This window comes from Streptococcus sp. ELY_137 (assembly GCF_058314515.1).
In genome coordinates, this window is sequence record NZ_JBZFUL010000001.1 from 230,687 (window position 1) to 288,059 (window position 57,373).

At 41.2% G+C, this 57,373-nt stretch carries 60 protein-coding genes, 1 pseudogene and 1 riboswitch (1 of these 62 only partly in view); of the genes and pseudogenes, 60 read left to right on the forward strand and 1 reads right to left on the reverse strand.

Features of this window, described 5'->3' with window-relative positions; translation table 11 throughout:
• The 59 genes and pseudogenes from AC4HAO_RS01125 to pepF form a co-directional block, all read left to right on the forward strand.
• Positions 1–353: the 3' portion of a hypothetical protein gene (locus tag AC4HAO_RS01125; protein WP_491134308.1), read on the forward strand. Its footprint begins 10 nt before the window's first position; 353 of the gene's 363 nt are visible here — the last part of the coding sequence; its start codon lies beyond the left edge, outside the window; the stop codon is at positions 351–353.
• On the forward strand, positions 354–509 hold the full coding sequence (locus AC4HAO_RS01130) for a hypothetical protein (protein WP_491134309.1): 156 nt from the start codon (positions 354–356) through the stop codon (positions 507–509).
• A 10-nt stretch (positions 510–519) separates the two neighbouring features.
• A complete protein-coding gene (locus tag AC4HAO_RS01135) occupies positions 520–927 on the forward strand; it encodes a YopX family protein (protein ID WP_491134310.1) in 408 nt (135 codons plus the stop codon).
• Between the two features lie 2 nt (positions 928–929).
• Positions 930–1,127, forward strand: a complete 198-nt coding sequence (locus AC4HAO_RS01140; RefSeq protein WP_491134311.1) for a hypothetical protein — start codon at positions 930–932, stop codon at positions 1,125–1,127.
• Positions 1,120–1,449 carry a hypothetical protein gene (locus tag AC4HAO_RS01145; RefSeq protein WP_491134312.1) on the forward strand — a complete coding sequence of 110 codons (330 nt, stop codon included), beginning with the start codon at positions 1,120–1,122 and terminating at the stop codon, positions 1,447–1,449. Before AC4HAO_RS01140 ends, AC4HAO_RS01145 begins: the two co-directional genes overlap by 8 nt.
• Before the next feature lie 3 nt (positions 1,450–1,452).
• Positions 1,453–2,583: a DNA cytosine methyltransferase gene (locus AC4HAO_RS01150; RefSeq protein WP_491134313.1), complete on the forward strand. Its 1,131-nt coding sequence runs from the start codon at positions 1,453–1,455 to the stop codon at positions 2,581–2,583.
• Positions 2,584–2,652: 69 nt separating this feature from the next.
• A complete protein-coding gene (locus AC4HAO_RS01155) occupies positions 2,653–3,078 on the forward strand; it encodes a thioredoxin (protein ID WP_491134314.1) in 426 nt (141 codons plus the stop codon).
• 322 nt (positions 3,079–3,400) lie between these two features.
• Positions 3,401–4,411 (forward strand): hypothetical protein, encoded by a 1,011-nt coding sequence (locus tag AC4HAO_RS01160; RefSeq protein WP_491134315.1) that lies wholly within the window; start codon positions 3,401–3,403, stop codon positions 4,409–4,411.
• 15 nt (positions 4,412–4,426) lie between these two features.
• Complete coding sequence (locus AC4HAO_RS01165; RefSeq protein ID WP_491134316.1) at positions 4,427–5,311, forward strand: hypothetical protein; 885 nt, start codon at positions 4,427–4,429, stop codon at positions 5,309–5,311.
• Between the two features lies 1 nt (position 5,312).
• Complete coding sequence (locus AC4HAO_RS01170) at positions 5,313–5,573, forward strand: hypothetical protein (RefSeq protein WP_491134317.1); 261 nt, start codon at positions 5,313–5,315, stop codon at positions 5,571–5,573.
• Between the two features lie 551 nt (positions 5,574–6,124).
• Positions 6,125–6,550, forward strand: a complete 426-nt coding sequence (locus AC4HAO_RS01175) for a hypothetical protein (RefSeq protein WP_491134318.1) — start codon at positions 6,125–6,127, stop codon at positions 6,548–6,550.
• The gene (locus tag AC4HAO_RS01180; RefSeq protein WP_491134319.1) at positions 6,543–6,893 is read left to right on the forward strand and encodes a hypothetical protein; all 351 of its coding nucleotides are present in this window, start codon (positions 6,543–6,545) and stop codon (positions 6,891–6,893) included. The genes AC4HAO_RS01175 and AC4HAO_RS01180 overlap by 8 nt, the downstream gene beginning before the upstream one ends.
• Positions 6,894–7,052: 159 nt before the next feature.
• The gene (locus tag AC4HAO_RS01185) at positions 7,053–7,514 is read left to right on the forward strand and encodes a hypothetical protein (RefSeq protein WP_447452699.1); all 462 of its coding nucleotides are present in this window, start codon (positions 7,053–7,055) and stop codon (positions 7,512–7,514) included.
• Positions 7,515–7,526: 12 nt separating this feature from the next.
• A complete protein-coding gene (locus AC4HAO_RS01190; RefSeq protein WP_491134320.1) occupies positions 7,527–8,045 on the forward strand; it encodes a hypothetical protein in 519 nt (172 codons plus the stop codon).
• Positions 8,042–8,338, forward strand: coding sequence for a hypothetical protein (locus tag AC4HAO_RS01195; protein ID WP_491134321.1), 297 nt, complete (start codon positions 8,042–8,044; stop codon positions 8,336–8,338). The genes AC4HAO_RS01190 and AC4HAO_RS01195 overlap by 4 nt, the downstream gene beginning before the upstream one ends.
• Positions 8,328–10,703: a MobP2 family relaxase gene (gene mobP2, locus AC4HAO_RS01200; protein ID WP_491134322.1), complete on the forward strand. Its 2,376-nt coding sequence runs from the start codon at positions 8,328–8,330 to the stop codon at positions 10,701–10,703. Before AC4HAO_RS01195 ends, mobP2 begins: the two co-directional genes overlap by 11 nt.
• Before the next feature lie 118 nt (positions 10,704–10,821).
• Positions 10,822–11,190, forward strand: coding sequence for a hypothetical protein (locus tag AC4HAO_RS01205; RefSeq protein ID WP_447452695.1), 369 nt, complete (start codon positions 10,822–10,824; stop codon positions 11,188–11,190).
• Between the two features lie 24 nt (positions 11,191–11,214).
• Positions 11,215–11,562 (forward strand): hypothetical protein, encoded by a 348-nt coding sequence (locus AC4HAO_RS01210; RefSeq protein ID WP_491134323.1) that lies wholly within the window; start codon positions 11,215–11,217, stop codon positions 11,560–11,562.
• Positions 11,563–11,634: 72 nt separating this feature from the next.
• Positions 11,635–11,841, forward strand: a complete 207-nt coding sequence (locus AC4HAO_RS01215) for a hypothetical protein (protein WP_491134324.1) — start codon at positions 11,635–11,637, stop codon at positions 11,839–11,841.
• Positions 11,842–12,005: 164 nt separating this feature from the next.
• Positions 12,006–12,302, forward strand: coding sequence for a hypothetical protein (locus AC4HAO_RS01220; protein WP_491134325.1), 297 nt, complete (start codon positions 12,006–12,008; stop codon positions 12,300–12,302).
• Positions 12,303–12,335: 33 nt separating this feature from the next.
• Complete coding sequence (locus AC4HAO_RS01225) at positions 12,336–12,824, forward strand: hypothetical protein (protein WP_491134327.1); 489 nt, start codon at positions 12,336–12,338, stop codon at positions 12,822–12,824.
• Positions 12,814–13,128, forward strand: a complete 315-nt coding sequence (locus tag AC4HAO_RS01230) for a helix-turn-helix domain-containing protein (protein WP_491134328.1) — start codon at positions 12,814–12,816, stop codon at positions 13,126–13,128. The genes AC4HAO_RS01225 and AC4HAO_RS01230 overlap by 11 nt, the downstream gene beginning before the upstream one ends.
• 172 nt (positions 13,129–13,300) lie before the next feature.
• The gene (locus tag AC4HAO_RS01235) at positions 13,301–13,537 is read left to right on the forward strand and encodes a hypothetical protein (RefSeq protein WP_491134329.1); all 237 of its coding nucleotides are present in this window, start codon (positions 13,301–13,303) and stop codon (positions 13,535–13,537) included.
• 12 nt (positions 13,538–13,549) lie between these two features.
• Entirely contained in the window at positions 13,550–18,610 is a 5,061-nt protein-coding gene (locus AC4HAO_RS01240; protein WP_491134330.1) for a PBECR4 domain-containing protein, read from the forward strand.
• Between the two features lie 120 nt (positions 18,611–18,730).
• Positions 18,731–20,482, forward strand: coding sequence for a type IA DNA topoisomerase (locus AC4HAO_RS01245; protein ID WP_491134331.1), 1,752 nt, complete (start codon positions 18,731–18,733; stop codon positions 20,480–20,482).
• Positions 20,472–22,304, forward strand: a complete 1,833-nt coding sequence (locus AC4HAO_RS01250) for an AAA family ATPase (protein ID WP_491134332.1) — start codon at positions 20,472–20,474, stop codon at positions 22,302–22,304. The genes AC4HAO_RS01245 and AC4HAO_RS01250 overlap by 11 nt, the downstream gene beginning before the upstream one ends.
• 89 nt (positions 22,305–22,393) lie before the next feature.
• On the forward strand, positions 22,394–22,711 hold the full coding sequence (locus AC4HAO_RS01255; protein ID WP_491134333.1) for a hypothetical protein: 318 nt from the start codon (positions 22,394–22,396) through the stop codon (positions 22,709–22,711).
• A 12-nt stretch (positions 22,712–22,723) separates the two neighbouring features.
• On the forward strand, positions 22,724–23,788 hold the full coding sequence (locus AC4HAO_RS01260; protein WP_491134334.1) for a hypothetical protein: 1,065 nt from the start codon (positions 22,724–22,726) through the stop codon (positions 23,786–23,788).
• 14 nt (positions 23,789–23,802) lie between these two features.
• Positions 23,803–24,825, forward strand: coding sequence for an LPXTG cell wall anchor domain-containing protein (locus AC4HAO_RS01265; RefSeq protein WP_491134335.1), 1,023 nt, complete (start codon positions 23,803–23,805; stop codon positions 24,823–24,825).
• Positions 24,826–24,853: 28 nt separating this feature from the next.
• On the forward strand, positions 24,854–26,299 hold the full coding sequence (locus AC4HAO_RS01270; RefSeq protein ID WP_491134336.1) for an LPXTG cell wall anchor domain-containing protein: 1,446 nt from the start codon (positions 24,854–24,856) through the stop codon (positions 26,297–26,299).
• Between the two features lie 141 nt (positions 26,300–26,440).
• The gene (locus AC4HAO_RS01275; protein ID WP_491134337.1) at positions 26,441–26,692 is read left to right on the forward strand and encodes a hypothetical protein; all 252 of its coding nucleotides are present in this window, start codon (positions 26,441–26,443) and stop codon (positions 26,690–26,692) included.
• The gene (locus AC4HAO_RS01280) at positions 26,685–29,792 is read left to right on the forward strand and encodes a VirD4-like conjugal transfer protein, CD1115 family (protein ID WP_491134338.1); all 3,108 of its coding nucleotides are present in this window, start codon (positions 26,685–26,687) and stop codon (positions 29,790–29,792) included. Before AC4HAO_RS01275 ends, AC4HAO_RS01280 begins: the two co-directional genes overlap by 8 nt.
• A 32-nt stretch (positions 29,793–29,824) precedes the next feature.
• Positions 29,825–30,031, forward strand: coding sequence for a hypothetical protein (locus AC4HAO_RS01285; RefSeq protein ID WP_491134339.1), 207 nt, complete (start codon positions 29,825–29,827; stop codon positions 30,029–30,031).
• 170 nt (positions 30,032–30,201) lie between these two features.
• Positions 30,202–30,708, forward strand: coding sequence for an amino acid transporter (locus AC4HAO_RS01290; protein ID WP_491134340.1), 507 nt, complete (start codon positions 30,202–30,204; stop codon positions 30,706–30,708).
• A 130-nt stretch (positions 30,709–30,838) separates the two neighbouring features.
• A complete protein-coding gene (locus AC4HAO_RS01295; protein WP_491134341.1) occupies positions 30,839–32,830 on the forward strand; it encodes a pLS20_p028 family conjugation system transmembrane protein in 1,992 nt (663 codons plus the stop codon).
• A gap of 3 nt (positions 32,831–32,833) precedes the next feature.
• A complete protein-coding gene (locus AC4HAO_RS01300) occupies positions 32,834–33,121 on the forward strand; it encodes a BRCT domain-containing protein (protein ID WP_491134342.1) in 288 nt (95 codons plus the stop codon).
• A 92-nt stretch (positions 33,122–33,213) separates the two neighbouring features.
• On the forward strand, positions 33,214–33,546 hold the full coding sequence (locus tag AC4HAO_RS01305; RefSeq protein WP_447452677.1) for a DUF5592 family protein: 333 nt from the start codon (positions 33,214–33,216) through the stop codon (positions 33,544–33,546).
• A complete protein-coding gene (locus AC4HAO_RS01310; protein ID WP_491134343.1) occupies positions 33,536–34,189 on the forward strand; it encodes a hypothetical protein in 654 nt (217 codons plus the stop codon). The genes AC4HAO_RS01305 and AC4HAO_RS01310 overlap by 11 nt, the downstream gene beginning before the upstream one ends.
• A gap of 9 nt (positions 34,190–34,198) precedes the next feature.
• Entirely contained in the window at positions 34,199–36,145 is a 1,947-nt protein-coding gene (locus tag AC4HAO_RS01315) for a virulence factor (RefSeq protein WP_447452675.1), read from the forward strand.
• A 14-nt stretch (positions 36,146–36,159) separates the two neighbouring features.
• Complete coding sequence (locus AC4HAO_RS01320; RefSeq protein ID WP_447452744.1) at positions 36,160–36,438, forward strand: hypothetical protein; 279 nt, start codon at positions 36,160–36,162, stop codon at positions 36,436–36,438.
• Positions 36,439–36,448: 10 nt separating this feature from the next.
• The gene (locus AC4HAO_RS01325; RefSeq protein ID WP_447452674.1) at positions 36,449–37,831 is read left to right on the forward strand and encodes a CHAP domain-containing protein; all 1,383 of its coding nucleotides are present in this window, start codon (positions 36,449–36,451) and stop codon (positions 37,829–37,831) included.
• Between the two features lie 11 nt (positions 37,832–37,842).
• Positions 37,843–38,415, forward strand: a complete 573-nt coding sequence (locus AC4HAO_RS01330; protein WP_491134344.1) for a hypothetical protein — start codon at positions 37,843–37,845, stop codon at positions 38,413–38,415.
• Between the two features lie 159 nt (positions 38,416–38,574).
• Positions 38,575–39,372, forward strand: coding sequence for a ParA family protein (locus AC4HAO_RS01335; RefSeq protein ID WP_491134345.1), 798 nt, complete (start codon positions 38,575–38,577; stop codon positions 39,370–39,372).
• 60 nt (positions 39,373–39,432) lie between these two features.
• Entirely contained in the window at positions 39,433–39,669 is a 237-nt protein-coding gene (locus AC4HAO_RS01340; protein ID WP_447452672.1) for a hypothetical protein, read from the forward strand.
• A gap of 77 nt (positions 39,670–39,746) precedes the next feature.
• Positions 39,747–40,091 carry a hypothetical protein gene (locus AC4HAO_RS01345; RefSeq protein WP_491134346.1) on the forward strand — a complete coding sequence of 115 codons (345 nt, stop codon included), beginning with the start codon at positions 39,747–39,749 and terminating at the stop codon, positions 40,089–40,091.
• A 109-nt stretch (positions 40,092–40,200) separates the two neighbouring features.
• A complete protein-coding gene (locus AC4HAO_RS01350) occupies positions 40,201–41,538 on the forward strand; it encodes an ISLre2 family transposase (RefSeq protein WP_491134347.1) in 1,338 nt (445 codons plus the stop codon).
• Positions 41,539–41,887: 349 nt separating this feature from the next.
• A riboswitch (FMN riboswitch) is annotated at positions 41,888–42,002 on the forward strand.
• Between the two features lie 366 nt (positions 42,003–42,368).
• Positions 42,369–42,977 carry an ECF transporter S component gene (locus AC4HAO_RS01355; protein ID WP_491092504.1) on the forward strand — a complete coding sequence of 203 codons (609 nt, stop codon included), beginning with the start codon at positions 42,369–42,371 and terminating at the stop codon, positions 42,975–42,977.
• Positions 42,970–43,752: a creatininase family protein gene (locus tag AC4HAO_RS01360; protein ID WP_491134348.1), complete on the forward strand. Its 783-nt coding sequence runs from the start codon at positions 42,970–42,972 to the stop codon at positions 43,750–43,752. The genes AC4HAO_RS01355 and AC4HAO_RS01360 overlap by 8 nt, the downstream gene beginning before the upstream one ends.
• Before the next feature lie 359 nt (positions 43,753–44,111).
• Positions 44,112–44,447: pseudogene (locus tag AC4HAO_RS01365) on the forward strand (HXXEE domain-containing protein); the annotation flags it as partial.
• A 170-nt stretch (positions 44,448–44,617) separates the two neighbouring features.
• On the forward strand, positions 44,618–45,370 hold the full coding sequence (locus tag AC4HAO_RS01370; protein WP_491092502.1) for a hypothetical protein: 753 nt from the start codon (positions 44,618–44,620) through the stop codon (positions 45,368–45,370).
• Between the two features lie 195 nt (positions 45,371–45,565).
• Positions 45,566–46,384 (forward strand): oxidoreductase, encoded by an 819-nt coding sequence (locus tag AC4HAO_RS01375; RefSeq protein WP_491092500.1) that lies wholly within the window; start codon positions 45,566–45,568, stop codon positions 46,382–46,384.
• A 26-nt stretch (positions 46,385–46,410) separates the two neighbouring features.
• Complete coding sequence (locus tag AC4HAO_RS01380; protein ID WP_491092499.1) at positions 46,411–47,397, forward strand: AraC family transcriptional regulator; 987 nt, start codon at positions 46,411–46,413, stop codon at positions 47,395–47,397.
• The gene (locus AC4HAO_RS01385) at positions 47,397–47,909 is read left to right on the forward strand and encodes an HXXEE domain-containing protein (protein ID WP_491134349.1); all 513 of its coding nucleotides are present in this window, start codon (positions 47,397–47,399) and stop codon (positions 47,907–47,909) included. The genes AC4HAO_RS01380 and AC4HAO_RS01385 overlap by 1 nt, the downstream gene beginning before the upstream one ends.
• 72 nt (positions 47,910–47,981) lie before the next feature.
• Positions 47,982–48,440, forward strand: coding sequence for a LytTR family DNA-binding domain-containing protein (locus AC4HAO_RS01390; RefSeq protein WP_491134350.1), 459 nt, complete (start codon positions 47,982–47,984; stop codon positions 48,438–48,440).
• Positions 48,437–48,814, forward strand: a complete 378-nt coding sequence (locus AC4HAO_RS01395; RefSeq protein ID WP_491092496.1) for a hypothetical protein — start codon at positions 48,437–48,439, stop codon at positions 48,812–48,814. The genes AC4HAO_RS01390 and AC4HAO_RS01395 overlap by 4 nt, the downstream gene beginning before the upstream one ends.
• A 124-nt stretch (positions 48,815–48,938) precedes the next feature.
• Positions 48,939–49,790, forward strand: coding sequence for a CPBP family intramembrane glutamic endopeptidase (locus AC4HAO_RS01400; protein ID WP_491134351.1), 852 nt, complete (start codon positions 48,939–48,941; stop codon positions 49,788–49,790).
• Entirely contained in the window at positions 49,787–50,749 is a 963-nt protein-coding gene (locus tag AC4HAO_RS01405; protein ID WP_491134352.1) for a ketopantoate reductase family protein, read from the forward strand. Before AC4HAO_RS01400 ends, AC4HAO_RS01405 begins: the two co-directional genes overlap by 4 nt.
• 245 nt (positions 50,750–50,994) lie before the next feature.
• Positions 50,995–51,939 carry a competence protein CoiA gene (locus AC4HAO_RS01410; protein ID WP_491134353.1) on the forward strand — a complete coding sequence of 315 codons (945 nt, stop codon included), beginning with the start codon at positions 50,995–50,997 and terminating at the stop codon, positions 51,937–51,939.
• Positions 51,940–51,995: 56 nt separating this feature from the next.
• Positions 51,996–53,801, forward strand: a complete 1,806-nt coding sequence (gene pepF, locus AC4HAO_RS01415; protein WP_491092492.1) for an oligoendopeptidase F — start codon at positions 51,996–51,998, stop codon at positions 53,799–53,801.
• 189 nt (positions 53,802–53,990) lie between these two features.
• Here pepF and tehB read toward each other — a convergent pair whose 3' ends face one another.
• On the reverse strand, positions 53,991–54,866 hold the full coding sequence (gene tehB, locus AC4HAO_RS01420; protein WP_491134354.1) for an SAM-dependent methyltransferase TehB: 876 nt from the start codon (positions 54,864–54,866) through the stop codon (positions 53,991–53,993).
• Between the two features lie 320 nt (positions 54,867–55,186).
• Between tehB and typA the strand changes: the two genes are divergently transcribed.
• Positions 55,187–57,028, forward strand: a complete 1,842-nt coding sequence (gene typA / locus AC4HAO_RS01425) for a translational GTPase TypA (RefSeq protein WP_491134355.1) — start codon at positions 55,187–55,189, stop codon at positions 57,026–57,028.
• The last annotated feature ends 345 nt before the right edge of the window (positions 57,029–57,373 follow it).

Here is a 57,373-nt window from a genome sequence, read left to right on the forward strand (position 1 = left end):
ACAACGGACAATACGCTTGGGGAGACTACCTCCCACTAGGCAATAAGCAATATCTTTTCTGGGTCGAGGACGATAAAAATTGGGTTGTCGACGCTTCTCGGATTACCTTGAAAGATAATGTCACTATCGAAGAAGTTGAAGCTTCTGACTTTTTAAGCTGGCATTCTGATGTGATAGAAGCATCGGCAGTTGGTTATGGAGCTGGATTTGCCCTTGCTGGGTATGATGGCTTTAGACAACAAGAAGCAGAGGAGTGTCATGACGAAGCCTATTCTTATTTCGTAAAGGAAGAGGAAGAAGTTGATTATAAAACCTTTGTCCACCTGAAGGAAATGGCAGAAAAGAGGGTATAAATGGATGTTTATTTTTTAGAAAGAATGCTTGCACTGTTGTTAGTGCTTGCAAATTTATTTTTTCCTGTTGCAACTGTTGTAAGTGATGATATCAAATATTTTGTTTCTATTATTTTAGTTGATGTGCTGGCTGTTGCTTGGTTTGTATGGATGTGAGGTATCTATAATGCAAAAATTTTTAGCTTGGGATAAAGAATTTAAAGAAATCTTACCAGTTCATGGCATTGACTTTGATCGAGAAATCATTTGGACCTTGCCTTATGTTGATGACAGTGATTGTGGTATCCGCTCTTTTGATAGTATTGAACTACTGGCTTCTACAGGGATAAAAGATAGGGAAGGCAACATGATTTATGAAGGTCATATCCTAGAAAGCCGTGCCTCTGAGAATCCCTTGGATTGGAAACATTGGACTGTTTACTGGACGGATGGCTCATTTGAGTTTCGTCACTATTATGAGCCTTCTGATAAGCGTAAAAAGACGATAGATCTCTCAGATCTTTTATGTGAGGATCATGTTGAATTTTATGGCCTTGTTATTGTTGGCCATGCTTTTGAAAAGAAAGGAAAATAACCATGTTAAATCATAATAGTTATGTTGTCACAGATGGCAATCACCTCTATTTCACAAACTGGTATGACGTCTTTGCGGTTGTAGCAGTAGATGATATGCCAGGAGCTGATTCTGGGGCTAAACGCTTTAACACCTTAGAGGAAGCTAAGGAAGTTGCTGATATATTAGGTTGGCAAGTTAGAAAGGTAGAAAATGATTGAAATTGCTCGAGATATAAAAGTTCATAGAGAGCTGGCCTTAGAACAACTCAATGACTTGCTTCCTGATAAAGTGCCTAAAGTCGTTATTGGTGAACCCCCATTTCATCTTAATCAAACTCTTTATAGCTGGTGTGACTGGCTAAGGTTTAATCGTCAAATATCTAGGCAAGAACTAGACTGCGCTTTCTCGAAGGATATGGGTTATTGCGAATGGTTGGACTTCTGGGAAAGTGTGAAAGGTGTGAAGGTTTCCTTTTATGACTATATTAATAATATTGCCTACATATCTGAAGATTTAGCCCAGTTAAGAGAAAAGGAATAACATATGAAATTTCTTGATTTATTCGCAGGAATAGGGGGCTTTCGCCTTGGTATGGAATCCGCAGGCCATACCTGCCTGGGTTTCTGTGAGATTGATAAGTTCGCCAGAGCCAGTTATAAAGCTATTTATGATACGAAAGGAGAATTAGAGTTACATGATATCAGAAGGGTGTCAGATGACATTATTCAAGGACTCGGAAGTGTGGACATTATCTGTGGCGGATTTCCGTGCCAGGCTTTCAGCCTTGCGGGAAACCGACGAGGTTTTGAAGATACACGAGGAACTCTCTTCTTTGAAATTGCAAGGTTCGCATCTCTTCTCAGACCTCAATATCTATTCCTTGAGAACGTCCGAGGGCTCCTCTCCCATGAACGAGGCCTTACATTTGAGACCATGCTCAGAACCTTGGACCAACTGGGGTATGATGTGGAATGGCAAGTGCTTAACAGCGCCCATTTCGGTGTCCCCCAAGATAGACGCCGGGTCTACATTATCGGACATCTTAGAGGAGCAGGTACCCGACCAATATTTCCTCTCGGAGACAGCGACACAGAAGCTCAAAAATTTCAAGGACAAGAAGCTGTTACCAATACTCTCAACGCCAGATACTACGAAGCCCAGCGTAACGGATCGTACATTGTTGAAGGTCAACAGCCGCAGGCCGTTGGCAACGTCAACCCCTCTGGCCGAGGAATGAATGGCAAGGTTTATCAAACGAATGGCTTAGCTCCTACACTCACTACGAACAAAGGAGAAGGCGTCAAGATCATTCAACGCAGCCATGGCTATAACAAAGGCGGTGACCATGATCTGGCTCCAACCTTAACCAGCAACAGTTATCAGGAAAACAATTATCTCAAGATTTATGATTTACACAATCAATCAGAAAAAGAGATAATTGGGACTTTAACGGCTAATGGTCATTCTGGGTCAACGTCTGCAGGAACCTTTGGAATAGAGCAAGGGACAAGGATTCGCAAACTAACACCTCGAGAATGTTGGCGCCTGCAGGGTTTTCCTGATTGGGCTTTTGATAGGGCTCAAGCGGTCAATTCTAATTCTCAACTGTATAAGCAAGCGGGGAACAGCGTCACTGTTCCTGTGATCCAAGCAATCGCAGAGCGACTAGTGTAGAAAGGAAAAACAAATGAAAGATAATCCAACACGCAATGAAAGACGAGAAAAGAAGGAAGGGTAATGGACATGAACTCATCTAAAAAAATCTGGCTAATCTTTTTGGCTGTTGTCATTATTATTTTAAGTGGGGTTAAAGTTGGTACCTCTGCTTTTGTCAAAGACTATGATAGGCATTTGACAGCCGCTGTTTATCAAAAGACGGTGGTCAATCAGGATGTTAACTTGGTGTTCTATAAGCCTGGTTGTCCTTACTGTAAGGCGGGAAAACAGGCTGTCATTAAAGCTGCGGAGAAGAACTCTTACCCCACTTACTATGTTGATGTAACATCTAAAGCTGGCCACACATTAGTAGAAAAGTATGGAGTGGTTAAATCAGCCACAGTCATAAAGATCAGAAATGGCAATGTCCGTTCTTATACCTATGCCATAAAAACTAAATCAGGTCAAAAAGTTGCTAATAACAAAGCGATTGAGGAGGTTTTTGGTGAGTAAAAGAGCCATCGAAATATCCCAAAGGAGTAACCGCTCATGATTAATTTTCTTTTTCATAATACGTTTGATTTACTGTTACTGGCTTGTTATTTGCTGCCGATCTGTCGAATCAGTTACTATTGGAATGATGAGGAAAGAAATAAAATTCTTAGCCCCATTTTAGCCATTATCTTGATGATTTTTCAGCGGTTATTAGGCACAAAGTTTCAGGGATTCACCTGGGACTTTTTTAGAAAAAAATGACGCTGAACTGTCGGTAAATTTGTTAAAAAATGATTATCCCTTAAACTCTTATTATCTTAAACAGAAAGGACTGTAACCTATGGATAGTCTCAAAAAGGTCCGTAACCGTCTGAATGAATCCCCATTTCTTCAGACGGTTCTCTGGCCTTTTACATGGTATAAACGCAATAAAGTCAGGCGTAAACTTGTCAATGTTTTGGTTCTTTTATCGGTCATCTCATACCTGGTAGTTGGCTCTTATTTCTCACCAAATAAGCAGAAATATTCAGATGCCCAGTTGGCCACCGAACAAACTTTCCAGAATAATTCTGGCAGTATTAAGATGACGTCTCAAACGTATGATAAGAAGAAAGGAGCCATTGTTCTTCAGTTTGAAACATCAGATAAAACAACGGATGTGGACTTGGGTATTGCTTCAGATAATCTCTCTTGGAAGATGTACGCCAAGAATCCATCTGAAGCGATGCAGATGGAAGTTGTACCAATTATTGATAATAAAATTTCAGTGATTATCACAGGGGTTCCTAAAAATTTTGAGGCAATTGCGATCGATATTACTAACCATTCGGTTGATACTTCTGAAATCAATGTTGACCTGAATGACTCGTCATCGTCCTCTTCATTTGCTTCAAATCAGAGTCAAAAACCCTCTTCGGATGACAATGTTGTTGAGTTCTATGTCACGACTCAAGGACCAAAATTGAAGTCTAAATCAATCGCTGAAACGTCTCGAGAAGCCTTCACTTTATCAGAGCTAGATAAGGAAGTGACCTTCCAAAAAGGGCAGCTAAAATCTCTCAATCGATCCATTGCCCAGCTGAATAAAGTTATCTCAGATGACGGTTCTAAGATTGAACGCTTGAACAAAGAGGCTAAGTATCTAACGGGGCAAGACTTGGAAGATAATCAATCTAATGTTGAGAAAATCCAAGATGATATTGACTCGAAAAATACAACGATTGAAGAGGCCAATGCCAATATTGAAACGATACAGGCTAAGTTGAAATCGTTAGCTGCGAAAAAAGAAGCCGTTAAAAATGGCACCTTTGAATTTGCCAGTCCTGTTCAATCGGTTCAGCTGAATAAATAGAGAAAGGAGATTTTAATGCTTCAATTATTTAAAAATTACCGTAAAGAAAGTACACCATTAACAGCAGCCGCTTTCTTAAATTGGCTCATAGGCTTTGTGGATAAATGGCTGTTTAGGTTAGTAACTATAGTTTACTTAGGCGTGTTGATTAGTTTTATTACTCATGTTTTCTTCCCGAAAAAAGCATTAGTAACTTTTGCGAATATGGGTCTAAACATGTTATCAGTAATACTGTTAATGCTATTCATTTTCTATTTGGCTAAGAGTCTTTTTGGGGACGAATTTTCTATTAGTTGGCTTTTTAAGTCTACGATTTATTTTTCGGTAAAATTTTCAATTCTAATGGCTTCTTTAAGATTGGTGCCAACTGACCAATTGCTAATATCTATGTTAGAAGTCTGGCTCATTTTTGGTATGATTCATCTTCTTATTAAGTTCCTGAAACCCAAAATTTTTCGAGCCTATCTCTTTAAAAAAGTTCTGAATAAAGCGTACTTAGGGATACGAAAATTAAACGATTCAAATATTCCTGAGACCAATATTTTTAAAGATGCGGCTATTGAAAATATTGACGATCGACTGCGAACGATTTCCAAACATGCCATCAAAAATGAGTATCAGAAATTTATTGAATGCTCCTATCTGTTAAAAAAAGAATCGACAAAAATTTCCACAGGATATAATGTGACAACTCACCAAAAGTTTAGACGATTTGAAAAAGGTGATCTTGTATTAACCCCAATTTTTTGTGTTTATCCTTTTGAAAAAGCTGAGTTACATTACAAGCTCTTGCCCTTATCTCTATCAGAATATTCCGGTTATACAAAGTCAGGAGAACTTGCCTTAGTGAGAAAATCAGAGCCTGTCGGTCAAGCAGAAATAGTAGAAAGTGAGAAATAAAATGGCTATGAAAAATTTAACGAAGCTGGATAAAGATTATGCAGCACAAGCAGAAAAATTGAAGGCGATTGAGGCTGAACGCAAGAAAGCAGAAGAAGCTTATCTGCTAGATTTGGGAAAAATTTATTTTCAACTCCGCAAGAAAAAGGAGAAATCGATTGACTTAGTTTCGGTCCATTCTGAGCTAAAAAATGAATTACAAACTCTCAAAAATGAGGAGAAAGAAAAACGGCAGGCGACTCAAAATGAGCCCGAAAGTTGACGACCTCTTCAGCTGAAAATGGGCGGAATCTTAAAAAAGGATTCGGCCTCTTTTCGTCAACAGCTGAGTCAAAATTATGGGCGTTTTGGTTCAAAAATGGCCAAAAAATCTTAGTGTTAATTGTATGTTATTTGAAAAATGCCTGTCATTTTAGTATGTCGTTGGTATGCTATAAGGCTAAAATAGCATGGTGTTATTAGTATGCGATAGCAGAGAAAGTTACCGGTACGGGAAACCCCGTCACTGACGGGTCCACACGGAACGTGGGGACAGTTTCCCTTATGCTCTTTTCTGACTCTGAGACCTCTAAAAAGGCCTTAGCCTTGGAGGAAAGTCTCAGACAAAGGAAAACCGCACAAACAGAAATTTTATATTTCGTTGTGGTGCGAGTCTGAGTTTTCTTTTTTGCTTCTTTTGGCTTTTTCTCCGTAAAAAGAAAAAAGAAGGGCGGCCGTTTTTGGGCCGCCTAAAAACTTTTCTTTGTTAGGGAATTGACTCAAAAGTTATTATCCCTTATGATGAGTTTGAAAAAAAATAGAGGGGATAAATTTATGGCAAAAACAAAGAAAAATAGAGTTGAAATTTCTGGCCTATCTGGTAGTGAGCTAAAGTATTTAAGAGCACTGGCCGAAAAAGAAAAGGCTTCGTCATTTAATCAGTTTCTTCTAAAAATGTGTCGAGATAAAATTCATCAGGGCCAGTTCAATCGGGCAGAACATTTGTACTTGGCTCACCTAACTCAGATGGCAGAAACGACAGCTTTCCTCAAACAACAATGGACCAAAAAGCAAGAACAGCTGAATCAAATGAATGAGCGGCTGAAAAAAATTAATGGACATATTTCTCGTTGGCTAGAGTATGAAGGTATGATTGAACCTCTGGCCATTGAGCAACGTCAAAAACGGGAAGAAGCGCTCTTAATGTCAGGTGAGTTTGAGGCCCTGCAAGAATTATTGATGGAGGATCATCATGAGTAAAGATATTAAAGTTAGAAATGTTTCGGATGCTGTTTATGAGCAGTTGAAAAAAATTTCAGAGACTTATCAGTACCCATCCTTTAATCAATTTATGTTGAGCCAATGTCAGATGATAGTTGCTAACGATGGACTCAATTATTATGATAATCAGTTTGCGACAGAGCTAACTGAGATTAAAGATCAACAGAAAGTTTTAGTTGAAACACTGGTCAAAGAAGATATTACAGAAGCGGCTATTTTAGCCCACCTTGATGTAACAGAAAATTTAGTTTCTGATTGGTTGGCATTTATGGATGATGTGGATGCTTTAGCTGCAGAAAGAAGGGCAGGTGGCGGAATTTGAAAAAAGGGAAAATTGCTTTTATTGTACTGATCATTGTGGTAATTATTTTAATTCAGCCACAAAATCGTCAATGGCTTTATGATTGGTTCACTCACCAATCCATCCCGAAGCAGTTAGGATTTGATTAGCTGGTAGGAAAAAATTTTGATAGGAGTAAAGATGGATAATCACAAAAAAGAAATACGTGTCGGCGTCTACATGACGCCTGACATTGAAGAAAAACTAACCGCTTTGATGCGGTATCGCTATGGCAAGGAAACCATCAGAAAAAAAGGCGTCACGATAAAAGATTGTATCTCGCTCTGTTATGATTTACTCATCGAAAATAATTTGGAAGAGACGCCGTTTGATGGTCGTGTTCAGGAGTTAAAAGGGAAGAAAACGGCAGCTGAAAAAATTGAAAGTCGGCTCAAACAGATGCAGCGGCAACAAGATGAATTGTTATATATTAGCTTAGCCAATTTTCAGCTGGGCCAGCATGGTCCTAATTGGGATCCGTTTGATTTGGCAAGTCGGAATTCGGGACGTGATCCCAAACAAAGAGACTTATTTGTGCAAATAGATGAGTTAATAAAAGCAGATGTGTCCAAATCTCAGACCGCCAATCAGTTCCATCAGTAGTAGGAGGTCACCATGACAAAAAGTCAAGAACTTTATCACCAATTAATCCACTATGATTTTACAGGGTATATTGATCCTTTTGAAAATTTAGGAACCTTTGATAAGGTTAATCGATCATTTAAGGAACCAGTAGACCAATTGGTTAATCCTTATACTAAAAAGCCCTATTCACACTATTGGCAAACAATTATTTCTGCCATGCGTGAGCTCTACTCCAATTATCAAAAAGCACTCCATGAAGAAAATTTGGCAGATGAAAGAGCTGAGACCACGCATTACTATTTAACGACAGAGGAAGAGAAAAAAGCTTTTGAAAAGAAAGTCACAACCTACTTGAGTTTGGGCTTCAATTTTTCTCAAGTTGCTGAAAAAGTCAATCGGGCTTCTGCCAGTTTACGAGAAAATTTTAAGCGTAGCGAGTTGATTGCTTACCAGACCCCATGCTTTTTTAATAAAGAAGATTTATCAGATGGTTTTATTTCCCATCACTGTCAATTGCCACTAACGAGTGGAGTTAGAAAGGGGTCATGATGCCGTTATCATTTTGGGGATTTTTGGCCTTGTTTCTGATGAATTTTCAGGTGGTCTTAGGTCTGGCCGATAAGCTGAAAGGGATTCGTCCGATTGCTTACTGGATCATTGTCTTGGCGACTGGCCTTTGTTATTTTTTGGCGGGCGGTCTCTACTTGGCTGATAGCTTAGTAGGGGAACAGCACCCCCCAAAAATTTATATCCTCTTCGGTTATGTTTTCCTAGTAATCGTCTCTAATTATATTGTGATCTGTTTACAGGAATTAAGAGAAGGCGGTGAGAATGATGAATAACCAAAGCCCAAGCATTACATTTATGCTGCAATATACGGAAGCTAATGCCCGCTACGTTGATTATACTAACCGTGACGAAGCTGTAGAGATTGATAATGATATTGTTCTTGATCAAACGACACAGGCCGTAGAAGGGCTGTCAGAGGCTCAAATAGCTGCGATTCATGCAGCCGTTCCTGAACAAGGCTTGGATTTTGAAAGCTACATCAATTATATGAATCGCTCTTATGCTACTGAAAATCAGAATGATGAAGTGACGGCCATCTTTACCCAAGATGTTAATTATTTGGCCAGAGATCAGGTTGATCACTTAAAGGCGGATCTAACGGAATCTTATGAACATGGCTGTTTGCTGTGGCAAGGTGTTATCTCTTTTGATAATGCCTTTTTAGCTAAAGAGGGGCTCTATGATATTGAGACAGGCAAGGTTGATCAACAAGCTATAAAAAATGCTGTTCGTGAAGCCATGCCTGGTGTCATCGCTAAGGAAGGATTGGATGACAGTGCCTTTTGGTGGGGAAATATCCACTTAAATACCGAACATGTCCATGTGCATTTTGGACTGGCTGAAAAAAATTCAGCTAGGGATCGGATTTTCTACCAGCCAAGAAGACGATGGGAGTATCGAGGCAACTTTTCCCAGAAGACAATTAAACAACTCAAAAGTCAAGTCTTTCACGGTTTGCTGAGTGAGCGCACTAAAGAGCAGCACCTGCGCCAAGAACAAATTTTAGCCAATTTAAAAACGAATCTCATCCAAGAGGTTTTTAAGCCCGAAAAAATTACTCAGGCGATTGAGAAAAATTTTTTGGAGCAGGCTTTTAACCACTTACCCTCAGGAAAAAAGTGGCGATATGGCTCTAACGCTAAAGATTTTGCGGTTAGTAAATTCTTTTTGGATAAGTATATTGACTCTTACTTGGCCAATGAGGGGAAGGCTGTCTACGAAGTCTGGCAGTCTGAGACCAAGGCCTTTTTAGAGCTCTATCAGGCCAGCTATACGGCTGCAGAAGGAACCCACTACGAGGCTTTTCGGAAGGTTACTGGCGAGGAGCATCGAAGAAATGTTATTAGTCAGGGATATCAGCTGGAAAAATTTCTTCAGAAGCGGGAACTGGAACTTAGAGAGCGGCTGGGCAATCGGATATTGAAGCAGTTTAAGCAGGAAGCCCCGCAGTTTTCCGAATCCTTAGAATCGAACCTAAAGCATTTCTCTCAACACAATCAGGAAAGTATTTTACAACAGGAGCCTTCCGCTAGATTGTTACGAACAGCAGAAGGCTGGCAGGCTAGAGGATATGAAATTTCTAAAGGGACCAAGGCTATTCAGGTTCAAAAGCCTGTTTATGAGCACTATGATCAATCGGGACAGGGTCAAGGCAAGGTCATTGGCTTTGAGTCTCATCCTTACTACGATGTTAGTCAGGTAAGGCAAAATCTGGCTGAGAAAAAAATGACGCTCAATGACCTGAATGTTTTTAGTGAGGAAGATCTCAGCCGTTTAATTGATGCGGCCAATCAAAAAGACGGTAAAAACGAAAAAGAAAGCAAGGAGCTTGGTCTCTTTCGCTATGCACTGAGGCTGAGAAGTTATCAAGAAGACCAAGCCAGCCTACTGGTGACACAGCGTCTCCTAGGACAAATTGAGCCAACACGGCAGAACCAAGCTTACTTAGCCTTTAAACAAAAAGAAGTAGCGGAACGCTTGTACCTTACTCAGCTAGCCTTGACCCCTAGTTATCAGTTGAAAGATAAGGATAAAATCAGAAAAGCAGATTTATCAGAAACTTATGCCAAAAGTCGGCAGTTTCCACTTGAGAAGGCAACCGCAGAAGGCATCAAGAAGCCTGTTACTCGACTTCAAAAGGAGTTGGATCTCGTGAGACGGACGCATGATCAATCGCTGATCAGTATATCTTCTGGTCAAAATATGGATCGACAAGCTTATCAAAAGCAATTAGAAACCCATTTAGCTGTCTTTAAAACCAAGTATAAAATTCATACGAATAATGAGACCATGAAACACCTGGCTGATGAGCAGCTGAAACGGCCTTATCGTCAAGAGAATGCCCGCTATTTTAAAGTCTTGATAGGCTATTACGATCAATTATCCGAACCGAAAAAAGAAGTGACCCCAGTTGAAAATCAAAGTCAAGGTCTTTACCAGATGGTGTCTCGTCAGCTGAACCAACAGAAGGCTCAGAAGTGGGAGCAGCTGCACAGTCGGCAGGGGTTTAGGGCTACCAGTCAATTTATGTCTGGTTTGTCTAAGTCTCTGAAATCGGCGGCCAGACAGGAAGAACAAGCATACCGTAATAAGCGAAGAAGTGATGACCGTGAAGAAGAAGAAACCCGAAGTTTTTAGTAGATCATCAATAAAAATAAATATAAAAATATGCGTTTAAATATTGATGGATATACAAATATGTGTTAAAATATGTATATAAAATAAAAAAAGGTAGCTAAAATGAGAGGTGAATAAAATGGAAATGAAAAATCAAAAAATTGAGGAACTGATCAAGGAAGTTGGCTTAATGGAATGGAAAAAAACTAAAAGAGAAATTAAGCAATACTTGATTTTGGAATTTGAGATTCTTTACCCTTCTAGAAATATTCTTGAGCAGATTGAATTGTTTGCAAAAGATATTATTCAATTTTGTTCCAATCTTGTTGAGATGTCTGATAATACAGACTTTGAAAAACTAGTCGCTAAATTAGATCAGTTAGAATCTGTAGGCCCTTATAAATACGCCCTTTTCACTGTGAGTTCGGCTTTACTAGATTTTCTTGGGGAATGGCGAAAAAAAGAAGTCAAAAAGCTACATAAACAGCTTAATGACTTGATGAAATAGTAGAAAAAGAGGTAAAAACTATCTATGGCACAAAAAGTGAACTTAAAAATGAGGCCGTCGAGGTTATATAGAGCTTTTCGGAAAGTTCAAAAGACAGCCTATCGTAAAGATTTTTACGATATTGAGACAGAGGAGCGGATCACTCCTCAAGAGTGGACCTCTGATGCTGTACAGGGATTGATAGGCCCTGTCAGTTGGGGATCTGTAAGAGGAGGTTTCCATGGGTTTAGGCGTTGTATATCAGTTAAAAACCATACGGGCAAACGAGTGGTTATTGCGAAACCCACTCGAAAACCCGAAAAGCTAAGTTTCGATAATTTAAATATTATCGAAGATTTAAATATTATCGAAGAAGTGATCGAAGAAGAGTGATAGCTCATTTTGGTGAATATGAGGAATAAAAGATGATTGTATACATTAAAGAAGTACAGAAATCTCTATCAAATGCAGAATGATATTCATAACTTTTTAAAAGAACGCAGTACAAGTTTGCCAGCGGGTCAAGAAATCCAAATTACTTCCATCAGTATACCAGAACCGTACTGGTCTAGTGGACGTGATGAAAATGTGTACGATGGGAGTGCTTATATTTATTATGAAAGATGGTTGGATGTTAATGATATTGAGGCAATAGACATTAGCCAATATTAATATAAAGAGCTGAGAAGCTCTTTTCTTTTTTGTTAAAAAATTCTCGTGACTTGTCTGTTTACCCATAGATAGTGGCTTTTTTCGGCTGAAAAAGAATTATTTTTGTTGACATACCACGCATTGCGTGGTATAATAAGTATGTAAGATAAAGGAGGAACAACAATATGGAAGCAGAAGAATTAAGGGCGATGGCGAAGGAAATCGCAGAATCCCTCTATAGTGATGGCATGATATTTTATGTCTTAGAAAATGGAGATTACGGTGTCACCCAACAAGGAAGCGCCTATTGGCCAGTTAGAAAGGTTTGGGAGATTGGTCTGGATAAGTGGATTTGGAGAGAAAGTCTTGACGAGGCTGGAATTACTGAGGATGACATCAACGATGTTTCTGATACTTTGATCGACTACATCGAGGATGACCTTCAATGGGCGAATTTGGAATCTCTTATTGAACAAAATTAGTGGGGCTTTCGCCCCTGCTTTTGGGAGGATGACATGCGTAAATTGGAGCTATTAGGACTAAAATTTGGAAGGCTCACTGTTATTAAGGAAGTTAAGAGTCCAGAAAAAGACTCACATTGGTTGTGCCAATGTGAGTGTGGGAAGATAGTTGAGGTGAGAGGAACTGCCATTAAAAACGGAAAGACACAATCTTGCGGTTGTCTAGCTAAAGAAACAGCAAGACAGCTAGTAGGAAAAGGCACGCTAAAGGAAAGAGCCTCGGAAGGATACGACCAGAAGCGTGTTGAGGGTGTTGCTACGTTTTTGATAAACGAAAAAATCCAAAAAAATAACAAAACTGGCTATAATGGTGTACAAGCCTACCATCTTGCAGATGGACGTGTAAGATATATGGCTTATTTAACTGTTGGTAAGAAACGTTATAGTAAAAAGGGATTTAAAAAAGCTATAGAAGCTCACAAATATAGACTTGAGCTAGTTGATAAGCATGTGCCAAAAGAGGAGAACATAAATGAAATTTGAGTTATTTAAACAGCTATATAGCGAAGCTTTAGAGGATGGTATTACTCTGGAACTTTACATAGCAGAGCGTGGTTGGCAAGAGTGGATGGATGACTATGATCCACAGGAAGTTGCTGATATGTTGACTAAGATTTACACTTTGGCCAACAACTCATTAAAAGACACTCGTAATATGTCAAGAGCTGAATTCTCAAGAGAGTATTCCATCCCCATAAGGACATTAGAGGATTGGGATTTAGGTAAGAGAATACCGCCAGTCTATATAAAACTTCTACTTGATTTTGCTCAATTTAATAATTATTAAATTAAGTATCATACAGAAAAAAGGCCTTTCTTTTATAGAGGGCCTTTTTGCTATTTTTATTTAAATACCTTTGTGTTCTGAGAAAAATTTTGTTCGTGAACTGTCGGTAAATTTAAAAAATTTGCATTATCCCTTATCCTGTCTCCAATTCTAAAGAAAAGGAGACGTATTTATGTTTTTATTTCCAAGTGTTGTGGAAAGCGACTTTGATTTCTCAGCTGATTGGCTAGTCGTTGCGATGGATGATACCAGTAAGATTATCACTTTTGATGGGACTGGCCAGAATCAGGATTTATCTATGACCCTATCATACGAAAATCCTTTGGATTATAGGTCCTTTAGTATTGGTGATCTGATCAATTTTCCTAGGGAAACATTTGTGGATATAGACGATCCGCTAGTGCAGTAGGGAGGTAAAGTCATGGCAAATTTAAGTCGCAAAGAGCAGCGAGACTTAGCTAGGTCTCGGGATATTGTAGAAGTGGCTGAAAGTCTGGGAATGGATCTTATCCGATCTAGTAGTCAATATCGCTGGAAAGACCATGATAGCTTAGTTATCAGTCCTAAACAAGGCCTTTGGAATTGGCATAGCCGTCAGGTGGGCGGGGATGTTATCTCTTTAGTTGAGACCATTAAAGAAGTCAACTATAATCAAGCAGTTGAGTTTCTAAATACAGGAAATTTCACCCAACAAGATTACAATCAGCTACAGGAAAAAGAGGATTTTAATTATTATCTTCAACGCTATGAGCAGCCGCTTGAAGAAGGCCGTCGCTATTTACAAGAGCAGCGAGGCTTATCAGCTGAAACCATTGATTTTTTCAACCGTCAAGGTGTTTTAGCTCAGGCAAATATTTTGAGAAATGACCAGATTGAACCAGGTCTGGTTTTCAAAAGTTTTGATAGTTCTGGGAAATTAGTCGGCGCCTCTTTGCAAGGAATCCGTCAGAATTTTGAAAAGTATCCTAAAAAAGGTTATTTAAAAGAAGTTATGAAAAATTCTGATGGTCTCTCTAATTTCCATGTAGATATTGGCCAGCCTCAGCGCTTGCTCTTTATGGAAGCACCTATTGATTTGATGTCCTACTATGAGCTGCACAGGGATACACTTCAGAATGTTCGTTTAATTTCAATGGAAGGCCTTAAAGAAGGGGTCATCAGTCGTTATGCAGCTGAATTAGCTGCTCAAGATAATAATAATTTAGAGTGGTTCCAATCCCGAAACCCTGAACAGTTACATGATTTTCTTGATAATAGTATCAAAAGCCATACTATCGATCGTGTCATCAGGGATAACCAAATGATTACTCTAGCTGTAGATAATGATGAAGCTGGCCGCCATCTCATTTCTAAGCTCCAGAAAAAAGGGATTCCGCTTACTGTAGATATCCCTATAATTGAGGCTGAGGATCAAATTAAGCAGGATTGGAATGATGCCTTAAAAGAAGGTGCTCCAGAAGTTAAAGGATACCATCTCTATGGATTGCAACCGACAGATGAAGGTTTAGAAAAAGTTTATTCGGGTTATTACACTCCTGATGTAGCCCAAGCTAAATTGGAAGAGGCTTTAGGAGCAGGTGAGTTGATGATTGCGACAGAGGGCTATGAGCAGTTGAAGGATCTTCCTGATACAGCTTCAGAATGGGAACAATATCTTAGTCCTCAGTTTTCAGATGGGGATATTCCAAATTCTTTGACAAAAATTACTGCTTATCGTTTCAATAACCAAGACTATCCTGATATTGATAGTCTATTAGCTGCAGGTACTGCCTATTTACAATCACCTGAAGGTCAAAAGTGGTTGTCAAATGACCCTGAATATCATCAAGACGTATTAACCAGATTTGAGTCTGATACTGCTACCTCTAAGCAAAAAATAGAAATGATGGGTAACTTTGGATATGTAAAAGTCAATGGTTACACAATTCTTCCTGGGCTAGGCTATTCGGAAGCACTGAGCAATGATGCACAATATTTGAATCGTGAAGTGATTGCTGAAATTGATGCACGTTCATGGGAAAATCATGGTTTACCAACTGAGGTTGAGGAGGCTCATTATGAGCATCAGGAGGAATTAATAGAAGCTAATGAACGTTGGGGAATTGCGGAACAAGAAGCTAGTTCCTCTAACCCTAATCTTTTTACAGAAGCTCAAAAAGACCATATTCGTGAATTCTTTAAGACAAGAATAGTGGATGTCAAGGAAGATTATGTTTACTTACCAAATGGACAAGAAGATACAGGATACTTTTTGGATGGTTATTTATTTGCCCATCATTATGCTGAACTAGATCCACTATCTCCAGAAAAGCAAGTAGAGGCTTTAATGAGTCGATTGGTATCTGAAGATGGACGAAAATATGATCATGTTGCATTAGGATTTGATATCGAACGCTTGGATGAAGCATCTTTAGAAGAAAAATTTGGGTATGATCCCACTAAACCTATTGAAGATTTGAGACTCAATGAAAATAATATTGATCATATTGTTCAATCTGGAGAACAAGAATTTTCTAATTTGCAGCCCCAAGTTACTTCAATACCTATTACTAATTATGGTATTAGAGGAGCTGACAAAATTCTAAGGTTTACATCAGCTGAGGAATTGATTACTTACGTTAAAACAGATATTACGAATGATCAGAGAGAAGAGTTAGAAGCTTTACTGTCTCAGCCAGGCAGGGGCAGTAATTTAGATACGCTTATAGCTATTGATGCTGCTTATACGGATTATGATGTTTATCTTAATAATGAACCTATTTTAGATTTTGATCTTAATAGGATTAACGAAGAAGCCACAGAAATAAAACGAGAAGTTGCCAGAACAGAAGATCAATCTTCTGAAATCAATTTTTTAAATCAGGTTGACCAAAACTCTGTAACTTTTCCACCACTTATTCTCAGACAAGATTCGCTATACAGTGATTATTGGCATGTTTATCAAAGTGATGGTGATCTTGAATTTTATTTGTTTGAAGATGGTCAATTTGGTTATCGTGACTACGGTTCTCTCAGTCCACAAGAAGATAAAATTGTTTTTAAATTCCATTCGCACTCAGGAACAACTGATTTTCTGGTCACCCAAATGGGATATGAAGACGCTTTAAAATACATTGTTGGTGTGGATTGGGAATTCCTTGATGATACCGATAAAGCATTATTGAGAGAAAACTATGTTTTTGACAAACTGGAGAATTTTTTACAAGAATCGAATAGTTTTGAATTGGATTACTGGACTTTCGATAGCAATTTAAAGGAAGATGAGATTATTCAAAGATTGAACAGTGAGAGATTGAAAATGAGGGAAATGACTTCTTCTGTCCCAATACAACAAGAAAAAGCTCCTGATCAAGATCAAGAGCTTCCTAATAACACTGGGGGCGAACTATTAAATCGCAATTCCAGTTTTTTAGGAGAAGATGTTTCTCCAGGGACAGCACCGCAGCCCGTTGAGTCTAATGCTCAACCTGTTTTTCCTACCAATGTTCAGTTACATTTTACCACTGACACTGATAGGATGTCAAATAAATCCTACAGGAAAAACTTGCGGACGCTAAATCTTTATGCTAACACAATGAAAGATTCAGCTCAATGGTACTTGAGAGAACTAGCAGGTACTAATATTCATTATGTGTACCAAACACCAGCTAAAGAAGCACTCCAAATTTTAAAGGTTTCTTTTGATAAGAAAAATTGGATGCACCTAACAGGTGTAACACCCGTTTATTCAGAGCACGTAGAGAGCTTATCAGAATCTTTTATTGAAGATGTTGCTGTGGGAAGGGGGCATTTCAAAGATTTGAAATTTGCTGCTGGAATGTCGGATAAATTAAAAGTTCTCAACCTTCTTCCAGAAATTGTAGAGCCGGATACTTTTGTATTCAACGATTTATCTTCTGTTCAGAAGCTTAAAAATTTAGATTTGGCTAAAGCCATCAACCCCGAAGACAGTGATTTATTGCTGCTATTTAAGGAGCAGGAATTTAGTCATGTACCAGCTTCTCTTATGAGAATTAAGGGAGAATTGAGTGAGAAATTGGCCGCAACTGACAGCGGGACTGTATTTGGCGTTTATCAAGAACGAGATGGCCAGTTGAAACAAATTGCCATCAATAAAGACTACGTTAAAGATGGCGGTCAGGAAATGCTGAGGGTGCTCAAAAATAAACAGTTTGAAGAAATAGGGAAATCTCCTACCCCTGCTACTGAGGTTCCACCTGAATTTAATGTGGATCCTTCCCCTCTACAAAAAAGTCTGTCGCAGCGTGCGGCGGAAATAATGGAAGAAGATCGGCTAAAGGCTGAGCAGAAGTCCCAAGTTTCTTCAGCTGAAAAAAACTTTGACCCTAGTAAGGCAAGTGCTGAAGAATTGAGCGCTCATGCTTTGGAGCAGATCAGAAAGTATTCTGCTGATCCACAAGCTATGAAAGACTATCTAGACTTTATGAGCCATTTTCCTACCATGTCTCCAAGGAATGCCGCCTTGGTGCAAGAGCAGTGGCCAGGAGCACAAGCAGTCGCCACCTTTAATCAGTGGCAAAATATGGGGAAAAAGCTAGGAATTAAATCAGATGAGGTTTATCACTCAACCCGAACATTTACCAATAAAAAGACGGGAGAAACGGTCACAAAGACCTATGATCAGTTGTCCGTTAAAGCGGGTGAAAAATCACAGATAACTTTGCTGCGGCCAGTCATGGTTGATATGATTCCTGTTTTTGATGTGGCTGGAAAGCCTGTCAAAAATGAGCACGGTCGGACCAAGTATAAGCCCCGGGCAGAAGCCTCGGCCGCTGAAAAAGCCAAGATTAAGTCCAAAGAGTTACCTGTCAAAGAGTTTATGAGCGGGAAATTTACGACTTACAAGGTTTTTGAGCTCTCACAAACCACTTTAAAGACCGAAAGCTATCCTAAGGCTATGCCTAACCGCCACTTTGATTTTAATGTGGATAAGGTACAGACAGACAAGGTTTTAAAAGGCTTGTGTGATTACGGTAAAAAAATTGGAGTTGGCATGCAGTTTGATGAGTCTCATCGACTGGGGAATGCTAAGGGGGCTTATTTCCGTGACCAGCAAATGATTTTAATCAACCCTGAAAATACCCCAGGAGAACAAATTACAACCAGCATCCATGAGTTAGCTCATGCGACCTTGCATAATCCCAAGTTTATGAATAAGGGAGATATTGACTTATCAAGGAGCCATAAAGAGCTGGAAGCAGAGATGACCGCTTATATTGTCTCAAAACATTTTGGGTTAGATACCAGCGAAGAGGCCATCCCTTACATGGCCAACTGGACCGACAATTTGACTAAAATGAGTGATCAGGAATTGGATTACTCCATGAAGAGGATACACAAGGCAGCGGATCAAGTGGTGAAATGTGTTGAAAATCGGACCAACCCCCAGCCCCCCAGAACAAGGGACAGAGGGCTGTCACCAAGTCCAAAACCGGCTGTCCCTAATGCTCTAAACCCTTGAGGAAGAGTCTCACTACTGTGAGGCTCTTTTTTAATTGTCCGTGAACTGTCGGTAAATTTGAGAAAAAATTGTTATCCCTTAAACTCTTACTATCTTAAACAGAAAGGAAACATTTTATGAATGAGAACCGTCATATTAACTGAAAAGTCTGATCAACGCAAAGCCTACGCTAAGGCTTTGGGTCAGGCTACCCATAAGGGAGCCGTTTCTATCGTCAGGTCTAGTCCCTTTTTTGAGGGAGAAGTCCGTTTAATTGCTCCCGAGGGGCATTTATTTGAGTACCCCTTACCTCAGGATAATTGGGACTTATCCAAATTGCCATTATTGGACATTTCCTTTAAGGATCTTCAGTTGAAAAAGGATAAGCGATCTCGGGATCTCTTTAAACAGATTTCTCAGGAGGTACAAGCTGCGGATCAGGTGATTATTGGAACCGATGCGGACCGTGAAGGGGAGCGAATTGCTTATGCGATTCTTACCTATATTCCATCAGGTTTAGACAAGGTTTTTAAACGGCTTTGGGTTCACTCTATGAGCTCAGACGGCATTAAAGAAGCCTTTCAGCAGTTGCAAGCCCCAGAAGAAACCTATAACTATTTCCTAGAAGCAGAGGCCAGAAGTCAAAGCGATTGGCTGGTGGGAATGAACTTATCTCCCTTCACAACACTCCGTTTGCAGTACCAAGGGAAGTTGCGACGGGGAAAAGGGAGCGCTTTATCTGTCGGTCGTGTCCAAACGCCCATTGTGCGCCTGATTTGTGAAAACGATCTGGCTATTCAGAACTTCCAGCCGCAGCCTTACTATAAGCTGGATCTGCAGGATATGGTTCATCAAGTGACCTTTACTTATAAGGATCCGTTGGTGACCAGTGAAGAAGCCTTGACACTGTTACGAGGGTTAGAACCTGCCAGCCGAGTTGTTGGTATCAAAGGAAAAACTGTTACCAAACTGGCGCCAGATTTATTTTCTTACTCCAGTCTCACGGCTCTGGCTTCTCGCCGCTTTGGCTTTCGAGCAGATGAGACGCTAAAATATTTAGAAAGTCTCTATCTGAAAGGGTATATTTCCTACCCTCGAAATCAAGATGTGACGCATATCACCTTCAAGGAGTTTGACTATCTTAAGAGTTTAGTAGCTGACTACCAAAATCTCATTGATTGCCATTTTGAAGTGGCCCATCCTGAACCTAGGGAGGCTTATGTTGACCCTAAACAGGTTGAGTCTCACTATGCAATCATCCCCACCCAAAAGCTACCTGACCTAGGTGGTCTGTCTTCAGCGGAGCACTTGATTTATCAAGCGATTGTCAAACGGAGCTTGCTGATGTTTGCTCCAGACTACAGCTATGAAACAACGCAAGTCACCCTTTTAAATGCGGGTCTTGAATTTAAAACTTCAGGTTACCGTATTTTAGAAGAAGGCTGGCGGGGCTTGATGGAGAAAAAGGTCAAAAGAGATCATTTGTTGCCTGACTATCAACTGGATGGTCTGATCCCAACCAAAGCGGTTGTCCGATCGGAGATGACAAAACCGCCAAGGCGATTGACTGAAAGCTTGCTAATGGGGAAGGTCTTGCCAAGCTATGGCTTAGGAACCTCAGCTACCCGAGCGGCGATGCTGAAGAAGATTCAGGAGGCTGGCTATGTTCAACTGGATAAGCAAACAGGTCAATTTTACCCAACTCAAAAAGGGTATCTCTTAATTTCAGCTCTTCAGGATAATGACTTTTCGGATCCTACGACCACCGCAGGCTGGGAAAGTTTCTTGGAACAGATTGGAAAAGGAGAATTGTCTCCTGGAGAATTTGTTGATGGGATTAAAGAAAAATTGACCCAACAGATGACACGCAAAGGAGGTCTTTATGGCAGATGAATCCGCAAAAAATCTGAGTGCTTTAGAGGAATTGGCCGATAATCTATCCGCTAAAGTTCTGTCAAAGCCTGATGATTATGAAGTCTACGGCCGTGACGAAGAGGTTCAAGATGTCATCCTCGCATTACTGCGTAAAGGCAAAAATAGCCCGGTTCTGATTGGGGAGCCGGGTGTCGGAAAGACAGCTGTTGTTGAAGGACTGGCCTTGAAAATTGCAAGGGGACAAGTCCCTCTTCAGTTACAAGGGTTAACCGTTTATAATCTAGAACTGTCTAATTTGACAGGAGAGGGGGATTTTATTGCCAAGTTCAAGCAAATCATTACTGAACTCGTGGAGCGGCGAGGAGAAGTCCTTCTCTTTATGGATGAAATTCATACGATTGTCGGGGCTGGCGGTCAAGACGGCCAAGCCTTAGATGCTGGAAATGTCATCAAACCAGTCCTGGCTCGCGGGGAAATTCAGCTGATTGGAGCAACAACTCTGGATGAGTATCACGACTATATTGAGACGGATAAAGCCTTAGAACGACGGATGCCGCCCATTATGATTAATGAGCCAACCGAGGATGAGGCTGTTACGATTCTTCAGTTGGCTAAAGGTCCCTATGAAACCTTTCACCGAGTGACTTATACAGATGAAGCGATTCAGCAGGCAGTCAGTTTGTCTGTTCGCTACATTACCGATAAGTACCTTCCTGATAAGGCTTTTGATTTAATGGATGAGGCTGGGAGTCTGGCTGCCAGCCGAGGTCAAACAGCCATTACGGAAGTTGAGATAGCAGAAATCCTCAAACGAAAAACAGGAATTCCTGTCACGACGATTCTCGAAGGGAATGATGACCGCCTAATTAATCTTGATAAGATTCTCCATCAACGGGTTAAAGGCCAAGATGAAGCCATCCAAGCTATGTTACGATCGGTTTCTGTCGGGGAAGAAGGGCTGCAGGATGAAACAAAGCCTTATGGGACGTTTTTGTTACTTGGTCCGACTGGTGTCGGAAAGACCGAGTTTGCTAAAGCAACGGCAGAAGGACTCTTTGGATCCGAGGAAGCGCTCATTCGCTTTGATATGTCTGAGTATGGACAAAAAGAAGATGCTAAGAAATTCATTGGGGATACCCAGACACGTTCCAGAGGAGAGTTGACGGAAAGCGTTAAACGCAGACCTTATAGTGTTTTGCTCTTTGATGAGATTGAAAAGGCTCATCGGGATATTTTGGATTTGTTCCTGCAGATCCTGGATGATGGGCGTTTAACGGATGCAACTGGTCGGCTTGTAAGCTTTAAAAATACCTTAGTTTTAATGACGACGAACTTAGGAGCTAAGGCTGTGCTGGATCAGTTTGATATTAAAGGGGATATTTATAAATTGGATCCTGACCGTCTTTTGAAATTTCAAAAGCGGATGACTAGTGTTTTATCCGATGATTTACGTCCCGAATTCATCAACCGTTTTGACCACAAGCTGATTTTCAATCCCTTGACAACCGACATTATTTTGGAAATCGTCGATAAAAATATGGTCATCGTGTCACAACGTTTAGCTAAGTATGGCATGAGCCTTAGTTATGACCAGGCTGTTGCAGACTATTTAGCCAGAAACGGAACTGACAGTAAAAATGGGGCTCGTCCGTTGGCCCGTTTAATTTTAAATCAAGTTCTTGCTCCAATTGCTGATTTAAAACGGCAGTTAAGACGAGAACAGGGTTCAGTGATTGGCTACCATATCGTGATTACGGCTGTTGGGGAACTTCAAGATACCTCTCATAAGAAAGAACGGCAACATTTGGAATTTCAGGCACAACTAGAGAAGGTCGCTTAGTTAGTTTAGTTCCGTGAACTGTCGGTAAATTTGTTAAAAAAAGATTATCCCTTAAACTCTTACTATCTTAAACAGAAAGGAAACATTTTATGAAAGAACTTTTAACAACAAAAATGCAGCTAGGCCTATTTGCGGCTCAAAAAGCTTGGCTTACTTTAGGAGCTGGGAACCCATTTAATGGCAGTCAAAATAAAATTGATGAGCTAAGAGGCTGGATTGTTCCTGTCGGGCTCGCAGGTATGGCTTTGGGTGGGGTTGTGACGTTAATCATTTATGGCTTAGCTGGCCAAGAGCTAAAAGAGAAAATGAAGATGAAACTCGGCCGAATTGTTTTATCAGCTATGGGCATTGGAATAGTTCCTGGACTTATCATGTGGTTCTACACTTGGGGCCAACAAGGATTTTAAGGAGGTTAACTTATGGCTTTTCCATTCTTTTCTTCAGGAGAGAAAACCGTAATTTCTGACAATCTCTTTATTAAGATTGAATGGGAAGATGGTTACTCCCCTGAAACTAATGAGCCATTGTTAGACTTGATCAAAGGGATTGATACGGCTATGCCTGAAACCAGTTTCTTGTTAGAGGAAACGCTGCCTTATCTAACGTTTTACCAAACGATGGTCTTGTTAGAAAACCTTAAGCGCCAATTTGGATTTTTCCAACTGAAAGCGTTGAGAGTCTGCCATAAATCAGACGGTAAGGTTTCCAGTCAAGATGAGGTATTTATAAGTCCTTTGGTCATTGATTATGATCTATTGGGCTTGCTGATGCAAGCTGTGCTAGTGCAGGATAGCTTTAAATCCTATCCTTATAGTAAAAAGAAAGCCTACTTTACCGATCAGGTTTTTCCTGCCTATATTGAGAGCCTTAACAAAAATGGTTGGGCTGTCAGTGAGGAAGATTTGCCTGAATTTCCTGAAGCTGCAGAAACCGATCAGCTGAAGGAAGAAACTAGGGAAGCACAAGCTCGGCTGCCCTCAGCTGCGGCCGCAAAAACACCGAGCTGGCTGAAAATTGTGGCTATTACAGGGTTTGTAACTGGTATTTTGGGGCTGTTTTTTGGCTTTGTATCTTTCGGTCGTACGAATCGGTTAGCCAATCAGGTTCATTATCTTTATACGCAAACGACTAGTCTGAAGCAGGTCCAAACGCATGAGCATGAGGTAGATACCTTCTCAAGATACTTCCTCGCAGCTTATTACAGTAATGACAAGTCTGCTCTAAAACCCTTCCTAGATAAAGGCGATGCCCGGTATACCGCCCCAAAGGATGCCACTATTACCTCCACAATTCTGGAAGGCATTAGCTATGATGCGGACTCAAAAACCTATACCCTTAACTATGTCCTAGGTCTTAAAACCAAGGACGATACCAAGCAGTCTCGTTTGACCTTTGAGGTCAAGGAAAACAAGCATAGTGATTATGGTTTTGTTTTAACAGCAGAACCAACAGAAAAATCTTATCCAAAAGATAAGGCTAACTAGAAAGGAAATCAAACATGACAAAAAGTAAAGTACTAACACTCGTGACACTATCAGGCTTAGCCCTGGCCAGTACTGGCACGGCTTTTGCGGATGAGGTTCCCGCTGTTGCGCCGCAAACGTCAGCGGCTACAGTCGTTTCTCAGCCAGCGGCGGACAATACCACTCCGAACGCTCCTGATTCTGGCCAAGACACAGGACAGGGAACTGAAGCCAATCAACCAAGTGCTTCTGCCCCGTCAAGATCGGATGAAGGAACAAGTCAGAATCAGTCCAATCAGCCGTCTTCACAAGAGCCATCTGCTCCTGCTTCGTCCGATACACCAAGCGTACCAGATGCGAGTCAAGCGCAGCCGTCAGGCCAAGAGGGACAGGCAACACCAGCTCCAAGCGGAGACAATGCTGGAACTTCAGCGCCAGATAGCTCAGTCCCAAGCTCTACAACCCCAGATAGTTCTCAGCCGAACGCCTCTGCGCCAGAGTCATCCTCACCTTCCGCATCGACTGATAAGGATAATGACAGTCAACCTCAAGCGGCTCCATCGGATCAGTCTACCCCCAGCGTAAATGGTTCAGATCAAGGCTCTAAACCTGATAGCCAGTCGCAATCTGATGGTTCAGGTCAAAACAACCAACCGTCTCATCCTGCTAGTAACCAGCCAACGGCTGGACAGGCCTATAATCAAGGTCAAAGTCAGGTTGGTCTAACCAGTGATGTTACGGGCCAAGTGGTTCAAGATGTCACACCAGAGGCTCCAGTCACAACTGAAAATGGGACAACAATCGTCTCTGTTCAAGATGGTCAACCAGTCATTCCTCAGCCAGATGGATCGACGCAAGCCGTTGATCCTGGATCTGTAGGTGCTACGGTTAATTCCGATCAGACCCTCAGTGTAAAGGGGGATGATGGCGAAATGAAGACCTTGCCGCATACAGGAGACGGCTCTAGTTCAGCTGTCATGGTTTCTGGTTTAGTAACCATGCTTAGTGCCGTATTACTTTTCATTAAAACTAAATTCAATTTTGGAAAAAAAGATTAAAACACATAGTATAGGGAGAGAAAAATAGATGAATACTTTATTTAATGCAACAGAAAAATTGAATGGCCATGGGTCTTACCGTAAACGTGGCAAAAAGCTGCTGGGAACACTGGCTGTTTCTGGCGTTATGGCTCTAGGGGCAGGTTCCGTTGTTTCGGCGGATGAAACTTCTCCAGCTCCATCGACTCAAGCTGGCCAAACCACTGATCAAACGACTCAGGCTGTCACGGTCGATAATTCGTCAGTTGAAACAGCTGTCGCTAATGCTCAACAGGCAGGGGTTGAGGTGACTCAAACCCCTGCTCAGGACATGGGGGTTGCTCAGAATGATCAAGACTTGGCCACTAAGCAAGCTGAAATTGCCGCGGACCAGGCTAGCCAAGTCCAGAATCTGCAGGCGGCACAAACTGAGGCCTCTGAAACCAATCAAGCTTACCAGGAAGCCAAACAGGCCGTTGATACAACCAACCAAGAGGCTGATCAAGCAGCCCAAGAGCATAAGGACTATGTCGCAGACGTTAAGACAGAGCCTGTCAGTCAAGGGAAAACGGTTGAAGACTATCACTCGGTAACGGCACAAGCCCAAGCTGTTCAAAAACAAAATCAATCGGCCGTCGATCAGCTTAACAAGCAATTAGCGGAGTATCTCAACTCAACCGCTTTTACAGCCAGCATGAAAGAAACCACTCAAAACGTGGATAGCCTGAAATATGGCAATTCAGAAATGCACGCCACTGTGGATTCGGCTACGGGAGCCTTTACGCTAACCCATGATATGAACGATGGGGACAATGACCGTCTGGGCAATCTTGGGACAGGTGTTCTGGACGGGAAGTTGAATTGGCATTCGGTTTCTAATGGGGATGGCAGTCAAACCATTACGATTGACAGCGTAGACCTTGGTCAGTATGTGTATACTAATCATCGTCCAAGCACTGCTGTCAATAAATCAGCTGAAATGGTTGTGAAAGATCTCAATGGTACTATCATCTGGCGCTCAGGCATTTATAATGTCGATAATAACCTCACTCAAACGATTAATACAAATACAGCTATTAACAAATCGGTTAAAGTGGCAGGCAATGGGGCTCAAAGTGATCTGCTGGAAGTCCTGAAGGTTGATGATAACTGGATCATCAATACTCATGGACAGGTTCAAGTGCAGTTCCAGACGGACAACAAGGTACCTGATAAGATTACTCTGGTCAAGCTGACGGCTCCATCAGAACCAGAGCCTGTCAAGGCTAGCTATCACAGCTATCAACTAGCTGTTAAAGTGCCTGAAACTCCAGCGCCTCAGCCAGGGAAGACCACATCAAGTCCGCAGCAGACACCTGCTGAACCCGTTAAGGCTGCTGCCTTGCCTCAGACAGGAGATAAGGAGTCTAGTATAGCAGGCCTCGGCGCTATCTTTGTCGGTCTGTCAGCTCTGGGAGCGGCTCGTTTCAAGCTGAGAACTAAGGAAACCAAATAATTAGAAAGGACCGTTGATAAGACCGCTGAAGCCATCTCAGTATTGCTGAGGTGGCTTTAGTTGTTTTAGACTGTCGGTAAATTTGAGAAAAAAACGTTATCCCTTATGATGAGGTCAAACTATTAGAAAGGAGCATCTAGTATGATGATGGAACCTCAACGCCTAGATGATTTATTGGCGGATTCGCTGCAGTTGGAATATCAATTGAGACAAGACGATAAACAAGAGCTCTTTTGTTCTGGGGATTTAAACAGTCTGGTTCAACATTTTCGCAAGGCTTTTCAATCGCTGACGAAAGCCACCCAGTTTCGGCTGTTTTGTTATTCCAGTTTGCACCTTGGCCAGTTAGACCGCTACCTAAGCCAGCATCAAGAGGAGGACAGTTATGTTTAGTATTCGACTACTATTTGATGGATTGCTGAGCTTTGCCTTTTCCAGCTGGCTGAATAGCTTGTTGAGCTTGACTGGGATTGGGTATCTCGCTTATAAAGGTTATGGTCACTATAAACAGCCTGTTATCAGGTTCGCCAAAAAGATGGGGGATTGGATGAAACATCCGCAAGCCTTAAAGAAACAGCTATCCCCTAAACGTATCCGTCAAGAGCTGAAGCGCAAAGGTCCTAAAGAAGTGGGGCGGTTAATCGTTTGGCCTTTGGCTTGGCTTTTATTGCTGGGATTAAATGGCTTTGTGCGGTTGGCTTATCGGATTTTCCAGGTCTTTTACCATACCTTTTCTAAAGACGGTAGGGAAGCCAAGCGTTTTGAGCGAGAAATGAAACCTTTTTTACGTTTTCGTACTTACCGCTCTTTTGGAACTATGGGCTTGGCTTTTAGTCTCATTGCCCTATTATTGACCAATTATTTGGTCTCTGTTATTCGGGCCATCAATCACTTCTTGTATCAATCGGTCACTAGCCATTTGACATTGGTCACTTTCAATTGGTCCAGTATTTTAATCCGTCGGCTCTGGTACTTTGAAGCCTTTAAACTGGCACCGATATTAGCCTTACCGTTGTTTGGAATAGGTCTTTCTATCGCTTGGCGCTCAGCTTGGGTCAATTTCGAACAGTACCGAGACTATAACAACAATGAAAAAGGCAATGATCGGTTTGCGACCATCAGCGAGGTGAAGCGACAATATAAGGCCATTCCCAATAAAACTAAAACCTATCCTGGGAATGGCGGCTTTCCTGTGATGCACTTGAAAAAGGCTTCTTTACCGGGGATCACTTTAGGCAGTCAAATGCTTTGGCAAAATCGCACGGTTAGCCGTTGGCTAAGCGACTGTCAACGCTTTTTGAATAATTTTGCGACCCCATCAGGTACCTATTATATTGACGATGGCACCGTTAATGCGTTATCAGCTGGGATGACTCGCTCGGGTAAAGGGGAAGGCTGGATCACGACCACTATTGAAATGAACAGTCGGGCAGAAGTTCAGCCTTCTATGATCATTGGAGACCCGAAAGGGGAACACTACCAATCAGAGTACGAAACCTTGCGGAAACGCAACTATGATGTTGAGGTGCTCTCCTATTTAAATATTGATTACTCAATGTCCTATCAGCCTCTTCAATTGGCTATAGAGGCGGCTAAGAAGGGGTATTATGAAAAAACACAGAGCTATATTAATGCTGTAGCAGAAGCCATCTACCGCCATACCAAACCAGGCATGGGCAACGGCAACGCCAAGTATTTTGAAGATAGCTCTATTGCTCTGTTTACGGCTGTCGCTATGGCTCTGCTGGATCGGGCTCATGAAACGGTTGATAATGGTGAAGAGGATGCCTGGTCAACCGTCACCATCCGTAATATCGCTAAATTCATGATTAATCTAGGCTCTGAAACGGTTTATGAGGATCCTGACGGCAATCTGATTGATCATCCGACTCAGGATATGATTGTGGAGCGGTGCTCAAAAATCACGGCTTATTTCAATAATCTTCAAAAGGTTAATCAGGTCCAGCATTCTAAGTTCAGAGAACAGGCCATCTTAGCTTTTGCCTCGTCAAATTTTGCGGCAGGTGAAACACAAGGGAATATCTATTCTAGTATGATGTCAGGGATCAACCTTTATTTGCAGGATAACATTGCCAAGCTAACATCACTGAATTCTGTTGATTTAGCCTCCTTTGGGTTCCCTCGTCGGCTTTCCATTTACTTTAAGTTCAGCACTAACAAAGAGCTGGCTAATAGCTATGCCTTTCAAAAGGCTCAGGTCACCATTAAGGGTACGAATCATTTTTTTGGCTTGACGAAAGAAACGATTTATGTGGATCATCAGGCAGCTGATGTTGATGGCTACGGTTACTTGAATATGGTTATTGAACCTAAGCTGCCTAATCACTTCACCATTGAAATTGCCTTTGAGGATGAAACTTTTGTGCTGGCGGCTGAAAAAGTTTATCGCTGTCATGAGGGCACTAAACGCTACATTTTGGATGATTACACTAAGAAACCTATTCTGGATAAGATTGACCTGTCTATCGTTTCTCAACCAGAAGGCGGTCTCCTAGAGCCGTCAGATATTGAGTTGGTTTATTCAGATAAGCCAAAGGCGATCTTTTTGGTGACGCCACCCAATAAAAAAGAGTACAATGCGCTGGTTACTCTGTTTCTGGACCAACTCTTTAATGTCAATGCTGAGCTGGCTGGAACAGCTCCTGGCCGTAAGTGTGTGAATCGCATTACGCACATTTTGGATGAGTTCACGAACCTTCCCGCTATTCCTGACATGGACACTAAAATTTCAATTAATCTAGGACTTAATATTCTCTTTTATCTATGGGTTCAAAACTTTGAACAATTGGATAAGGAATATGGTGAAAATGTCGCCAAGACTATTAAGGACAACTGTTCTATACAGGTCTATATTAAATCAAAAGGGAAGACGACGGAATACTTCAGCCATGAATCAGGACACAAGACGATTACCGTCCGCAGCCGATCCAGTAATATTCTGGGAGATGAAGCCAATCCCAATGTCAATGTCAACCAAGAAAAGCAGGAACTGCTGGATAAGAGCCAGTTGTCTAAACTGCAGGAAGGAGAAGCTCTGATTTTGCGTGGGGTTAAAGCACGAGATAATCACGGATTTAAGATCATTACCTATCCCATTTTCCTAACGGGTAAGACGGCTATGCCTATGCGGTATATGTTCTTACAGGACGAATTTGACCAGTCCAAGAGCTTCTTTGATATTCCTGTGGACAGTCCGCACCGTTATCTGGACTTGCAGGATATTGCGGTTCCAGCGGATCAGGCTTTGGATAACCTGATCAGTTGGCGAATGTTGCTGACGAACCCAATGCGGCAGGGAGAAGCCCCTAAATTAGCTCCTCGCAAGCGTCCCTTAACCAAAACGCAGTATAACACCTACGAGGAACAGCTATCGGCTCATGTGGCTGAGGTCTTGGGGAGTGCAGATTCCTCTTCAGCTGAAAATGCGTTTGAAGATGATTGGGATCTAGAGGATATGAGTGATGTCCTTTAACCAAAAAACTCACATTAAACGGAGGAGAACAAATGAAAAAATATAGAGTTGTATTACCTAATCCTCATGGAGAGGGTAAGAGAGTTTTTGCACTGATACGAACAGCTTTTGGAATCTCTATATCTCGCTTAGGTAAACAAGCCTACTACTTTAATCGAGATAACACAGAATTGACTGAAGCGGAAATTAAACAAGAATTTGAATGGGCGTGGCCGTTCGCTGTGCCTGTGGAGGAATAAAGGGTAAGTCTCTCTTGATAAGAGTAATGTGCTCTAACGATAAATATCCTTATTATAATAGTTATATCAATAAGGATTAAAATAGAGATAAAAAAGTATTTTGCTATTGATTTTAATCCTTATCTTTGTTATACTGACGGTAAACAAACATGTAAAAAAGGAGAAGTAAGATGAAAAAAAGTCTGAAGCTCGTCCTAGCAGCGCTGTCCCTTTTCACACTTTTTGCCTTAGCGGCTTGTTCACAGTATACCAAGGAAGGCATTCCTAAGGATTTGAAGGAATCTTATAGCGGGACGACTGAGGGTATAGGCTACACTACTTCAGCTTTTAATGATGACAGTGGTAAAGATACTCTAAAGTTCAATACTAAGAAACATATCATAACAAATTCAGATGGTGAGCGTATCTATTTTAAAGTCATTACTGAAAAAGATCTTAGTAAAATTGATAATGTTAAAAATTATAAGAAGGTATACAATAGCCATAAATCAGATTATGAAGGGAAGACTCATTTTCTGATTAAGGCAGATCCACATAAAGAAGATTTGAAAAATGACCGTGCTGGTATAGAAGTTTACTGCATCGTTTTATCGGATAATGGTAAGAGTATGCACCTATTTCAATTGGAAAATGATGCTCAGTATGAGTATTTTGATTTCAAAGGTACTGCTAACTAGAAATTTTATAAATTGACTAAGGGTCTCACCTTGTGAGGCTCTTTTTTAATTGTCCGTGAACTGTCGGTAATTTTTGTAAAAATCCATTATCCCTTATCCTTGAGCCATCAAAAATAGAAAGGATAAGTCTATGGATTATCAAAAATTCTCTGACTTGGTGAAGGATGTTCCAGGTTTAGATGGTAAAAATCTTGATGATGATACAGCTAATAAGCTGGTCCAGTTCTATCATTACTGGTCTCAATACCTTCACCCTCAGGGGGCCTTCTGGGCCTTTATTTACATGTTGCCGGGAGGCATTGCCAAGTCGCTCTACCAGATTACGACTGCTCTGGAACATGTCTATAATAATCTCTTTAAACTGTTTGGCCTCTTTGGGTATTTGGGGGATCAACAGACGATTATCGGTCAGATTTACCATTATGGCCAGCTCTTTGGATTATCAGGCTTCCTGTTAGTGTTAACCTGGAAAATGATCTCAACGGCTTGGGGGAAAAAGCCTAAGTATGGCGAATACTTTAGTAATTTTCTTCTAGTGACCTTTGTCATCTTTGTCCTCCCTTTGGGGATTACTACTTTTGGGACAGCTATTGCTCAGGATGCGCAAACAGCCCGAACCATGACCTCCAATGGGAAGGGCTTTAGTTCTCTCGCCCTTCAGCCTCTAAAGTCTAATGTGGTGGACCTGAAAGTTCTTATCAACAATGACTGGGACACCTCCAAGTTTGAATTGGATGATCAGGGCAACCTCAAACCGATTCAGAAGTCGGGAGTTGAGCTAAATTACATCACGGATAACAAGAAACAACGGGAAAGTGGCAATTATGTGACCAATCTTGATTTCACGGCTAACTACGGGGCAACCAATACTAAAGTTTTAGAAGATATGGATTCCGAAAACAATGGGGCTTATAAAGGTGTCAAGGGCCTTTTTCTGCATAAGCTGGACGCCAACAGTTCAGGCCTTGAAACTATTGATGAGCATCGGTTCGCCAAAGGCCTCAATGCCATGGAATCCACCTACATGCGCTATCAGGTGAACTGGATCGGGATGTTCTTACAATACGGGCTTCTGATTTTCTTGTTCCTCTTTATGGCGGTGAAACTGGGTAAGTCTGTGGTTGATATTGTGCTGCAGGGCATGATTTTCCCGATTCAGGGTTACTTTACAGCGGCTTCCAGTGCTAAAAAGAATAAAGAGCTGCTCATGACGATCTTTAGTGCCTTTATGGGGATTCTCTTTGAAGTTATCATCATGCGAGTGGTCTTAGAGATTTGTCGAGATTTCCCAAGTCTCAGCCTAGCGGCTGTCAAAGGCCTGGGGGACTCTTTCTTCAGCGGACTGACCATGTGGGAACAAGTCCTGGCTGCGGCTCTGGTTTATCTCGGAACATTCCTGGCGGCTATGCAAGGCTCTTCGGCGATTGAACGCTGGCTGGGGGTCTCTACAGGTCATTCTGATGCTATGCAACAAGTGGCTGGCAGCTTGCTGATGGCAGGTGCTTTAACACAAGGTGCTACAGCTTTTGGCCATGGAGCCGCTTCCGCTGCTGCAGCTGGCGGTAAAGCAGCTTGGACAGGGACTAAAGCGGCTGGCCGTGGGGCTAAGAAGGCCGCTGGCGGAGCGACTCAAGTGGCGGGTGCTCTCAAGGGTATCAATGAGGCCGTGCGGGATCAAGGTGTTGGCGGTGCCTTTAAAAATGGTATGACTAACGGTGTTCGAAAGGCTTCTGATACCATTCAGTCAGGATTAGATTGGGGTACAGATAAGGTCAATGGGGTTCTGGATAAAGGAGCGGATCGATTTGACAGTGGTCAGGTTGGGGCTTACAATGCTTTAACCACTGACCCAATGGATAAACGTCAAACGATATCTGAAATGCGAGAAAACTCAGGTATGGACAATAGCGGTCTTGACAATGCCTTGAGTCAAGAAGCTAAGCAAAATCGTCCACCTAAGACGGCTGGACTGGCTTATGACCCAACCAAGGGGTATGCGAAACGTCACGCCTCTCAGGCTCGCTCTAACCTCGGTCAGGCTAAGAGTAACTTGCAACAAGGCAGTCAACAGCTGAGCAGCGGACAAAACCATATCAAAGGTTATACAAGTGATGAGGATTAAACTATGGGAGTTTTTCACCATCAGGTCGTGGCTATAACAGGAAGTTTACGGCCAGTTACGAGAGAGCAGGCTATCCGCTTTGTTCAGGAACAAGGGGGAACTTACCAGGGATTTGTCTCTGATAAGACGACCCTCCTTATTGCTGGACATAAGCAGTTGGATCTTTTTAATCCAGATAAACGCTCGCTGAAATATCAAGCAGCCAAGACTAGACAAAACGCTGGTCAACCCTTAACCATTCTTGGCGAAGAGGAGTTCTTCAGCCTGATGAAAAAGTCTCACCATGTGTGAGGCTTTTTTGTTTTGTCCTTGAACTGTCGGTAAATTGGTTAAAAAATGATTATCCCTTAAACTCTTACTATCTTACAGAAAGGATGTGCTCTATGAACGAGAACTTTGACACCTTTGGGATCGTTAAAGATACCAAGACGGCTACCAAAATGTGGATGTTCCTGATGAGGGATTTCCTCATCATTGCCGTAACGGTGACCATCACCTTTATGTTTGCGCTGAATTATTTTCCGCCATCCATGTGGGCTCAAATGCTGCTCTTTATGCTTTTGGTTCCCAGTTTAGCTGTCTATTTATTACTGCCTTATAACGGCGGAAAACGCAATTATCATGCGGTCTGGCTGACGATTAGACTTCGCCGCCATCGCTATATTGCCCTTAATTCTATGGAAAAAAAGGAGGCTGAGAAAACGCATGCCAATTGAAAAAAGTAGTCAAAAGGAGAGACAGGAATCTAGCTTACTGTCCAAGGTTTGGCGGAATGCCAAGATTGATAATCAAACCTACTTTGATCTTCACTCAACTGTAGAAGCCCTTCCCACCAAAAGCATTATGTTCACCCGTAAAGGCTATATTGACTTGGTCAACAATGGCTATCTCCAGTTGATGGAGATTCAAGGGAAGGATTTAGACTCTTTATCGGAAAGAGAGACCCTTCGGACACTCTTAAATTTTCGGCTCTGGCTGACTCGGTTCACTCCTGATTGTCAAATTGAAACCACCACTCTGCCAACCAATACGGATCCTCAGATTAAACACTTACGCCATATCTTGGCTGAGGTCCGTCAGGAACTAAAGCTGGTTCCAGAAGGCAGCCAGCGGTATCTTCAGCTTAAAGACCGTGAAGATGGCTTGAAGGTTCGGATTTCTGTTGAACAGGTTATCCGAAAGAAAAATTATAATCATGAATTTATTTTATGGCTGTGGGGCGAAAGCACCGATAAGCTAGATGACGTTGTCTCTAAAGCTAAGCGCTATGGCAATGGCGGTTTGCTGCCTAGAGACATCCCCCGCTGGAAAAAGTTTCAAATTATAAAACAATTTTACAACATGAACGAAAAGATCTAGGAGGAGAAAATGCCGACACTATCATTAAAACGCCAACGTCAGTTAAAAGAAGATGGTTACGACTTGGATTTTCTTTGGCAGGTACAGCCGCAAGGTGGGATTATATTTCTTGCAGATGATTACTGGAAAAGCGGAGATGGCTATCATACCTGCCTGCATTTTTATATGTTTCCTTCAGAAGGATTAGAACGATTTTGGCTTCAAGACTTGACCCAGCTGAAAGACACACAATCCTTTGTGTCTATCTTGCATCGAGACAGCGATGAGGTTAAAAAAGAACTAGAAAAGTCCATTGAAGAAAAAATGACTCGGATTTCTGAAAAGAATAAAACCACGACGAACATGAAAGAAATTGATGAGGTGGCTGATCTTCGTCAAATGTTCCGAGAAATTGATAAGCAAAACATTGGGGTACTTGCCTTTTATGTTCGGGTTTATGTATCAGCTTGGACAGAAAAAGACCTCTTTAAGAAGGTTGATGAGATTAAGGATAAAACGTCCGCTTATAAGTCTACGATTCTTTTAGGGGAACAGGAATTGGAATTTCAGGCCCCTTTTATTCCAACGTCTAAACAAATTCTCTTGCCCAACAGCCGTCAGCCGCAAACCGTCCGTGCTCATGACTTGGCGGGTGGTTACTTTTTTAATCACACGAAGCTAGAAGATGAACGGGGATCGTTTTACGGGCTAACGAGGACAGAAGGCGTAGTTAATTTTAATTTTTTAACACGGGATGATAAGCGGACAAGGTCTTTTATGATTATTTCTGGGAATCCTCGGATGGGACAGACCACTTTCCTATTGCGGCATACTGATGATATGTACCACCGAGGAAACTTTATTAGAAATATTGATGCTTCTGGAGCTTTTAAAGAATTGACCAGAAAACAACAGGGCAAAATTCTTGATTTATCTGGTGGTGAAAATCGGATTAATATCTTCCAGGTGTTTCCTCAGGCTACTGAAGAAAATGGGCTTGATGTTGATGAAGAGGAGTCCTATAACCTCCATATCAATAAGCTTAAGAATATTCTTAAGCTCATGAATGAAGATGTGACCAATGATGATCTCGCCACTTTCCAAGAAATCCTTAATGAGTTTTATATTGATGAAAATATTTGGGTTCAAAACCCAAGTCTTCATAAAAACTCCCTGCGAGCTACCAAATTAGAACGGGATGAGTACCCCGTTTTATCAGACTTTATTCCTTATCTGGAAGATTATGAGCGCTCGTTAAAGGCTCAAATAAATGTTGATGAAGTTGAGCTGGCCTCAACGAAACGCATTAAAAAAACATTTAAATTAATGCTTAGCTCATACGGGGCTATCTTTGAAGGCACTACGGAGTTTGAGGATATTTCTCAAGAGCAGGTTGTGACCTTTGATTTTTCTAAGTTAAAAAGTGACGATAATCTTTTTAATGCTCAAGTCTTTAATGTGCTCTCTATTATTTCTGCGGATGTTGTCAACAACGGCAAACGCTGCAAGCAGGCCATGCGGGATGATCCTCAGCTGCAGGAAGAAGATATGCCCCACTATATTGTTAATATTAGTGATGCCCAAACCCTACTTGACCCTCGTTTTGAAATGAGTGTTGAGACCTTAGCGAACGTTATCGGCTATATGGGAGATAACTTTGCCGGCGTTGTTCTCTCCGTTAATTCTCTTCAAGGGATTATCTTTGAGTCTGGCGGGGGTATTGAGAGAGACCCTTATGTTATCGCAGTCAGACGGATATTTGGAATGATGCAGTACCGGGTCATGGCTCAGACAGATGAAACGACTGTCCCACTGTTAGCGAATGCTCTAGCAGGATCTATGACAGAGTCAGAACTGGAATCCCTGCCTGAGTTAGATCGAGGAGAGCTCTTCTTAAATATCGCTGGCGTCGGGAATATCGTGTTTACCCAAAGTTATTTGGATTATGATCAGTATCGCTACGGTCAAATGTATTAAAGAAAGGATAAATGATGTTTAGAGGACGACGAAACAATGATCCCTACTATGGAATGGGACCTATTGAGAAGCAGAAAGCTAAATTCCATGACTATGTTGTGATTCGTAAAGAAATGGGCCGCCGACAAAAAGAATATTTTGCTTCTGAGGGTGAGTCTGATCCTGAACGGTTACGAGCTCAGGCCGAAAGGAATGAGGCTTTTATTCGATTTCTTAAGAAGGCTGGCATCTGGGTTGGTATCCCGTTAATTCTTCTCTACCTATTGTTAAAAACTATGGCTGGCCTTTGGTGAGGGGGATTCTATGTCTGATGTTTTGCGTAAAATTGGGAGATGGCTCTTTATAGGCACCTTCATCGGCGGCGTTTTTGTCGCTCTTGTCTTAGCAGTTTCTATTTTAGGCGCTGTTTCAGGGGCGGTTGGTTCCAGATCTAATTGTTCAACGGATGATGAGGTCACGGAAACCACACCAGCGGCCGACAGTCCCTCCATCTCTTCAGATGCGGCTTCGGTGGACAAATTCGTCAAAGATCATAAGCAGGCCTATCTCAATAGCTGGAAGGTTGGGGGATTCTTGCCATCGGCATCTATCACGCAGACCATGCAAGAGACCAGCTTTAACTCCAGCGTTCCGTCATTTGGTCAGGCCCATAATATGGGCGGTGTCAAATGGTCAACTGCAACGGACTATCCCGATACGCTCAAGCTGTATGGGAGTGATGCCGTAGCAGCGACTGGTAGTGGAACGACCGTTGGTGATAATACGGGCGGTGGTTATGCCTATTTTAAAAACTTTGATGCTGGGATAGTCGGTAAAGCTGAGTTTATGCGAAACCAAACGCTTTATAGTAAAGCTATTAATAATAGTGATGGAAAAAGCACCCTTGATGCGATTGCGGACGGCGGATGGGCAACGGCCCCTGATTATAAAACCAGTCTTGAAACCCTTTATGAGTCTGTTGGAAAACGCTATGCTTGGTTAGATAAGGAAGCTATCAAAAAATATGGGGAGAAGCCTGTGAAAACCTCTAAAATTGGTAAAGGCGACGGTTCCTCTGATGAATCTTCAGATTCTGGGACAGAGTCGGATTCCGATTCGGAATCCAGTGCTAAACCCGAAGAAGATTGTGACAATAGCGAGTCGGATTCTGACGATGGTGCAACTGATGGTTCTGGTACGGTTCCTAGTGATGCTATAGCTTGGGGGTATAAACCCGATGAAGTTCCAAAGAGCTTAAAAGACTATATCCATAATCCAGAAGATTTGGGACTTAAGTATGGTGGCCCTGATAACTGGGTAGAAGGTTCTGGACAATGTGTTGACCTGACCGAAAGCCTTGGGAATCTGATTTGGGGACATACAGGAGGTATTAAAGGGAATGGAATGGCACAAGCACAAGCATGGGCCAGTCAAGTCTTTCATAATAGCGTGAAGACTACTCCAAAAGCTGGAGCGATCTTTTCAACCCCAGTCGGCGGTGGTGGAAACGGTCATACTGGGATTGTCTGCCATGTCTTTGAGAATGGTGATATCTTGTTAATTGAGCAAAATACTCCGATTTCAGGCAGTGATTTTTATGGCAAAAATGATACTTGGAACTATCGAATTGCAACCAAGCAATTCCAGACGGACAATCAGTATACTTACGCTTATCCCGACGACAAGAAACCCAAATGGAAGAAGTAAAGGACACGATCATGAAAGAAGGAAGAAAGAAAATGACCCCGATTATTATTGGAGCTCTCTGCATACTGGTTGGCGCCTTGATGATTATTGTGGCTGTGCAGCAAAAGCCAGCTGATAAAATACATCAACCCAAAACCAGTCAAACCAGTTCTTCTCATTCCTCAAAAGGACTGACAAGAAACGAACGCAATCACCTGAAACTTAAAAACAAGCTGGAACATCCCTACCAGAAGGCCTCAGCTGAAGACAGTCAAAAATGTCAGGCCGCTATTAAGGATGCTCTGAATTATTTGTCTTCAGTTGAGGGGCTGTCTAAAGTTGAGCCGTCAACGGATCATCATCTAGGGATGACCAGCGGTGTTAATCTGACGCAATTGGCAATGGTGGTCAAAGCCAATGGCTATCACTTTGAAACCGTTGAAGTGTCAAAATCTGATAATAAGGATGTTGTCCAATTCATCGTTACCTTGACAAAATCAGGTGAGGATAATGTCTATTTTGCTGGGAACTATAATATCGCAGCTGATCAGCTGGCCTTCTCTCAGTTTTCTGGCGGTAGTAACCTAGGCGGGTTCTATGGCTAATAAACGGAAAGCAGCAGCTTAGCGGCTGCCTTTTTTATCACAATAAAAAGATATATATAAATACTTATAAAAATATTTTTATAAATAATTATTTTTATATTGACACACATATAAATATGTATTAAAATACTTACAAAGTAAATAATAAGGAGAAAACCTATGAAAATTATCAGCTTTGTAGCCTTGAAAGGGGGAGTTGGTAGAACAACTTTAGCTCTTTTATTTGGTCAGCGTTTAGCCTATAAAGGAAAGAATGTTCTCTTTTTTGATGAAGATCATCAGTGTAATTTAACTCATTACTATGATGTCTACCAAGATAGCGGAACTGTCCTTAATATCTACACTAATGGAGGAGATGTTGATATTCTCAATGTTGCTCCTCATATTGATTTAATTCCTGGATCGATGCGGTTGGATGAAGCAGAGCGGATGTTAGAAACAGATTCCAATAAGAATCTATACTTGTATGATTGGTTTGATCTTCATTATCAAGATCGTAATCTGGAACAGTATGATTACGTCATCTTAGATTGTCGTCCTGATTTTGGCATTGCAACCAGAAATGCTATAGCGATTAGCAATGCTATTATCAGCCCAATTATTCCCAGTGAATTTTCCTTTGAAGCTAAAGCAAACTTGGAACTGCGTTTATCTCGTTACCGTCAAGAGGAAATTATTAGACCTAGTCGTGAAAGTTTGATTACTGCCAAACTTTATTTCCTCTTGAATAAAATTGCTCATAATACCAAGGCTTCCAAAGCTCTGGTAGCCGCTTTAGCTGATGATCCTAATATTATTGGACAAATCCCTCAAAAGGAATTGTTTAATCGCTCAACAAAAGAGAAGACTATGATTGATATGATGATGGATCCCAATCTTCTCAGCCAGCATCGTTCTTTCTTTTCAAGGCTGAGCCAGACGCTGGATGATATGATGGTGGCACTTGACACTCTCTAATGTTCATATTATAATACTTATATAAATATGGATTATAATAAATAAGGAGTGTTATGGCTTATGGCTTTTGAATCTAAAAAAAATAAAATCGCTCAAGCCTTGAGTGATCCAATAACAGTTAGAGACACCAAAAAAAGAAAACCAGGTCGTCCTTCTGGAAAAACCAGAAAGCCATGGACGTTCACGTTGAAACCTCAAAATCGGGATAAGCTAGACCTTATCGCAGCTAAAGAGGGGTTTAATGGAGCGTCAACGTTTCTTGACGACTGGATTGAAAAGTATGATTTAGATAACTAAGAATTAAAACATGTATTTTAATGATATTTTAAATAATGATTAAAATACATATAACTGGTTCTGCTGGAGGTGGCAGTATGTACTATTTATTTAGAGGCGTTTACTATCTATCATTCATTTTCTTTCTTCTGTTTGGCTGGAACTGGGGCGTTGCTAGTTTTGGCATTGATCAGATGATGTGCTTGTTGCTGGCTCTGGTTCTGCTGCGATTTTGGCCAAGCGGTGGTTTTGTGTTTACCGTCTGTTGGCTGGGTTATCTTTTATTGACCCGTTTCCAGACGGCTGTGATCGTTCTTAACTGGACTTTGATCGGCATTTTAGCTTTGGAGATCATTCTCCTTTGGAAAGAGGAACATTGCTTTGTGAGAACGAAAACCTTTTTAAAAAATCTGCGTAAAACTTTTTCTCATAAAACCGAATAAGTCATTAAAAGGTCCTAATTAATTCAGGGCTTTTTTGTTGGTCAAAATAGTTGCTTCATCTTTTTGTCACCTGATACAATACCCACAAAAAATAGTAAAGGGGATTAATATGATTGATGAAACGTCACTCAAAGCCAGTTATGCAGAGACGATAAAAGAAGATTTCCAGTCTTGGTTAGCCAGTTATGATGACCAGATGTCTGTGAGTATGCGCTCTAGAGGCTATCGGTGTATTCATTCTATGGAGCGGACAGTCATTTTTACCTTTGGGGAAGTCACGTTCAGTCGCAAACGTTGGAAAAAGGGTAACGAGTGGGCCGTACCTGTTGATGATATGCTGGGACTTCCTAAAAATTCTCGCTATTCGTATGAATTTCTTTATCAGATTGTCAAACTGTCAACCATGATGCCCTATGATAAGGTGATTCAGGTGATTGCCCTTCTTTATCAAGTAGCTATTACTAAACCGACCGTTGTCAAAGCTATAGACTTGGCACATCATCTGCTGGAAGAAAAGGAACAATATCGTTTCTATACAGAAAACAGCCAGCCTCAAAAGAAGCCAATTGATCTGATCTATATTGAAGGAGACGGCGCTTTGATTAAAACGAAGTCCGATGTTCCAGAGAAACGCAATACCGACCTCACCCATTTTGTTGTCCATACGGGCAGTCGGCAAGTTGGTCCCAATCGTTTTGAACTGATGGAGAAAAAGGAGTTTGTTTCTCCCAGTCATTATGCGGCCAGACAGCAATTGTTGGATTATCTCTATAATACCTATACGATTAAGGAGACTACTTTACTCATCACTAATTCTGACTGTGGAGCGGGTTATTCCCCTAAGGTCTTTGAGGGGATTGCCAGAGCATTGAAAATTCGTCGCCATGAACACTTCTGGGATGCTTACCATGTTCATAAGGAGTTACGGAGTTTCTTTAGGGGATACCCAGATGACTTACAAAAGAAGGCTTTTCAGGCTATAAAAAAACATGACCGAGAACAATTTAAAATGGTTTTGGATACGGTTGAGTCTCTCATTACACAAGAAGATGACCAAGCTGTTTTTGATAGTTTTAAAACCCGTTTTCTCAGTCGTTTTAAATACACAAAGTCTGCTAAATTGAGAGGACTGGACTCAGCCGGGATAGGGATTATGGAAAGTCAGCATCGCAAGATTACTTATCGCATGAAAAAAAGAGGCATGTATTGGACTCCTAAAGGACTTAAAACCATGAGTCAGGTGATCGTTTTAACGTACGAGAATAGTTTGGAAGATCTGTTTTTTGGTACTTGGCGGACAGAGTATGAAACTATGCTGGCTGAGGACTTAGATACCCCTGGAGATATCCGTGAAAGACAGCAACGGATTCCTAAATCGTATCACTTGTTGGATGGCCGTAAAAAGAGCCAGTTACCCAGCTTAAAAACAAATCTTGCCAAACGGTGATAAAAAGACTATAATTACTAGAAAAAATGCTCAAAATACTTGCAATGGTGCGGTTGGTATGCTATAATATATTCATATTAAATGAGAAACAAAAAAAGAGCGATGGTTACCGCCATCGCTCACCGAGCAAGAACTCCTCAAAAACACACCCTTGCTCAGCTTAATAAATTTTAAGGGATAACCTGAAAAATGTCAAGAGCTGAGCAAAGTAAAATTTGTTCAGTTTTTATGTCTCGGTTCTAAAAGAGCCTCTTTTCAGGGTTATTCTACTTTCTAAAAAATTCTACCACATACTACGTTCTCAAATCAGTTGACAGACTAATACACCTGTGTTAGAATGGCGGCGTTAATAATTCTTCGGGGTCAGGTGAGAGTCCTAACCGGCGGTATAGTCCGCGAGCCATAAGGCATGAACTGGTGTAATTCCAGTACCGACAGTATAGTCTGGATGAGAGAAGAATTTAGCTGAAAGACCTCCTTAGCACTTGGAAACAGTTAAAAGGAGTTTATTTGCTAAGTCTCAAAAAAACCTCGCATTTCATTTTGAAGTGCGCTTTTTTCATCATATAGCTATTTCAATCTAAGCAGTTCCAATGTTAGTTGTTCGCATCAGTGAAGCAGTTTTCAAGGTAACCTCAACAGTGCTAGCGATACTTTGAAAATTAAGCAATGGCAGTTTCTTTGGAGATAATTTCACCTATTTTTGAGTGACAAAAGAGTCTTTCGATTACTGCCCTAGGTAGAATGATGGTATTTTTACTGGATGGATGAAAAAGGGTTTCTCATAAAATTTTCCCATGATTGTTGACGCATCTAGAAAGGAGGATTTTATGAAAAATCCGAAAATAAAATATGTCACCTATACGGCCATGTTTGCAGCTATCGCAGGCGTCCTGATGTCTCTTGAAATTTCGGTTCCCTTCATGCCGGTCTTCTACAAGGTTGACTTTTCAGATGTTCCTACGATCATTGCAACCTTTCTTTTAGGCCCTACATCAGGTTTGATTATCGAGGTTCTAAAGATCCTGATCAAACTTTTTACCGTCGGTAGCAATAGTATGTATATCGGTGAGTTCGCCAATTTAATTTCGGCTGTCTTCTTTGTCTATCCTCTGGGCTTGATTTTCAAAAAGAGGGGTAAGACTTTAAAAGCAGCAGTTTTAGCTCTTTTGGCAACGATTGTGATCAAGACCTTGTCTGCTACAGCCATCAATCTCTTTGTTAGCCTGCCCTTGTATGCCAAAGCTGTAGGAATTGATTTGGAAAGTTTAGCCAAGTCTTTTGGTTCTGTTAACCCAGCTATTTCTAACTTGACTAGCTTTATTCTTTTGGCGACAGTCCCTTTCAACATAGTTAAGGTTAGCTTGAACGGAGCAATTGCTTACCTTTTATACAAACGCTTTATCTATAAGATAAATAGAGGAGATAAAAATGGCTAGATACTATCGTGAATTAACAAGGCTTGATATGGAAGTGCTTAATAAAGAAGAGACAATTGTTATGATTCCTCTTGGAGCAATTGAACAGCACGGCAACCATGCCCCACTGGGAACGGATGATTTGATCGCTGAGAAAATGGCTGATTTGATTCTACAGGAAGTAAATCAGATTGACGAGAATTTTCCGCTCTTGATCCTTCCCAATATTTCTATTGGTTTGAGCACTGAGCATGCCAATTTCTGCGGCAGCCTTACCTTTTCGACAGAGACCTACTACCATATGCTGAAAGAAATCATAGAGTCTCTGTACCACCACGGCTTTAGAAAAATAGCCCTCCTCTCTTGTCATGGCGGAAATACACCGATTGCTAACCTCCTCAGTCGAGAACTGCGCTATTCACATGATTTGGATATTTTTATTTTTAATTTTGGGGCATTTGATGATCCGCGCGTACAAGCGACAGTTTCCGAAGGAAATACCTTCGATTTTCACGGTGGAGAGATGGAGACATCTATGGTCATGGCTATAGATGAAGGATTGGTTAAACTTGATAGGGCGATTGCAGGACAAGCTACTGGGTATGTCTTTGATAGTAAGCTAAAGGAGTGCAACATCAATTTGAACTGGATCGCTGAAGATTTTATAGATAAGGACGGTAATCCAATTGGTATCGGTGGAGATCCTTCTGGTGCAAATCCAGAAAAAGGCCAGATTATTTTTACTGTCAATATTGAAAAAATGGTTGAGGGGCTAAAATATATAGCAGGTTATTGAGGAGAGCATCTAAAATATTTACCTCTTCTAAGTTTATAGACTTTTCTCTTTTAATAGACTTGTTCAGTAACCAAAAGTGATACATTAAACTCATAAAAAACATATACAAGAAAACTCCAAGGTTTAGCTCATAAAATTTTTTCAGGTAAATGCTTTTGTTCAAGGCGATTTTACTGAAGATTTTATGAGTTTTTTTATTGTACCTATATTGTAAATTCTAGGACTGGATTAAATTAGCTTATGTTTTATCCTAGTATCATATTTGTTATTAATGTTAGTAAACTCGAACACCCTTTGTTTTCTACCGATTGCTATGATAGTACAGGGATTAGATTTAGGTCTGATAGCAGGAAGGGTTAGTAATTGAGGAATTTGTTTTAGCTAGCCTGATCTTGCTTGCAGGTATTCTTTTTAAGCTACCAGAATTAGTGCTGGCGATTACGCTGGGACATACTTTCCATCTTTTATCTCATATCAGTCAGGCCATCCGATTTCGAACTTGGGTTCCTGGCAGCATGACTGCAGTTTTCACCATGCCTTTGCTTATTTTCAGTATCTTTCTGTTTTGTCTGAGCAATCCACTGCATTGGCTATTGTTGCTGGTTATCACCCCGCTTATTTTTGCAGCAATCATCGCCAACCTTGTTTTTCTTCATCGGCAGGCTGATCAGGTTGAAAAATTCCTACACTCGTAAATAATGTATCTTAGTTCCCCTATCCTGCATCTTGGTTGATGCGGAATTTTTGATTTAGTTTTCATCAAGATTACAATTGCTAAAATCAAGAAAATTATAATTTACAGGTATTTTCCATCAGTTTTTTTGTGATAAAATGGTCTACAATGAAAGGGAAAAGGAGAAAGAAGATGAACTTACAAGCATGGATGGAAGAATTTCAAAAAATATATGGACGTCCTCCTGAAGTCAGTGAAATTAATGCAGCGCAAGCAGCAGGGGACTTTGTTGAACAATCAGAACCCCCTCAAACAAAGGAGGAACCTCTAGAATCAGTATCTGAACAGCCGCAAGAGACAGTTTTTGAGCACTCTCAAAAGACAACTATCAATCACTCTCAAGAACAGCAAATGTCAGTAGAACCGACAGAAAGTCCGATGTTGACATCAATACGTTCTTATTTCAGGACTAAGCGAGCAGAGCGCTCTCCTGAAGATAACGTTGATACCAGTCTCAAAATAATTTTTTTAGGTTTGTTGGGACTGATTTTGTCCTTTGCCATTGCTTGGTTTACAGGACTAATCAGTCAAGATAAACCCTATACCGTTTTGGTTATATTAATTTTAATGTTCCTATTTATGTGGATACCGCAAGCAATGTTTGCTGAAAGCAAGAGAACACGGGCTTTTAGGGGAATGGGAGCCGGTCTAGCCGTGCTGGCATCTGCAGTATCCTTCCCCTTGATACACATGACATACGGAGTACCCAAAAAAAGTGGAGTTGATGCGACTATTCGAATTAAGACAACTTTTTGGAATGAAGAGCCGGCACTTAGGAACGAATGTTTAATGGTTTATGCGGTTATTTTAGTTCTTAGCATTATTCTTTTTATTATTGTAAATAGCTATTTTAATAAAGTTAAGAATGAAGGAAATCAAGACTAGTCAATCAGTAGGATAAGTATCATCCATTTTATAGGTTTCGAAAAATAGCTTGGTGCTCATAGAAATTAATCTGCCTACCATTTGGAGAGGATCACGTTGATCCTCTCTTTTTGGCGTTGATTGTTACTAGACTGGCATGGATCGTCCTATAGAAAAATGCCCGACTTGGCTATAATAGTTGTAAAGGAGGTAAAAATGTCAAAAGTGATTTTATTAACAGGTGCTTCTTCAGGAATCGGCTACCTAACAGCACAAGGACTGGCAAGAGCGGGACATAGGGTTTATGGTGGTGCCAGACGCTTGGAAAAATTGGAAGAACTGAAACGAGATGGTGTCCAGCCGCTTTACCTTGATCTTACCAATGAACAAACCATTAAACAGGCTCTTGCAGTGGTTATTCAAGTAGAAGGCAGACTTGATGTCTTGATTAACAATGCTGGTTATGCTGCTTTTGGTGCGGTTGAAGATGTTGCGCTTGAGGCGGCTAGAAAGCAATTTGAAGTAAATCTTTTTGGCCTAGCTCGTTTAACTCAGGAAGTTCTTCCTTATATGCGAGCTCAGAAATCGGGGCGCATTATCAATATCTCTTCAACAGGTGGCCGTATCACTACCATTATGGGTTCTTGGTATCATGCCTCTAAATATGCTCTTGAAGCCTTATCCGATGGCCTTCGTATGGAAGTAAAAGCATTTGGAATTGAGACGGTGATTATTGAGCCAGCCAGTATTAAAACACCTTGGAGCCAGATTGCTGTAGAAAATCTAAGGATCTCTGCAGTTGGAGGGGCCTATGAAAAGATGGCCAAAAAGGTCTCCCAAAGTATTGCAAGAATGTATGCAGGCCGATTGGTTTCTGAGCCTGACCTTGTAGCAAGAAGGATTGTCAAAATTGTCAATGCCAAACGAGTTAAACCGCGTTACCTCGTTGGTAGGGGCGCTAAAACTATTGTTTTTCTTCACGCAATCTTGCCTGCTGGGGTATTTGACTGGCTGGTTGTTAAGAGTTTGACTTGAGGTTAATATTTTTAGACAATAAGATTATGAAACTTATTATCACTAAACAATTTCAGATCTTCTTAAAAGAATTAGGAATAGACATTAGGCTGATCTTACAAAAAGCACAGTTGCCAAACAAACTTTGGCAGGAAGAGCTGACTTATAGCGCTCAGGATTATTATCGCTTTATAGAGACTTTGGATAAGCAAATTACAGATGAAGCCCTATTAGCATTGAGTAATATTGACAATATTAAAATGTTTGTACCAGCCTTTTTTGCTGCTTTATCAAGTCCGGATGGTTTGACAGCCTTGAAGCGCTTCTCAAAATATAAAAGTTTGATTGGTCCAGTAAAGATAGAGATTCATGAAAGAGACGATGAAGTTACTGTAAGCTATGCTTATCTATCATCACACTTGCCACTTCCTCGCATGTTACTGCTGCAGGAGCAGCTGCTACTTTTAAGTATTTTACGGACAGGGACAGGGGTGTCAGTTCTTCCCCGCAGGGTCAGTTCGCCTTATGATTACGGAGCAGTTCTTGAGAATGAGGTAGGCATCCTCCCACAAAAATCACAAAGGAATTTCTTGGTGTTATCTAAAGCAGATCTTGAAAAAACTTTTATCACTGAGAACAATATCATGTGGCATTATTTGGAACCGAGTCTTAATCGGCAGCTAGCTCAGGAGGAAAAAAGCGGCAGCCATTTTACACAGGCGCTTCAAACCGAGTTATTGTCAGCTATCCCCAGCGGTCAGTTCTCCCTCGCTGTCGTAGCTGAGAGGCTTGGCCTCAGTGTCAGGACACTGCAGCGCCAATTAGCTGCTGAAAAGACAACATTTAAGGAAGAAGTTCTCCATATGCAGAAATCGATGGCCTTTTCTTATCTTGATTTATCCATGTCAGTTGACGAGATTGCTTATCTTGTAGGTTATTCAGAAACGTCAAGCTTTCTGCGTGCTTTTAAAAACTGGACTGGCAAAACGCTCAAACAGTATAGAGAAACTAACCAATCGAAGGAGGAGAAATAATGACCCCCACCTTGCTTGCTTTTCTTGCGCTCATGCTTTTTATGGTCCATGAGTTTGAAGAGATTATTTTAGTCTGTCCATGGATTGCGAAGAAAAAGAGTGATCCAAAATTTGCTAATGAAATCTTTGTCGCTGGCAGAGTACATTATCCTTCAACAGAAACAATAGCCGCTAGCATTTTGGAGGAATTTGTTTTAGCTAGCCTGATCTTGCTTGCAGGTATTCTTTTTAAATTACCAGAATTAGTGCTGGCGATTACGCTGGGACATACTTTCCATCTTTTATCTCATATCAGTCAGGCCATCCGATTTCGAACTTGGGTTCCTGGCAGCATGACTGCAGTTTTCACCATGCCTTTGCTTATCTTTAGTATCTTTCTGTTTTGTCTGAGCAATCCACTGCATTGGCTATTGTTGCTGGTTATCACCCCGCTTATTTTTGCAGCAATCATCGCCAACCTTGTTTTTCTTCATCGGCAGGCTGATCAGGTTGAAAAATTCCTACACTCGTAAATAATGTATCTCAGTTCCCCTATCCTGCATCTTGGTTGATGCGGGATTTTTTGATAGAAAAGCTGTGCTATAATGAAAATTATGAAATTACGAATTGAACAGAATACCAGCTTCAAGGAGCTGGAAGTCAGTTTAAAGTATAGTGAGAAAAACAGGCTGGTTGAGCGGATTTTAACATTTTTGGAAAGTGTCGATAAGCAAATCAGCTGTTATGAGGATGGGGTTGAGCATTTGGTCAACCTTTCGGATATTTACTATATTGAAAGTGTTGACAAGAAGACTTTTGTCTATTTGGCAGATACTGTTTATCAGACGGATTTGAGGCTCTATCAACTGCTCCATGACATACAAAATGACGGGTTTGTTCAGATCTCTAAGAGCTGTCTGCTTAACATCAATGTCTTAGAAAGTATTCGGCCGCTTTTTAACAGCCGCATGGAAGCGACTTTGCTCAATGGTGAGAAGGTTATTGTCAATCGCCGTTATTTACAGGCTGTTAAAGAAGCCTTAAGAGGAGGTGAGCCAAAATGAAAAAATGGTTGGTTAATATCTTTGCCACGACAGGCGTATCATTGCTCTTATTAACTCTAGCTGCCTTGTATTTGAAGGCGGAGTGGCTCCTGTTGGTGAGTATTTTTCAGGTCTTTTTCCTTAACGGTCTCATCCAATTGCTGATTTTATTTATACGTAAACTAGAGTGGGAATCTTTTATGCTGCAGGTGCTGGTGGAAATTGTAGCGATTGAAGGCTTGACAATGGGGATGGGCTGGCTCTTTCATTGGAATCGACCTTGGATGCTTTTTCTTATTGGGATCGCTGTTTATATCATCTCACAAGTCTTGGATCTTTTTGATCTCAGTCAGGAAGCGCGTGAAATTAATTTATTGATTAAAAACCGTCGTTAATTAAACACGCCTACACTCCTAGAAAAAAATGTTTCTTTGAATCTTTAGTGATTCATCGTTAGGTTCTCTATTTTTCTTTGGAGCGCTTAACGGCTTTTGTATCTTAGTGTAAGGAGGATTATCTATGTTACCCAAAAAGAAAAAAATCGAGTTAGCAGTCTTGGCTATCTATCTGCTCTGCTATGGTTTGCATCTCTTTGACTATTTTATTTTACGGACCGATCAAACCTTCTGGAATGAAGCCTTTGTGCACAAATTATTGGGAATTGCGGTCATCTATGTAGCTCTCAAATTTTTTCAGCTCACTTGGCAAGAGATAGGCTTTAGGCAAGGAGGTTTCCTCAAAAACACTTGGAATGGACTGCTTTTTGGACTTGTCGTTTATGTGCTGGCTTATGGTGCGGAAATCCTATTGCTTGTGAGCCAGGCTACATTTCAAGGATTGGATGTCTATGTCAGTGCCTATGCTGTGGATAAGAACGTTGGCAGAGAAACCGGTCTAATCTTCTTTCTCATCTGCTTTGTAGGAAATGTCATCAATGTCATCATGGAGGAAGGAGCCTTTCGCGGACTGTTTCAAAAACTTTTTGAGCAGAAATACAGCTTTATAACCTCAGCCGTCTGCTCCTCGACACTCTTTGGCCTGTGGCATTTAGTAGGGCCACTGCGTAGTTACTTTGATGGGGACATGAATTTTTCAGGTTTTATACTTAATGCGCTGATGCTGGTTGTTACCTCTGCCATGGTAGGATTTAAGTTTGCGCTCATGACTAGACTGTCAGGAAGCCTTTATATGGCTATGTCCCACCATTTTACCAATAACTTTTTGATCAATATCATTCATACCCTATCTGATACGGGGGCAGATGAGCTGATGTTTGTCAGAGTCGCCATTGCACAAATCCTATCTTTTGTTCTGGTCTTGCTTTGGTATTTACTGGCTGCAAAAAAGAGTAGAAAGGAAGTTTCACAGTGAAAATTTTAGTAGTGGGTTTAGGTGTTATTGGAACAACTTACGGCTATCTTTTTCAAAAGTCGGGTCATGAGGTAGAACACCTTATCAGAAAGAGCAGTAAAAGAGCCGATATCCAAGAGTTAGACATTGAACTTCTGGATGGCCGGACTGAGAAAGATGGTATTCAAAGCAGTGATATTTATCAAGTGAAGCACTGTTCCAGCAAAGCCTATGACTTCATCTTTGTCAGTGTCCCGTCAGGCGGTCTTACTTCTATTCTTGAAAGTTTGGAGGCAGATAGTATTTCTGGCACCTTGATTTTGGCTTGTGGTATTTGGGAAGATCGGGCCTATGTTGAAACCTTAGTAAAGGGACGCCCTTATATTTTAGGTTATCCCGTTGCTGGTGGCAATATCAAGGGCAATAAGCTGACGGCCTGCGTCTTTGATCATTTCATGCTAGAAAGAGAGGAAAAGGCAGCCCTTTCTAATTATGAAAAGTTAGTGCAGATTTTCATGGATTGCCAAATTAAACTGGAGCAGCCCTATGATATGCTGGAATGGATTTGGCTGCACATGGCCATCAATGCTGGTGTTATTTCAGCTATTATCAAGTACACCGACACAACTGATACTCAAGCAGCTGTTGAAAGGGCTATGGCTTCTTCACAAACCCTAAAAGCAGCAGTGGAGAACATTCGTGAAACAGCACAAATCGTCGCAGCTCGCGGTGTCAATCTCAAAAACTATTCTAACGAATTGCTAGCTTACAAATTACCAACTTTTTTATCTGTCCCCCTTATGAAACGTATGTTTGCTAAAAAGGTCCTGACTCGTAAAATCATGACCCTGCACGATAATCTCAGTGATCTATTATTTGTTTGTCAATGTGTCTATGCTAGCGGTCAGGCTTTAAATCTAGCGGTTCCTCATTTTTATAAAGCTTATGAGAAAGTACGAGATAAGCTTTTTGACTATTAAAGAGGGGGAGCAATGTTATATTCAATATTTTATAGCTGTCTATAAGAATAGAGTAGCTTGTTTCCAAGAGCGCATCAGTAAAAATATTTTTCAAAGCCCAAGTTAAATAATGGTGTATTTTAAAATAATTTACGAATAATAAAGGTGAACCCTATCTTACTCCTTTTATCTTATTTTGTGATGGTATTATTTTAGAAGATTATCTGATCATGGAGTCTCCCCGATCGATATATTGGAGGTGTGCTATGCTAGTCGCAAGAAATAAGGCCGGCAGACTGATTAATCTATTGGATGACCTTCCTGAAAAGAGCGATTTTTTCTGTCCTGCCTGTGGAGCTGAAGTTCGCTTGAAACGGGGAACTGTAAAAAGGCCACATTTTGCTCATATCAATCTGCAGGACTGCCACTTTTATTCGGAAAATGAATCAGCAGAACATTTGTCTCTCAAGTCAGCCCTTTATACTAGTTTGTCAAAAACTGAGCGGGTCGTTGTGGAGCAATTCTTACCGAAATTAGGGCAGATTGCAGATCTTTTGGTCAATGAAAGACTGGTGCTTGAAGTGCAGTGTTCACGCTTGTCCGAAGACCGACTGCGTGAACGGACACAGGCTTATCAAAAAAGCGGTTTTCAGGTACTCTGGCTGCTGGGGAAAAAGCTCTGGCTTGGTAAGCAGTTGACACCGCTGCAGCACGACTTTCTCTACTTCTCAAAAAATATGGGCTTTCACCTTTGGGAACTGGATTTATCGAAAGAATGCCTGCGTTTAAAATATTTAATTCATGAAGATGGGCACAACAGGGTGCATTTTTTAGTGAAAGAATGCCGTTTTTCGGGACATTTGTTTGAGTTTTTACACCAACCTTTTGTCAAGCAGTTCATGGAGACCTATCGCTTGAAAATGGATGAACATCTTTTATCTTACATTCAGCGTCAGCTTATTGCCAAAAATCCTCGCTGGTTAAAAAAGCAGGAAGAAGCCTATTATTTGGGAGAAAATCTGCTATCGAAATCCGTTGATGATTTTTACCCGCAAGTGCGACCGCCTCAGGGACCCTTTTGCCAGATCGAAAGAGACTTATCAAAATTTTACCAGCAATTTGAAGCATTCTATAAAGGCAGTAGTGATAAAAGATTTCAAAGACTTTACCCGCCAGCCTTTTATGATAAAATAAACGCAAAAGGTTTATAAGAAAGGATGGGAAAACACAGATGGTTTGAGCATAAACTATCTCGTTTTAATGTGGTATGTCAGATAATCGTGATCATATTGAAGAAAAATATCAATGGGATTTAAGAACGGTTTTTGCTAGTGATGCAGACTGGGAGGCAGAATTTGAATCGCTTAGTCAGGCAATTGAAGAGGCGAAAGGCTTAGCCGAACAACTTGGTCAGTCAGGTAGGAATTTATTAACTGTGACAGAACACTATTTAGCATTATCTCGCCGATTAGAGAAACTCTACGTTTACGCCTCTATGAAAAATGATCAGGATACAACAGTAGCTGCTTATCAAGAACTACAGTCTAAGGCAACCAACCTATATGCCAAGTACGGTCAAACCTTTGCCTTCTTTGAGCCGGAAGTTTTGGCCTTATCTTCGGAGCAGTTTGACAGTTTTGTGACGGAAGTGCCAGAGTTAGAAGCCTATCGCCACTTTTTTAAACAGCTTTTTGATCAGAAGGCCCATGTCCTCTCGCCTGAAGAAGAGGAGCTCTTGGCAAATGCCCAAGAAATCTTAGATGCTGCTGGTGAAACCTATGAAATTTTGGATAATGCTGATCTTGTTTTTCCTTTTGTTAAAGATAGCGATGGTGAAAAAGTTGAGCTGACTCATGGGAATTTTATTACCTTGATGGAATCCCCTGATAGAGAGGCTCGCAAGCAAGCTTATGAAGCCTATTACAGCATTTATGCACAATTTCAGCACACCTATGCCAAGACACTACAAACTGTGGTTAAGCGCCATAATTTTGAGGCTAAAGTTCGACATTATGATTCTGCTAGACAGGCAGCCATGGCCGGTAGTCATATTCCAGAATCTGTTTATGACACCTTGTTAACGACGGTTGATAAGTATTTACCTCTGCTTCATCGCTATATAGCGTTGAGGCAGAAAGTTTTAGGGTTGCCCGACCTGAAAATGTATGACATCTATGCTCCATTATCCCGCGTGGATATGGCAGTGACCTATGAAGAAGCCTTGGATAAGGCCCAAGATGTTTTAAGTGTTTTCGGAGAAGACTATAGTGAGCGAGTCAAACGTGCTTTTAAGGAACGCTGGATTGACGTTTGTGTCAATAAGGGTAAACGCTCAGGTGCTTATTCTGGTGGGGCTTATGATACGAACGCCTTTATGCTACTTAATTGGCAGGATACATTGGACAATCTCTACACTCTTATCCATGAGACCGGCCACAGTATGCACTCTACTTTCACACGGGAAAATCAGCCTTATGTTTATGGTGATTATTCCATTTTCTTGGCCGAGATTGCATCGATAACAAATGAAAACATCTTGACAGAAACCTTGCTTCAGGAAGTAACAGACGATACAGAGCGCTTTGCTATTTTGAATCATTACTTGGATAGCTTTAAGGGAACGGTCTTTCGCCAAACCCATTTTGCGGAGTTTGAGCAAGCCATTCATCAAGCAGATGCTAGAGGCGAGGTTCTGACCAGTCAGTACCTCAATGATCTTTATGCCGATTTAAATGAAAAATATTATGGCTTGGCTAAGGAGGAAAACCCACAAATTCAGGTTGAATGGGCGAGAATTCCGCATTTTTACTATAACTTTTATGTTTATCAATACGCGACAGGTTTTGCGGCCGCTAGCTATTTAGCACAAAAAATTGTTCATGGCAGGCAAACTGACAAAGAAGCTTATCTGGCTTATCTTAAGGCTGGTAGTTCCGATTATCCTTTAGAGGTTATCGGCAAGACCGGACTCGATATGACGGCGTCTTCTTATTTAGAAGAGGCTTTTAAGGTTTTTGAAGACCGTCTGATAGAGTTGGAAGCCCTTGTCGCTAAGGGAGTACACCGGCAGTAATTTCTGTCTTAGTAAAAATAACCTGATTCCATTACGGTATCAGGTTATTTTTACTATATGATTGTCAGTCCGTTTCGCACCAAGGGACGTGAAACGAATAAGGAAATAGCAACCGTTATGATGATGGCAATACCCTTGTTTTCCAAGTAGATTCCATAAGTTGATGTATAAAAGATTCTCCCTGACTCATTAGATTTTTCTGGCTAACATCGTGGCAAAACGCATGCGGATAGGATTGCCATTTTCGTCGCACCTGTGAAGGTGGCCGAAATTTTCATTGTACTTAATGAGTTGCCATTCTTTATAGTAGTCAGCTAGTTCGCCTTCCTTAAAAGTGAAAGGAAAGGGCATGGGGCAGGGGGCGTCTATTGTATCCATAGCACAGACAATCAGGTTATAACCACCAGGTCGGGTACTTTCCTGCATATCCCTAATGATGGCCGGTACACGCTTGGGGTCTAGGAACATGAAAACAACTGTTGAAAGAATAAGATCGTAGGTATTAGCTAAATTAGCGGCATTAATATCATAGACCTTACATTGAATTGGCAGATTTTCATGTTCAGCGATCTGACTTAGGCGGTTTAGACTAAGTTGGTTGATATCAAGTGAGGTTACCTGATGGCCTAGAATGGAAAGGTAGAGGCTGTTGCGTCCCTTTCCACAGCCTAAATCCAAAGTTTTGTTTGCAGGAATGCTTTCTCGTCCAATTGCTTCTCGCACTTCAGAGTGAGGTTCGATTTGATACTTTTTAGCAAAGTAATCTGCAGGTAGGCAGTAAAATTCTAAATAAAATTCTAGGTCGCTTGACGCTGCTTCGATACGATGCCAAACTTGTGGTGGAACAAGAGGAGGCTGACTGTCCTTGTCAAAGCTTGTCTGCCCTAACACTTGACCTTCATTGTCTAAGACATAGTAAATCAGCTGGCCTGAAAGGATAGTTAATTTCCCCCAAGTTCCTGCCTTGGTATTGTGCTTCTTGATGAAGGTGTTAGGGATAGTTGCGGCTGTCCAGTTGGGCATTCGTTTGTAAGGAATTAATTTTTCAGTATCAATATCAATCATTGCAACCCTTTCTTTTAATGAAATACAAAGGTGTCAGGGATATGTAGCAAAAGAGGAAGGCTAAGGAAGACGCTCGGCCAGCTATCAAGTAGTTGGGAAGACTTCGTCTATTTGCGCAGTGGCGTAGACACATCCGGTTTGTGGATTTATTATAGCAGAAAATGCTTCGATTTCAGTGGTTGTAGGTAATAAAATAATTAAATGGTGAAGCATCTGGAAGCTTCACTTTAAAACGTTTACATGCTCAAAGGTCTGATTTAAAGGGGAAATTGTGGTACAATAAAAAGGTTGAAATATTTATAGATAAAATAGAGGAAATCATGACTAAACTTAGAGAAGATATTCGCAATGTCGCTATTATCGCTCACGTTGACCATGGGAAAACAACTCTGGTCGATGAACTTTTGAAGCAATCCCATACGCTTGATGAACGCAAGGAGTTGGATGAACGTGCGATGGATTCCAATGACCTAGAAAAAGAGCGTGGAATTACCATCTTAGCTAAAAATACAGCAGTGGCCTATAACGATGTACGTATCAACATCATGGATACTCCAGGACACGCAGATTTCGGTGGAGAAGTTGAGCGTATCATGAAGATGGTTGATGGTGTTGTTCTGGTTGTGGATGCTTATGAGGGAACCATGCCCCAGACTCGTTTTGTGCTGAAAAAGGCTCTGGAGCAAAATTTAACACCGATTGTTGTCGTTAACAAGATTGACAAACCAGCGGCACGTCCCAACGAAGTAGTTGACGAAGTTCTGGAGCTCTTCATTGAGTTAGGAGCCGATGACAACCAGCTGGACTTTCCAGTTGTTTATGCCTCAGCTATCAATGGCACATCATCTTTATCGGATAATTCGGCGGAGCAAGAACATACTATGGCACCGGTCTTTGATACCATTATTGATCATATTCCTGCACCGATTGACAACTCTGATGAACCTTTGCAATTTCAGGTCTCTCTTTTGGATTACAACGATTTTGTTGGTCGTATCGGTATCGGTCGCGTCTTCCGTGGAGCTGTCAAGGTTGGTGATCAGGTAACGCTCTCTAAACTGGATGGCACAAGTAAAAACTTTCGTGTGACCAAGCTTTTTGGTTTCTTCGGCCTTGAACGTCGAGAAATTCAAGAAGCAAAGGCTGGGGATTTGATTGCTGTTTCAGGTATGGAAGATATTTTCGTTGGTGAAACCATCACGCCGACAGATGCGGTTGAACCTCTGCCGATCCTTCATATTGATGAACCCACTTTGCAGATGACCTTCTTGGTTAACAATTCTCCTTTTGCCGGTCGTGAAGGTAAATGGGTAACGTCACGTAAGGTAGAAGAGCGTCTTTTAGCAGAACTGCAGACAGATGTATCACTGCGTGTTGATCCCACAGATTCTCCGGATAAATGGATTGTTTCAGGCCGTGGAGAATTACATCTATCTATCCTGATTGAAACTATGCGCCGTGAAGGCTATGAGTTGCAAGTGTCGCGTCCGGAGGTCATCATCAAGGAAATTGATGGGGTCAAATGTGAACCATTTGAACGCGTGCAAATTGATACACCGGAAGAATATCAGGGAGCTATTATCCAGAGCCTGTCTGAACGCAAAGGTGACATGTTGGATATGCAGGTGGTTGGTAACGGCCAGACCCGCTTAATCTTTTTGATTCCAGCTCGCGGTTTGATTGGCTATTCGACAGAATTTCTATCTATGACGCGTGGCTACGGCATTATGAACCATACCTTTGACCAATATCTGCCAGTCGTTCCTAGTGAAATTTCCGGCCGTCATCGTGGTGCTCTTGTCTCTATTGAAAATGGTAAAGCAACGACTTATTCTATCATGCGTATTGAGGAGCGTGGTACTATCTTTGTTAATCCGGGCACTGAGGTTTATGAAGGCATGATTGTCGGCGAAAATTCTCGTGACAATGATTTAGGGGTTAATATTACAACAGCTAAACAGATGACCAATGTTCGCTCAGCAACTAAGGATCAGACAGCTGTTATCAAGACACCGCGTATTCTGACCTTAGAGGAATCTTTAGAATTTCTAAATGATGATGAATACATGGAAGTGACCCCAGAATCTATCCGCCTGCGTAAGCAAATCTTAAATAAGGCAGCCCGTGATAAGGCTAATAAAAAGAAAAAATCAGCTGAATAAACAGGCGGCGTTAACTATTTACTCTTGTTTGAATATCTATCAGCTGACGTGATAGTTGCTACTGAAGCAAGAAGTCTCAATGATGTGTCAAAGGAGAAGTGATTGCTTAGGTGCAGCTCCTTTGGATAAAGCAGTTTTAGGAATATAATTATTTTCCAGACATCGATGCATTTTATTCGGATTCTTATTGGTACTAAGAGGCCAAATAACTTGCTATTTTATATATGGCCCCTGCCTCAAAGTCTGTTTAAAGGAACGGAGCGGTTAGAAAAACAGGACTTTCTGTTGATCTTCTATTTTCAATTTGCTTTTTAGGGAGGGGTATCTTAGTAAAAGGAGGCGCGG

What these genes read in the sequence shown, in the direction of transcription:
- AC4HAO_RS01210 (WP_491134323.1), top strand. Translation starts at nt 11,215, where the DNA reads ATGGCACAAAAAGTGAACTTAAAAATGAGGCCGTCGAGGTTATATAGA.
- AC4HAO_RS01315 (WP_447452675.1), top strand. Translation starts at nt 34,199, where the DNA reads ATGCCGACACTATCATTAAAACGCCAACGTCAGTTAAAAGAAGATGGT.
- AC4HAO_RS01285 (WP_491134339.1), top strand. Translation starts at nt 29,825, where the DNA reads ATGAAAAAATATAGAGTTGTATTACCTAATCCTCATGGAGAGGGTAAG.
- AC4HAO_RS01130 (WP_491134309.1), top strand. Translation starts at nt 354, where the DNA reads ATGGATGTTTATTTTTTAGAAAGAATGCTTGCACTGTTGTTAGTGCTT.
- AC4HAO_RS01335 (WP_491134345.1), top strand. Translation starts at nt 38,575, where the DNA reads ATGAAAATTATCAGCTTTGTAGCCTTGAAAGGGGGAGTTGGTAGAACA.
- AC4HAO_RS01305 (WP_447452677.1), top strand. Translation starts at nt 33,214, where the DNA reads ATGAACGAGAACTTTGACACCTTTGGGATCGTTAAAGATACCAAGACG.
- AC4HAO_RS01355 (WP_491092504.1), top strand. Translation starts at nt 42,369, where the DNA reads ATGAAAAATCCGAAAATAAAATATGTCACCTATACGGCCATGTTTGCA.
- AC4HAO_RS01375 (WP_491092500.1), top strand. Translation starts at nt 45,566, where the DNA reads ATGTCAAAAGTGATTTTATTAACAGGTGCTTCTTCAGGAATCGGCTAC.
- AC4HAO_RS01325 (WP_447452674.1), top strand. Translation starts at nt 36,449, where the DNA reads ATGTCTGATGTTTTGCGTAAAATTGGGAGATGGCTCTTTATAGGCACC.
- AC4HAO_RS01150 (WP_491134313.1), top strand. Translation starts at nt 1,453, where the DNA reads ATGAAATTTCTTGATTTATTCGCAGGAATAGGGGGCTTTCGCCTTGGT.
- AC4HAO_RS01270 (WP_491134336.1), top strand. Translation starts at nt 24,854, where the DNA reads ATGAATACTTTATTTAATGCAACAGAAAAATTGAATGGCCATGGGTCT.
- AC4HAO_RS01320 (WP_447452744.1), top strand. Translation starts at nt 36,160, where the DNA reads ATGTTTAGAGGACGACGAAACAATGATCCCTACTATGGAATGGGACCT.
- AC4HAO_RS01215 (WP_491134324.1), top strand. Translation starts at nt 11,635, where the DNA reads ATGCAGAATGATATTCATAACTTTTTAAAAGAACGCAGTACAAGTTTG.
- pepF (WP_491092492.1), top strand. Translation starts at nt 51,996, where the DNA reads ATGTCAGATAATCGTGATCATATTGAAGAAAAATATCAATGGGATTTA.
- AC4HAO_RS01390 (WP_491134350.1), top strand. Translation starts at nt 47,982, where the DNA reads ATGAAAATTATGAAATTACGAATTGAACAGAATACCAGCTTCAAGGAG.
- AC4HAO_RS01360 (WP_491134348.1), top strand. Translation starts at nt 42,970, where the DNA reads ATGGCTAGATACTATCGTGAATTAACAAGGCTTGATATGGAAGTGCTT.
- AC4HAO_RS01280 (WP_491134338.1), top strand. Translation starts at nt 26,685, where the DNA reads ATGTTTAGTATTCGACTACTATTTGATGGATTGCTGAGCTTTGCCTTT.
- AC4HAO_RS01195 (WP_491134321.1), top strand. Translation starts at nt 8,042, where the DNA reads ATGATGCCGTTATCATTTTGGGGATTTTTGGCCTTGTTTCTGATGAAT.
- AC4HAO_RS01180 (WP_491134319.1), top strand. Translation starts at nt 6,543, where the DNA reads ATGAGTAAAGATATTAAAGTTAGAAATGTTTCGGATGCTGTTTATGAG.
- AC4HAO_RS01345 (WP_491134346.1), top strand. Translation starts at nt 39,747, where the DNA reads ATGTACTATTTATTTAGAGGCGTTTACTATCTATCATTCATTTTCTTT.
- AC4HAO_RS01175 (WP_491134318.1), top strand. Translation starts at nt 6,125, where the DNA reads ATGGCAAAAACAAAGAAAAATAGAGTTGAAATTTCTGGCCTATCTGGT.
- AC4HAO_RS01395 (WP_491092496.1), top strand. Translation starts at nt 48,437, where the DNA reads ATGAAAAAATGGTTGGTTAATATCTTTGCCACGACAGGCGTATCATTG.
- AC4HAO_RS01155 (WP_491134314.1), top strand. Translation starts at nt 2,653, where the DNA reads ATGAACTCATCTAAAAAAATCTGGCTAATCTTTTTGGCTGTTGTCATT.
- AC4HAO_RS01370 (WP_491092502.1), top strand. Translation starts at nt 44,618, where the DNA reads ATGAACTTACAAGCATGGATGGAAGAATTTCAAAAAATATATGGACGT.
- AC4HAO_RS01310 (WP_491134343.1), top strand. Translation starts at nt 33,536, where the DNA reads ATGCCAATTGAAAAAAGTAGTCAAAAGGAGAGACAGGAATCTAGCTTA.
- typA (WP_491134355.1), top strand. Translation starts at nt 55,187, where the DNA reads ATGACTAAACTTAGAGAAGATATTCGCAATGTCGCTATTATCGCTCAC.
- AC4HAO_RS01205 (WP_447452695.1), top strand. Translation starts at nt 10,822, where the DNA reads ATGGAAATGAAAAATCAAAAAATTGAGGAACTGATCAAGGAAGTTGGC.
- AC4HAO_RS01255 (WP_491134333.1), top strand. Translation starts at nt 22,394, where the DNA reads ATGAAAGAACTTTTAACAACAAAAATGCAGCTAGGCCTATTTGCGGCT.
- AC4HAO_RS01265 (WP_491134335.1), top strand. Translation starts at nt 23,803, where the DNA reads ATGACAAAAAGTAAAGTACTAACACTCGTGACACTATCAGGCTTAGCC.
- AC4HAO_RS01185 (WP_447452699.1), top strand. Translation starts at nt 7,053, where the DNA reads ATGGATAATCACAAAAAAGAAATACGTGTCGGCGTCTACATGACGCCT.
- AC4HAO_RS01300 (WP_491134342.1), top strand. Translation starts at nt 32,834, where the DNA reads ATGGGAGTTTTTCACCATCAGGTCGTGGCTATAACAGGAAGTTTACGG.
- AC4HAO_RS01385 (WP_491134349.1), top strand. Translation starts at nt 47,397, where the DNA reads ATGACCCCCACCTTGCTTGCTTTTCTTGCGCTCATGCTTTTTATGGTC.
- AC4HAO_RS01400 (WP_491134351.1), top strand. Translation starts at nt 48,939, where the DNA reads ATGTTACCCAAAAAGAAAAAAATCGAGTTAGCAGTCTTGGCTATCTAT.
- AC4HAO_RS01410 (WP_491134353.1), top strand. Translation starts at nt 50,995, where the DNA reads ATGCTAGTCGCAAGAAATAAGGCCGGCAGACTGATTAATCTATTGGAT.
- AC4HAO_RS01170 (WP_491134317.1), top strand. Translation starts at nt 5,313, where the DNA reads ATGGCTATGAAAAATTTAACGAAGCTGGATAAAGATTATGCAGCACAA.
- tehB (WP_491134354.1), bottom strand. Translation starts at nt 54,866, where the DNA reads ATGATTGATATTGATACTGAAAAATTAATTCCTTACAAACGAATGCCC.
- AC4HAO_RS01350 (WP_491134347.1), top strand. Translation starts at nt 40,201, where the DNA reads ATGATTGATGAAACGTCACTCAAAGCCAGTTATGCAGAGACGATAAAA.
- mobP2 (WP_491134322.1), top strand. Translation starts at nt 8,328, where the DNA reads ATGATGAATAACCAAAGCCCAAGCATTACATTTATGCTGCAATATACG.
- AC4HAO_RS01160 (WP_491134315.1), top strand. Translation starts at nt 3,401, where the DNA reads ATGGATAGTCTCAAAAAGGTCCGTAACCGTCTGAATGAATCCCCATTT.
- AC4HAO_RS01330 (WP_491134344.1), top strand. Translation starts at nt 37,843, where the DNA reads ATGAAAGAAGGAAGAAAGAAAATGACCCCGATTATTATTGGAGCTCTC.
- AC4HAO_RS01250 (WP_491134332.1), top strand. Translation starts at nt 20,472, where the DNA reads ATGGCAGATGAATCCGCAAAAAATCTGAGTGCTTTAGAGGAATTGGCC.
- AC4HAO_RS01220 (WP_491134325.1), top strand. Translation starts at nt 12,006, where the DNA reads ATGGAAGCAGAAGAATTAAGGGCGATGGCGAAGGAAATCGCAGAATCC.
- AC4HAO_RS01295 (WP_491134341.1), top strand. Translation starts at nt 30,839, where the DNA reads ATGGATTATCAAAAATTCTCTGACTTGGTGAAGGATGTTCCAGGTTTA.
- AC4HAO_RS01145 (WP_491134312.1), top strand. Translation starts at nt 1,120, where the DNA reads ATGATTGAAATTGCTCGAGATATAAAAGTTCATAGAGAGCTGGCCTTA.
- AC4HAO_RS01140 (WP_491134311.1), top strand. Translation starts at nt 930, where the DNA reads ATGTTAAATCATAATAGTTATGTTGTCACAGATGGCAATCACCTCTAT.
- AC4HAO_RS01260 (WP_491134334.1), top strand. Translation starts at nt 22,724, where the DNA reads ATGGCTTTTCCATTCTTTTCTTCAGGAGAGAAAACCGTAATTTCTGAC.
- AC4HAO_RS01225 (WP_491134327.1), top strand. Translation starts at nt 12,336, where the DNA reads ATGCGTAAATTGGAGCTATTAGGACTAAAATTTGGAAGGCTCACTGTT.
- AC4HAO_RS01165 (WP_491134316.1), top strand. Translation starts at nt 4,427, where the DNA reads ATGCTTCAATTATTTAAAAATTACCGTAAAGAAAGTACACCATTAACA.
- AC4HAO_RS01190 (WP_491134320.1), top strand. Translation starts at nt 7,527, where the DNA reads ATGACAAAAAGTCAAGAACTTTATCACCAATTAATCCACTATGATTTT.
- AC4HAO_RS01340 (WP_447452672.1), top strand. Translation starts at nt 39,433, where the DNA reads ATGGCTTTTGAATCTAAAAAAAATAAAATCGCTCAAGCCTTGAGTGAT.
- AC4HAO_RS01135 (WP_491134310.1), top strand. Translation starts at nt 520, where the DNA reads ATGCAAAAATTTTTAGCTTGGGATAAAGAATTTAAAGAAATCTTACCA.
- AC4HAO_RS01240 (WP_491134330.1), top strand. Translation starts at nt 13,550, where the DNA reads ATGGCAAATTTAAGTCGCAAAGAGCAGCGAGACTTAGCTAGGTCTCGG.
- AC4HAO_RS01275 (WP_491134337.1), top strand. Translation starts at nt 26,441, where the DNA reads ATGATGATGGAACCTCAACGCCTAGATGATTTATTGGCGGATTCGCTG.
- AC4HAO_RS01230 (WP_491134328.1), top strand. Translation starts at nt 12,814, where the DNA reads ATGAAATTTGAGTTATTTAAACAGCTATATAGCGAAGCTTTAGAGGAT.
- AC4HAO_RS01245 (WP_491134331.1), top strand. Translation starts at nt 18,731, where the DNA reads ATGAGAACCGTCATATTAACTGAAAAGTCTGATCAACGCAAAGCCTAC.
- AC4HAO_RS01290 (WP_491134340.1), top strand. Translation starts at nt 30,202, where the DNA reads ATGAAAAAAAGTCTGAAGCTCGTCCTAGCAGCGCTGTCCCTTTTCACA.
- AC4HAO_RS01235 (WP_491134329.1), top strand. Translation starts at nt 13,301, where the DNA reads ATGTTTTTATTTCCAAGTGTTGTGGAAAGCGACTTTGATTTCTCAGCT.
- AC4HAO_RS01380 (WP_491092499.1), top strand. Translation starts at nt 46,411, where the DNA reads ATGAAACTTATTATCACTAAACAATTTCAGATCTTCTTAAAAGAATTA.